Source organism: Cellulomonas sp. RIT-PI-Y (assembly GCF_025642745.1).
Taxonomy (GTDB): Bacteria; Actinomycetota; Actinomycetes; order Actinomycetales; family Cellulomonadaceae; genus Cellulomonas.
In genome coordinates, this window is the sequence record NZ_JANZKP010000003.1 from 1 (window position 1) to 56988 (window position 56988).

54 protein-coding genes and 1 tRNA gene (1 of these 55 only partly in view) are annotated in these 56988 nt (G+C 72.7%); 17 read left to right on the forward strand and 38 right to left on the reverse strand.

The window, feature by feature from the left end:
- Together OGL89_RS01725 and OGL89_RS01730 are read right to left on the reverse strand one after the other, a co-directional pair.
- Positions 1-1967 (reverse strand): glycoside hydrolase family 3 C-terminal domain-containing protein (locus tag OGL89_RS01725; RefSeq protein WP_263118119.1); only part of this gene is annotated, 1967 nt, incomplete at its 3' end.
- 195 nt (positions 1968-2162) lie between these two features.
- Positions 2163-2624 (reverse strand): MarR family winged helix-turn-helix transcriptional regulator, encoded by a 462-nt coding sequence (locus tag OGL89_RS01730; RefSeq protein WP_263118120.1) that lies wholly within the window; start codon positions 2622-2624, stop codon positions 2163-2165.
- A 92-nt stretch (positions 2625-2716) separates the two neighbouring features.
- Here OGL89_RS01730 and OGL89_RS01735 point away from each other — a divergent pair, with 92 nt between their 5' ends.
- Positions 2717-4210: an MFS transporter gene (locus OGL89_RS01735; RefSeq protein ID WP_263118121.1), complete on the forward strand. Its 1494-nt coding sequence runs from the start codon at positions 2717-2719 to the stop codon at positions 4208-4210.
- A gap of 28 nt (positions 4211-4238) precedes the next feature.
- Here OGL89_RS01735 and OGL89_RS01740 read toward each other — a convergent pair whose 3' ends face one another.
- Complete coding sequence (locus OGL89_RS01740) at positions 4239-4901, reverse strand: TetR/AcrR family transcriptional regulator (RefSeq protein ID WP_263118122.1); 663 nt, start codon at positions 4899-4901, stop codon at positions 4239-4241.
- A 114-nt stretch (positions 4902-5015) separates the two neighbouring features.
- Here OGL89_RS01740 and OGL89_RS01745 point away from each other — a divergent pair, with 114 nt between their 5' ends.
- Positions 5016-6647 carry an FAD-binding protein gene (locus tag OGL89_RS01745; RefSeq protein WP_263118123.1) on the forward strand — a complete coding sequence of 544 codons (1632 nt, stop codon included), beginning with the start codon at positions 5016-5018 and terminating at the stop codon, positions 6645-6647.
- A 14-nt stretch (positions 6648-6661) separates the two neighbouring features.
- Here the strand turns inward: OGL89_RS01745 and OGL89_RS01750 are convergent.
- The 6 genes from OGL89_RS01750 to OGL89_RS01775 all read right to left on the reverse strand — a co-directional run bounded on the left by OGL89_RS01750 (position 6662) and on the right by OGL89_RS01775 (position 12743).
- Positions 6662-6735: transfer RNA gene (locus OGL89_RS01750), tRNA-Thr, on the reverse strand.
- Between the two features lie 30 nt (positions 6736-6765).
- The gene (locus OGL89_RS01755) at positions 6766-7524 is read right to left on the reverse strand and encodes a GTP pyrophosphokinase family protein (protein ID WP_263118124.1); all 759 of its coding nucleotides are present in this window, start codon (positions 7522-7524) and stop codon (positions 6766-6768) included.
- Positions 7525-7549: 25 nt separating this feature from the next.
- Positions 7550-8839 carry an MFS transporter gene (locus OGL89_RS01760; RefSeq protein WP_263118125.1) on the reverse strand — a complete coding sequence of 430 codons (1290 nt, stop codon included), beginning with the start codon at positions 8837-8839 and terminating at the stop codon, positions 7550-7552.
- 695 nt (positions 8840-9534) lie between these two features.
- Positions 9535-10383, reverse strand: coding sequence for a thioredoxin domain-containing protein (locus tag OGL89_RS01765; protein ID WP_263118126.1), 849 nt, complete (start codon positions 10381-10383; stop codon positions 9535-9537).
- 45 nt (positions 10384-10428) lie between these two features.
- On the reverse strand, positions 10429-10959 hold the full coding sequence (locus OGL89_RS01770; protein ID WP_263118127.1) for a hypothetical protein: 531 nt from the start codon (positions 10957-10959) through the stop codon (positions 10429-10431).
- 56 nt (positions 10960-11015) lie between these two features.
- Positions 11016-12743, reverse strand: coding sequence for a serine/threonine-protein kinase (locus OGL89_RS01775; RefSeq protein ID WP_263118128.1), 1728 nt, complete (start codon positions 12741-12743; stop codon positions 11016-11018).
- A 113-nt stretch (positions 12744-12856) separates the two neighbouring features.
- On the opposite strand from OGL89_RS01775, the gene OGL89_RS01780 reads away from it, so the two are divergent.
- The 6 genes from OGL89_RS01780 (at position 12857) to OGL89_RS01805 (ending at position 20466) form a co-directional block, all read left to right on the forward strand.
- The gene (locus OGL89_RS01780) at positions 12857-14290 is read left to right on the forward strand and encodes a trehalose-6-phosphate synthase (RefSeq protein ID WP_263118129.1); all 1434 of its coding nucleotides are present in this window, start codon (positions 12857-12859) and stop codon (positions 14288-14290) included.
- Positions 14283-15062, forward strand: coding sequence for a trehalose-phosphatase (gene otsB / locus OGL89_RS01785; protein WP_263118130.1), 780 nt, complete (start codon positions 14283-14285; stop codon positions 15060-15062). The genes OGL89_RS01780 and otsB overlap by 8 nt, the downstream gene beginning before the upstream one ends.
- A gap of 8 nt (positions 15063-15070) precedes the next feature.
- The gene (locus tag OGL89_RS01790) at positions 15071-16438 is read left to right on the forward strand and encodes a PQQ-like beta-propeller repeat protein (RefSeq protein WP_263118131.1); all 1368 of its coding nucleotides are present in this window, start codon (positions 15071-15073) and stop codon (positions 16436-16438) included.
- A complete protein-coding gene (locus tag OGL89_RS01795; RefSeq protein WP_263118132.1) occupies positions 16435-17844 on the forward strand; it encodes a PQQ-like beta-propeller repeat protein in 1410 nt (469 codons plus the stop codon). Before OGL89_RS01790 ends, OGL89_RS01795 begins: the two co-directional genes overlap by 4 nt.
- Positions 17845-17995: 151 nt before the next feature.
- Positions 17996-19120 (forward strand): sn-glycerol-3-phosphate ABC transporter ATP-binding protein UgpC, encoded by a 1125-nt coding sequence (ugpC, locus tag OGL89_RS01800; RefSeq protein ID WP_263118133.1) that lies wholly within the window; start codon positions 17996-17998, stop codon positions 19118-19120.
- Positions 19121-19206: 86 nt separating this feature from the next.
- Positions 19207-20466, forward strand: coding sequence for a DUF4032 domain-containing protein (locus tag OGL89_RS01805; protein ID WP_263118134.1), 1260 nt, complete (start codon positions 19207-19209; stop codon positions 20464-20466).
- Here OGL89_RS01805 and OGL89_RS01810 read toward each other — a convergent pair.
- From OGL89_RS01810 to OGL89_RS01825, 4 genes are read right to left on the reverse strand one after another with little or no spacing between them, the layout of a single operon-like run.
- Positions 20463-21260 (reverse strand): SDR family NAD(P)-dependent oxidoreductase, encoded by a 798-nt coding sequence (locus OGL89_RS01810; protein WP_263118135.1) that lies wholly within the window; start codon positions 21258-21260, stop codon positions 20463-20465. The two genes, OGL89_RS01805 and OGL89_RS01810, sit on opposite strands and share 4 nt — an antisense overlap.
- Positions 21261-21264: 4 nt before the next feature.
- A complete protein-coding gene (rlmB, locus tag OGL89_RS01815) occupies positions 21265-22233 on the reverse strand; it encodes a 23S rRNA (guanosine(2251)-2'-O)-methyltransferase RlmB (protein WP_263118136.1) in 969 nt (322 codons plus the stop codon).
- Positions 22233-23666, reverse strand: a complete 1434-nt coding sequence (gene cysS, locus OGL89_RS01820; RefSeq protein ID WP_263118137.1) for a cysteine--tRNA ligase — start codon at positions 23664-23666, stop codon at positions 22233-22235. Before cysS ends, rlmB begins: the two co-directional genes overlap by 1 nt.
- A 9-nt stretch (positions 23667-23675) precedes the next feature.
- Positions 23676-24596 carry a LysR family transcriptional regulator gene (locus tag OGL89_RS01825; RefSeq protein ID WP_263118138.1) on the reverse strand — a complete coding sequence of 307 codons (921 nt, stop codon included), beginning with the start codon at positions 24594-24596 and terminating at the stop codon, positions 23676-23678.
- A gap of 72 nt (positions 24597-24668) precedes the next feature.
- Here OGL89_RS01825 and OGL89_RS01830 point away from each other — a divergent pair, with 72 nt between their 5' ends.
- On the forward strand, positions 24669-25670 hold the full coding sequence (locus OGL89_RS01830; RefSeq protein WP_263118139.1) for an EamA family transporter: 1002 nt from the start codon (positions 24669-24671) through the stop codon (positions 25668-25670).
- On the opposite strand, the gene ispF is transcribed toward OGL89_RS01830, so the two are convergent.
- Genes ispF through OGL89_RS01845 form a run of 3 tightly spaced genes read right to left on the reverse strand, consistent with a single transcriptional unit; the run spans position 25568 to position 27318 of the window.
- Positions 25568-26053, reverse strand: a complete 486-nt coding sequence (gene ispF, locus OGL89_RS01835) for a 2-C-methyl-D-erythritol 2,4-cyclodiphosphate synthase (protein WP_263118140.1) — start codon at positions 26051-26053, stop codon at positions 25568-25570. The genes OGL89_RS01830 and ispF overlap by 103 nt on opposite strands.
- Positions 26054-26099: 46 nt before the next feature.
- Positions 26100-26825: a 2-C-methyl-D-erythritol 4-phosphate cytidylyltransferase gene (ispD, locus tag OGL89_RS01840; protein WP_263118141.1), complete on the reverse strand. Its 726-nt coding sequence runs from the start codon at positions 26823-26825 to the stop codon at positions 26100-26102.
- Between the two features lie 10 nt (positions 26826-26835).
- Complete coding sequence (locus OGL89_RS01845) at positions 26836-27318, reverse strand: CarD family transcriptional regulator (protein ID WP_263118142.1); 483 nt, start codon at positions 27316-27318, stop codon at positions 26836-26838.
- Between the two features lie 318 nt (positions 27319-27636).
- On the opposite strand from OGL89_RS01845, the gene OGL89_RS01850 reads away from it, so the two are divergent.
- On the forward strand, positions 27637-28131 hold the full coding sequence (locus OGL89_RS01850; protein WP_263118143.1) for a hypothetical protein: 495 nt from the start codon (positions 27637-27639) through the stop codon (positions 28129-28131).
- Positions 28132-28616: 485 nt separating this feature from the next.
- On the opposite strand, the gene pstB is transcribed toward OGL89_RS01850, so the two are convergent.
- From pstB to OGL89_RS01880, 6 genes are all read right to left on the reverse strand, one after another.
- The gene (gene pstB, locus OGL89_RS01855; RefSeq protein ID WP_263118144.1) at positions 28617-29396 is read right to left on the reverse strand and encodes a phosphate ABC transporter ATP-binding protein PstB; all 780 of its coding nucleotides are present in this window, start codon (positions 29394-29396) and stop codon (positions 28617-28619) included.
- A 37-nt stretch (positions 29397-29433) separates the two neighbouring features.
- A complete protein-coding gene (gene pstA / locus OGL89_RS01860) occupies positions 29434-30381 on the reverse strand; it encodes a phosphate ABC transporter permease PstA (protein WP_263118145.1) in 948 nt (315 codons plus the stop codon).
- 1 nt (position 30382) lies between these two features.
- Positions 30383-31324 carry a phosphate ABC transporter permease subunit PstC gene (gene pstC / locus OGL89_RS01865; RefSeq protein WP_263118231.1) on the reverse strand — a complete coding sequence of 314 codons (942 nt, stop codon included), beginning with the start codon at positions 31322-31324 and terminating at the stop codon, positions 30383-30385.
- 159 nt (positions 31325-31483) lie between these two features.
- The gene (gene pstS, locus OGL89_RS01870) at positions 31484-32602 is read right to left on the reverse strand and encodes a phosphate ABC transporter substrate-binding protein PstS (RefSeq protein ID WP_263118146.1); all 1119 of its coding nucleotides are present in this window, start codon (positions 32600-32602) and stop codon (positions 31484-31486) included.
- Positions 32603-32803: 201 nt separating this feature from the next.
- Complete coding sequence (locus tag OGL89_RS01875) at positions 32804-33520, reverse strand: response regulator transcription factor (protein ID WP_263118147.1); 717 nt, start codon at positions 33518-33520, stop codon at positions 32804-32806.
- Positions 33517-34707, reverse strand: a complete 1191-nt coding sequence (locus tag OGL89_RS01880; RefSeq protein WP_263118148.1) for an ATP-binding protein — start codon at positions 34705-34707, stop codon at positions 33517-33519. Before OGL89_RS01880 ends, OGL89_RS01875 begins: the two co-directional genes overlap by 4 nt.
- 194 nt (positions 34708-34901) lie before the next feature.
- On the opposite strand from OGL89_RS01880, the gene phoU reads away from it, so the two are divergent.
- Positions 34902-35564 carry a phosphate signaling complex protein PhoU gene (phoU, locus tag OGL89_RS01885; RefSeq protein WP_263118150.1) on the forward strand — a complete coding sequence of 221 codons (663 nt, stop codon included), beginning with the start codon at positions 34902-34904 and terminating at the stop codon, positions 35562-35564.
- An 87-nt stretch (positions 35565-35651) separates the two neighbouring features.
- Here phoU and OGL89_RS01890 read toward each other — a convergent pair whose 3' ends face one another.
- On the reverse strand, positions 35652-36392 hold the full coding sequence (locus OGL89_RS01890) for a phosphoglyceromutase (protein ID WP_263118151.1): 741 nt from the start codon (positions 36390-36392) through the stop codon (positions 35652-35654).
- An 88-nt stretch (positions 36393-36480) separates the two neighbouring features.
- On the opposite strand from OGL89_RS01890, the gene OGL89_RS01895 reads away from it, so the two are divergent.
- On the forward strand, positions 36481-36921 hold the full coding sequence (locus OGL89_RS01895) for a nitroreductase family deazaflavin-dependent oxidoreductase (RefSeq protein WP_263118152.1): 441 nt from the start codon (positions 36481-36483) through the stop codon (positions 36919-36921).
- 80 nt (positions 36922-37001) lie between these two features.
- Here OGL89_RS01895 and mshA read toward each other — a convergent pair whose 3' ends face one another.
- Genes mshA through OGL89_RS01915 form a run of 4 tightly spaced genes read right to left on the reverse strand, consistent with a single transcriptional unit; the run spans position 37002 to position 41919 of the window.
- Entirely contained in the window at positions 37002-38234 is a 1233-nt protein-coding gene (mshA, locus tag OGL89_RS01900; RefSeq protein WP_263118232.1) for a D-inositol-3-phosphate glycosyltransferase, read from the reverse strand.
- Positions 38235-38283: 49 nt separating this feature from the next.
- The gene (locus OGL89_RS01905; protein ID WP_263118153.1) at positions 38284-39654 is read right to left on the reverse strand and encodes a sugar porter family MFS transporter; all 1371 of its coding nucleotides are present in this window, start codon (positions 39652-39654) and stop codon (positions 38284-38286) included.
- Positions 39651-40691 (reverse strand): lactonase family protein, encoded by a 1041-nt coding sequence (locus OGL89_RS01910; RefSeq protein ID WP_263118154.1) that lies wholly within the window; start codon positions 40689-40691, stop codon positions 39651-39653. Before OGL89_RS01910 ends, OGL89_RS01905 begins: the two co-directional genes overlap by 4 nt.
- Before the next feature lie 10 nt (positions 40692-40701).
- Complete coding sequence (locus OGL89_RS01915) at positions 40702-41919, reverse strand: ROK family protein (RefSeq protein WP_263118155.1); 1218 nt, start codon at positions 41917-41919, stop codon at positions 40702-40704.
- A 75-nt stretch (positions 41920-41994) separates the two neighbouring features.
- On the opposite strand from OGL89_RS01915, the gene xylA reads away from it, so the two are divergent.
- The gene (xylA, locus tag OGL89_RS01920) at positions 41995-43182 is read left to right on the forward strand and encodes a xylose isomerase (protein ID WP_263118156.1); all 1188 of its coding nucleotides are present in this window, start codon (positions 41995-41997) and stop codon (positions 43180-43182) included.
- 73 nt (positions 43183-43255) lie between these two features.
- Positions 43256-44653, forward strand: coding sequence for a xylulokinase (gene xylB / locus OGL89_RS01925; protein ID WP_263118157.1), 1398 nt, complete (start codon positions 43256-43258; stop codon positions 44651-44653).
- Between the two features lie 61 nt (positions 44654-44714).
- Here the strand turns inward: xylB and OGL89_RS01930 are convergent, their stop codons facing one another.
- The 5 genes from OGL89_RS01930 to OGL89_RS01950 all read right to left on the reverse strand — a co-directional run bounded on the left by OGL89_RS01930 (position 44715) and on the right by OGL89_RS01950 (position 49111).
- Positions 44715-45050, reverse strand: a complete 336-nt coding sequence (locus OGL89_RS01930) for an Lsr2 family protein (RefSeq protein ID WP_263118158.1) — start codon at positions 45048-45050, stop codon at positions 44715-44717.
- A 142-nt stretch (positions 45051-45192) separates the two neighbouring features.
- Positions 45193-45375 (reverse strand): hypothetical protein, encoded by a 183-nt coding sequence (locus tag OGL89_RS01935; protein WP_263118159.1) that lies wholly within the window; start codon positions 45373-45375, stop codon positions 45193-45195.
- 22 nt (positions 45376-45397) lie between these two features.
- Positions 45398-46879 (reverse strand): lysine--tRNA ligase, encoded by a 1482-nt coding sequence (lysS, locus tag OGL89_RS01940; protein ID WP_263118233.1) that lies wholly within the window; start codon positions 46877-46879, stop codon positions 45398-45400.
- A gap of 137 nt (positions 46880-47016) precedes the next feature.
- Positions 47017-47304 carry a Fe-S cluster assembly protein HesB gene (locus OGL89_RS01945; protein WP_263118160.1) on the reverse strand — a complete coding sequence of 96 codons (288 nt, stop codon included), beginning with the start codon at positions 47302-47304 and terminating at the stop codon, positions 47017-47019.
- 169 nt (positions 47305-47473) lie between these two features.
- Entirely contained in the window at positions 47474-49111 is a 1638-nt protein-coding gene (locus OGL89_RS01950) for a mechanosensitive ion channel domain-containing protein (RefSeq protein WP_263118161.1), read from the reverse strand.
- 127 nt (positions 49112-49238) lie between these two features.
- On the opposite strand from OGL89_RS01950, the gene OGL89_RS01955 reads away from it, so the two are divergent.
- Positions 49239-50228 (forward strand): PfkB family carbohydrate kinase, encoded by a 990-nt coding sequence (locus OGL89_RS01955; RefSeq protein WP_263118162.1) that lies wholly within the window; start codon positions 49239-49241, stop codon positions 50226-50228.
- Complete coding sequence (locus OGL89_RS01960; protein ID WP_263118163.1) at positions 50218-50973, forward strand: 5'/3'-nucleotidase SurE; 756 nt, start codon at positions 50218-50220, stop codon at positions 50971-50973. Before OGL89_RS01955 ends, OGL89_RS01960 begins: the two co-directional genes overlap by 11 nt.
- A gap of 40 nt (positions 50974-51013) precedes the next feature.
- On the opposite strand, the gene OGL89_RS01965 is transcribed toward OGL89_RS01960, so the two are convergent.
- From OGL89_RS01965 to OGL89_RS01990, 6 genes are read right to left on the reverse strand one after another with little or no spacing between them, the layout of a single operon-like run.
- A complete protein-coding gene (locus OGL89_RS01965) occupies positions 51014-51871 on the reverse strand; it encodes a prenyltransferase (RefSeq protein ID WP_263118164.1) in 858 nt (285 codons plus the stop codon).
- Complete coding sequence (locus OGL89_RS01970) at positions 51868-52158, reverse strand: lycopene cyclase domain-containing protein (RefSeq protein ID WP_263118165.1); 291 nt, start codon at positions 52156-52158, stop codon at positions 51868-51870. Before OGL89_RS01970 ends, OGL89_RS01965 begins: the two co-directional genes overlap by 4 nt.
- Entirely contained in the window at positions 52155-52478 is a 324-nt protein-coding gene (locus OGL89_RS01975; protein WP_263118166.1) for a lycopene cyclase domain-containing protein, read from the reverse strand. Before OGL89_RS01975 ends, OGL89_RS01970 begins: the two co-directional genes overlap by 4 nt.
- The gene (crtI, locus tag OGL89_RS01980; protein ID WP_263118167.1) at positions 52469-54058 is read right to left on the reverse strand and encodes a phytoene desaturase family protein; all 1590 of its coding nucleotides are present in this window, start codon (positions 54056-54058) and stop codon (positions 52469-52471) included. The genes OGL89_RS01975 and crtI overlap by 10 nt, the downstream gene beginning before the upstream one ends.
- Entirely contained in the window at positions 54055-54942 is an 888-nt protein-coding gene (locus OGL89_RS01985) for a phytoene/squalene synthase family protein (protein WP_263118168.1), read from the reverse strand. The genes crtI and OGL89_RS01985 overlap by 4 nt, the downstream gene beginning before the upstream one ends.
- Positions 54939-56039, reverse strand: a complete 1101-nt coding sequence (locus tag OGL89_RS01990) for a polyprenyl synthetase family protein (RefSeq protein WP_263118169.1) — start codon at positions 56037-56039, stop codon at positions 54939-54941. The genes OGL89_RS01985 and OGL89_RS01990 overlap by 4 nt, the downstream gene beginning before the upstream one ends.
- Positions 56040-56217: 178 nt before the next feature.
- Between OGL89_RS01990 and galE the strand changes: the two genes are divergently transcribed.
- Positions 56218-56988 carry the 5' portion of a UDP-glucose 4-epimerase GalE gene (gene galE / locus OGL89_RS01995; protein WP_263118170.1) on the forward strand. It continues 189 nt past the right edge of the window, so the window shows 771 of its 960 coding nt (coding positions 1-771); the start codon lies at positions 56218-56220; its stop codon lies off the right edge, out of view.

Genomic DNA, 56988 nt, shown 5'->3' on the forward strand with positions numbered 1-56988 from the left:
GTCCGCGCCTCGATCGTGCCCTCGACCTGCACCGTGGTCGACAGCGGCAGGTCGTCCACATGTGAGCCGGCCAGCACGGTCCACGCACCGGACTCCACCTGCCAGGCACCCGTGGCGGTGTCCCAGTGCCGGAACGAGGCGAGCGGGATCCTCACCGTGCGCGACTGCCCCGGATCCAGCTCCACCCGCGCGAACCCGGCCAGCGTCCGGGCCGGACGATGCACCCCCGGACCCTCCCGGCGCACATACACCTGCACCACCTGCGCACCCGCCCGGTCCCCGGTGTTCGTCACCGTCACGGTCGCGGCCTCCGACGTCGCGGTCAGATCGGCCACCGCGAACTCGGTGTAGGACAACCCGAACCCGAACGGGAACGCCACCGGCACCCCCGCCGTCGTGAAGTACCGGTACCCGACGTACAAGCCCTCGCGGTACTGCGCCGTCCGGCCCGTGGACGGGAAGCGCCCGGCCATCGGGGTGTCCGACAACGCCACCGGCACCGTCTCGGCCAACCGCCCGGACGGATTCACCACACCGGTCAGCACATCCAGCAGCCCACCCGCGCCCGCCTGCCCGGACAGGTACCCGTGCAGCACCGCCCGCGCCGAGCCCAGCCACGGCATCTCCACCACACCACCGGCGGCCAGCACCACGACCACCGGCGCTCCGGCACCGGCGAGTGCGGTCAGCAGCTCCACCTGGACGTCCGGCAGCCGCAGGTCGGTGCGGTCCATCCCCTCGGACTCCGCGACCTCCGGCAGGCCGAGGAACAGCAGGGTCACCTCGGCGTCCGCGGCCGCTCGCACCGCCGCGTCGCGCAGCGCGTCGTCCGGCTGCCCGTCCCGGCGGAAGCCCGGCAGCACCGCCACCGCGTCCAGACCGGAGTCGCCGACCAGCTCCGCGACGCTGTCCACCCGGGTCGGGTTGACCGCCGAGGACCCGGCGCCCTGGAACCGCGGGGTGAGCGCGAAGTCGCCGATCACCGCGACCCTCGTGCCCGGGGCCAGCGGCAGCACCGCCTCGTTCTTCAGCAGCACCGCGGACCGCGAGGCGGCCTCCCGGGCCAGCGCATGGTGCGCGTCGGCGTCCAGGACGGGGGCGGTGCCCGGCTCCCCGGACTCGGCGATCAGCCGGAGCATCTCCGCGGCCCGGGCGTCGACGTCGGCCTCGTCCAGCCGGCCTGTGCGCACCGCCTGCACGATCTGGCGCACCGAGTCCAGGCCCGCCGCCGGCATCTCCACCGTGCCCCCGGCCCGCACCGACTCCACGATGTCGTTCGACCCGCCCCAGTCCGAGATCACCGCCCCCTCGAAACCCCACTCCTCACGCAGCACCCGCGTGAGCAGGAACCGGTCCTCATGGGCGTACACCCCGTTGACCCGGTTGTAGGACGACATGATCGACCGCGGCCCGGCCTCGGCCACCACGATCCCGAACGCACTCAGATAGATCTCCCGCAACGTGCGCTCATCCACCACCGAGTCCGACACCATCCGGCGCAACTCCTGAGAGTTCGCCGCGAAATGCTTCGGACACGCCGCCACCCCCCGGGACTGGATGCCGCGCACGTACCCGGCAGCCAACTTCCCGGACAACAACGGATCCTCGGAGAAGTACTCGAAGTTCCGCCCGCCCACCGGGGACCGCTTGATGTTCAACCCCGGACCGAGCAGCACGTCCACACCCTGAGCCGCCGCCTCCGCACCCAGCGCCGCACCCACCCGCTCGGCCAGCTCGACATCCCAGCTGTTCGCCACCGCCGCCGCCGTCGGGAAACACGTCGCCGGCTGCGAGGCCGCGATCCCCAGGTGGTCCGCCGCCCCCAGCTGCTTGCGCACACCGTGCGGCCCGTCCGCCAGCCACAGCGACCGGACACCGAGCCGCGGTACCCCGTGCGTCTCGAACACCGTCGCCCCGGTGAGCAGCGCGGCCTTCTCCAGCAGGGTCAGCTCGTCCACGCCCGTCATGCGTCTCCTCGGCGAGTCGTCCACCGCGACCCGGACGGAGCGGCCATGCGTCGTCGACGGGTGCGGGTCGACCCGGGTGGTCGGGGCGACGGATCGAGTGAACCCGAGGGGCGGGCCGGTCGGAGGGCCGGATGGATGGTCCGTCGGTTTGGGCGCACAACCTGTCGTCCGCAGCGGCGCGGACGACGCGGGACGCTACTGTCCCCGGTCGGTCCGTTCCTCGACCACGGCCCCGTACCGGTCCACGAACTCGCCCAGCGCCGACAGCAGCACGTCGGCGCGCTCGGGTCCGAGGTCGTCGAGCACCCGGGCGTACAGCGACAGCGCGACACCGGTCTCCCGGGTGAAGAGCTCCGACCCGGAGGGCGTGGGCTCGAACCGGTAGGCGCCCTCGACCCGGGTCCGGCGCAGATGCCCGGCTCGGAGCGCGGCGTTGACCTGCCGGTTGACGGTCGACTGCTCCAGGTGCAGCTCGTCCGCGATCTCCCGGAGCGTGCGGCCGCGTCCGTCGGACAGCAGCCAGAGCAGCCGCAGCTCCGCGGTGCCCAGGGACGCGGTGGACTCCAGCGCACGACGGTGCCGGTCCAGGTGGTGGAACAGTGCGGCCAGCCGGGTCCCGGGCGGGAGCGCGACGCTGCGCTGCGTCGTGGACGGCACCTGGATCTCCTCGTGGTTGACAGGGGCAGATGTGTAAGTAGCATACACAGTCGCGCTTGATATGTAAGATACACACAGGGCGAGGAGTCCCCATGAGTCACCATCCCAGCGCACCCGCCGTCGACCGGCCCCCTGTGCCGCGGGCCGGGCTGATCATCGCCGTGCTCGCCTTCGGCAGCCTGTGCGCGGCCCTGATGCAGTCCCTGGTCATCCCGATCCAGAGCGAGTTGCCGGAGTTGTTGCACACCTCCGCCGCCAACACGTCCTGGGTGGTCACCGCGACCCTGCTCGGCGCCGCGGTGGCGATGCCGGTCACCGGACGGCTCGCCGACATCGTGGGCAAGCGCCCCGTCCTGCTCGGCTCCGCCCTGATCCTGGTGGTGGGATCGCTGGTCTGCGCCGTCTCGAGCAGCCTGCCCGTGGTGCTGACCGGCCGCGTGCTCCAGGGCGTCGCGATGGGCTTCATCCCGGTCGCGATCTCCTTCGCCCGCGAGGTGGCCCCGCCGACCATGGTCAACACCGCGGTCGCCGGGATCAGCGCGACGCTCGGCGTCGGCGGCGCGCTCGGCCTGCCCCTCGCCGCCTGGATCGCCCAGAGCTACGACTGGCACCTGCTGTTCTGGATCTCCACCGCGCTGGCGGCGCTGATCGCCGTGGGCAGCGCCACCCTGCTCCCCCGGGTCGACGACCGGCATCCCGCCCGCCTCGACCTGGTCGGCGCGGTCGGCCTCGGCGTCGGACTGGTCCTGGTCCTGGTCGCCCTCACCAAGGGCAGCGCCTGGGGCTGGGGTTCGGCGACCACGCTGGGCATGATCGGCGGCGGCGGCGTGGTGCTGCTCGCCTGGGGCTGGTACGAGCTGCGTCACCACGACCCGCTGGTCGACCTGCGCACCACCGCGCGCCGCCCGGTGCTGCTGACCAACCTCGCCGCGCTGCTGATCGGCTTCGGGATGATGGCGCAGTCCATCGTGGTGCCCCAGCTGCTGCAGATGCCCGCCGCGACCGGGTTCGGGCTCGACCAGAGCATCCTGCAGGCCGGGCTCTGGATGGCACCCGCCGGCGTGATGATGATGCTGATGACCCCGGTGTCCAGCCGGATCCTGAGCACCGTCGGCGGTCGCCCGGCCCTGGTGCTCGGCGCGGTCGTGCTCGGCGCGGGCTACGTGCTCGCGGTGTTCCTGACCGGCGCGCCGTGGCAGCTGATGATCGCCACCTGCGTGGCGTCGGCCGGCGTGGGCATCGGCTACGCCGCGATGCCCACCCTGATCATGCAGAACGTCCCGGCCGCCGAGGCCGCCTCGGGTGTGGGCGTGAACGCGCTGATGCGGTCGATGGGCACCACCGTCGCCGGTGCGGTGATGGCACTGGTGCTGACCAGCACCACGGTCGAGCTCACGCCCGGTGTGACGGTCCCCGCCGAGGGAGCGTTCCGGCTGTGCTTCATCATCGGTGCCGCGGCCGCACTGGCCGGAGCAGCGGTCGCCTGGTGCGTCGGCGGAGCCCGCTCGACTCCCGGGGCACGGCCCGCCGCCGGTGCCGACCGGCCGTCCGGCGCCGACGTCGAGCAGCCCTCGGTGCCGGTCTAGCCCGGATCGCGGCCACGTGCCGGAGCCGTCACACCGCCGGGCGGCTCGGCTCCGGCACGTCGGCGGCGGGATCCGGCACGTCGGCGGCCGGATCCGGCACGTCGGCGGCCGGATCCGGCACCAGGAACGCGTCCAGCAGCAGCGCCAGGTGTGCCGGCATGTCGAGCTCCGGGTCGTACATCCGCTGGGTCTGCAGGCCGTCCGCCAGTGCCGACGCCGCCACGGCGAGCATCTCCGGGTCGACCGTCGGCACCAGCCGTCCCTCCGTCTGCAACCGGCGCAGGTTCCGGCTCCACATCGCCCGGATGGCCCGGTAGCGCTCGTGGAAGTAGTCGTGCGCGGGGTGATCGGGTTCGGCGGCCTCGTTGCCCAGACGCGCGTAGAGCTGGACCAGGCCGGGGACATCGGCGTTCCGGGCCACCGCGGCGACCATGTCCGCGGTGTCGTGCGGCTCCTGGTCCGGGGCGGAACGGGCGAGCGCCTCGTCGTCCCGGCGGCGCAGGATCTCGATGAACAGCGCGTCCTTCGACCCGAAGTACCGGAGCAGCCCGTTCGGGCTCAGCCCGACCGCCTCCGCCAGCTGCTTGACCGTCGCGCCGCTGTACCCGTGGGTCGCGATGATCCGCAGGGCGGTGCTCAGGATCTCCTCCCGCTTCGCCACGCCCTTCGCGTAGGGCCCTCGTGCCGCCATGCGCCCGAGCCTAGGACGCCGCACGGGACCTGTGGGCCCTTGCGCCGACGGGTCGCGCGCGGCAGGCTGGCGCGAAATGAACAACGCCGTTCACTTTTCGTGGGGAGTCGCAGCATGGACCGGACCGAGCGCACCGTGGACGTCGTCGTGGTCGGGACCGGGGGTGCGGGCTTCGCCACCGCCCTCGGCGCCCTCGACGCCGGACTGTCCGTCCTGATGGTCGAGAGCACCGACAAGTGGGGCGGCAGCACCGCGATGTCCGGCGGCGGGATGTGGCTGCCGGACAACCCCCTGATGCGCCACGACCGGGTCGGCGACTCCCGGGACGAGGCGCTGACCTACCTGGAGGCCACCGTCGGCGAGGTCGGACGCGCGTCCTCCCGGGCGCGCAAGGAGGCCTTCGTCGACGGTGTCGACGACTTCGTCACCACCGCGCAGCGCCACGGCCTGGTGTTCACCCGCGCCACCGATTACCCGGACTACTACCCCGAGCTCCCGGGCGGCAAGATCGGGCGCGCACTGGAGGCGAAGCCCTTCGACAGCAAGCGGATCGGCGACTGGTGGGAGTCGTGCCGCGCCCTGCTGCCCCTGCCGCTGAAGACCGACGACATGTGGGAGCTGGAGCGCGCCTGGTCGACCCCCGGCGGGTTCGTCCGCGGGGCCCGGGTGGTGTTCCGCACTCTCGGCTCGGTGGTGCGGGGACAGCGCAGCGTCGGGATCGGGGCTGCGCTGGCCACCCGGTTCCTGGACGCGGTGGTGATCCGCGGCGGCGCCACGCTCTGGCTGGACAGCCCCCTGGAGTCGCTGACGACCGAGGACGGCCGGGTGGTCGGCGTCGAGGTGCGGCACGAGGGAAGCCCGGTCCTGGTCCGCGCGCGGCGGGGCGTCATGCTCGCCGCCGGCGGCTTCGACCACAACAGGCAGTGGCGACGCGCCCACCACGGCATCGACGGCTCACCCTCCGGCAACCCCGGCAACCTCGGCCGCCCGATCCAGATCGCGCAGGAGCTCGGTGCGGCGCTGGAGCTGATGGACGACGCCTGGTGGGGCGCGTCGATCGCACCGGCGCCCGGCGGCGACCCGACCTTCCTGGTCGGCGAGCGCTCCCTGCCGCACTCGATCATGGTCGACGCCCGCGGTGCACGGTTCGCCAACGAGTCCGAGTCCTACGTGGACCTCGGCCACCACATGCTCGACCACGACCCGGACGGCGCCTACTGGCTGGTCGCGGACGCCCGGCACGCCCGTCGGTACCTGCGCAACTACGCCCTGGACCCGCGTGCGACCAAGGCGATGGCCGCCGAGGGCTCGTACGTCCGGGCGAGCACCCTCGCCGAGCTCGGCCGGCTGATGGGCGTCGACACCGAGGTCTTCCGGTCGACGGTCCAGCGGTTCAACGGCTTCGCCCGGTCCGGCGTGGACGGGGACTTCGCCCGCGGCAACTCGGCCTACGACCGGTACTACGGCGACCCGCTGGTGCACCCGAACCCCAACCTCGGCGCCCTGGAACGCGGCCCGTTCACCGCCTTCCGGGTGGTGATCGGCGACCTGGGGACCAAGGGCGGCGTACTCACCGACGTCGACGGACGCGTGCTCCGGGAGGACGGCGGCGTGATCGAGGGGCTCTACGCGGCCGGCAACACCTCGGCCTCCGTCATGGGCCGGACCTACCCCGGGCCGGGCTCGACCATCGGGCCGGCCGTCGTGTTCGGGATGAGGGCCGCGCGGCACATGGCGCGGGGCTGACAGCGGAGCGGCGGAGCCCCCTGCCGGATTCGAACCGGCGACCTACTGTTTACAAGACAGTTGCTCTGGCCAACTGAGCTAAGGGGGCGGGTACCCGTCAGGCGGGACCGGGGCCAGCCTACCGACCCGTCGCGTCCAGCCCGTTGATCTCCCCGCGCAGCCGTGCCATCCGGTCGTCCAGCTCGGCCGACAGCCGGGCGGTCTCGGTCAGCTCGGCGAGCAGGTGCGCGGGCACCTCACGGCCGAACTTGTAGTAGAGCTTGTGCTCGGTGCTGGCCCAGAAGTCCATCGCGATGGTGCGCAGCTGGATCTCCACGTCCACGTGCTCGGTGCGGTCGGAGAGGAAGACCGGCACCCGGACGATCATGTGCAGCGAGCGGTAGCCGTTCGGCTTGGGGTGGGCGATGTAGTCCTTGGTGTTCACCACCTCCAGGTCCGGCTGCTGGGCGAGCATGTCGCGCACCCAATAGGCGTCGGAGACGAAGGAGCAGGTGATCCGGATCCCGGCGATGTCGTGGATGGACTCGCGGATGGCCGGGATGGACAGGTCGATGCCGGTGCGGATCACCTTCTGCATGAGGGATTCCATCGACTTCAGCCGGTGCCGGACGTGCTCGATCGGGCTGTAGTCGTGGGCCTGCTCGAACTCCTCGCGCAGGATGGTGATCTTGGTCAGCACCTCGTCGATGCCGAACTTGTAGTAGAGCCGGAACCGGACGAACTCCTGCTGCAGGGCCCGGAGCGCGCCCAGCACGTCGTCGGAGTCCAGGACGGTGCCGTCGGGCAGCAGCTGCACGGCGCTCTCCCGCAGGAGCTCGACCAGGCCGCGCTCGTCGTCGCTGAGGTCGCCGGGCTGGGGCAGGTCGAGGCCGGTCATGACTCCATTGTCACCCGGCGTCCGGTCAGGGCTGTGGGTCCCGGGCGTCGTAGTGCCAGAACGAGCGTTGCAGCCACAACGCCACGGCGAGCAGCACCACGCAGGCCAGTCCGCCGACCAGCGCCGCACCGCCCTCGCCGAGCCGGGTGGAGACCGCGCCGAGCAGGAGCTCGCCCAGCCGTGGCCCACCGGCGACGACGACGGTGAACACGCCCTGCAACCGGCCGCGCATGGCGTCGGGGGTGGCGGTCTGCAGGATGGTCTGGCGGAACACCGCGCTGACCGCGTCAGAGGCGCCGGCCACCGCGAGGGTGATCACGGCGACCACCAGGGCGATCCAGATCACGTGGTCCGGGCTGCCCCGGCCGACCAGCACCAGGAGCAGGCCGAAGGCGGCGATCGACAGTCCCCAGGCGGCGATCGCGCCGATGATGATCCGCCCCTGCCAGCGCACCCGGGCCAGCCCGCCGGAGAACAGCCCGGCCACGATCCCGCCGAGCGCGATCGCGGCGGTGAGCACGCCGGTGGTGGTCTCGCCGCCGCCCAGGTAGACCAGGGCGACGGCAGGGAACAGCACCCGGGGCATGGAGGTGATCATCGCGATCAGGTCGACGACGAAGGTCATCCGGACGTTGGGCCGGGTGCCGAGGTAGCGCAGGCCGTCCAGCACGGAGCCCAGACCGGCGCGGGCCCGGCGCGGTGCGGAGTCGTCGTGCTCGGGCGGCATGGCGGGCAGCCGGAACAGGGCGACGATGGCGAAGGTGAAGAGCACCGCGTCGATCGTGTAGACCGGCCCGTAGTCGGCGACCGCGACCAGTGCCGCGCCGAGCAGCGGACCGCCGGTGAGCGCGACGTTCCAGCCGATGGTCTGCAACGCGTTGGCGGCGGGCATCAGCCGGGGCTCGATCAACCGCGGGATGATCGCCGAGCGGGCCGGGCTGTTCACCGCGTTGGCGCCGGACTGCACGGCGGTCAGCAGGTAGAGCAGCCCGACGTGCCCGTTCCCGGCCCAGCCCTGGACGGCCAGCACCAGCGTCGCGACCCAGCTGACGGCGGAGGCGACCAGGGCGACGGTGCGGCGGTCCGCGTGGTCGACGATCGCGCCGCCGTACAGCCCGAAGATCACCAGCGGGAACAGCGCGCACAGCCCGACCAGGCCGACGGAGAACGTGGAGCGGGTCAGCTCGTAGACCTGGAGCCCGACGGCCACCACGGTGAACTGGGTGCCCAGGTTGGCGATCGAGAGGCCGAGCCACAGCCGCCGGAACGCCGGACTCACTCGGAGCGGGGTGAGGTCCACGAGTACGGAGGGCACCGCGGGAGTCTAGTCAGCGCGAGCAGACGAGGAAGTCCGCTGCGCAGGGCAGCGAACCCGACGCCGCATGGCACACGATTCGCCACGCTCTCAGCGCCCTACGCCATGGGCAGGACCGCAGGTCTCCCGGCCCCGCCCATGGCGCCAGACGTTCAGCCCCTATTTGATGCCATGATTTACTCCGCAGAAAAAGATCTGCTGATTCGCTCGGAGGGTGATCTTCTGATCGGGCGCCAACGGAATGATCCGGGTGAACGTCACCGTCCGCCCGCACCTGTTGGTGATGCTCCACCCGCCCGGGTGAGACATTCCATTGAGACAGGTGGGAGCGGCCGCACTCGCTGCGGGCGCCGCGGCGAGCGCACCGAACCCGAGGAGCGACAGCGAGACCAACGTACCGACGAGGCGACTCTTGAGGCGCATCTTGAGAACTCTCTTCATTGACGGGCTTTTCGGCAGTGCGGCTGCCCGCCAACGTAGGAGCTCACCTTTCTCCGCCATGCGACCAAGGTCCCTTGACTGAGTCACAGTCGGACAAATCGTCGATTCAATTCACAAAGAGAGACTCAGTCATCGTCTTTCTCGATGCAATCGACGTTGCAGCGTGCCGGCGGGAGGCGAAGAGATCCCCACCTCCCACCGACGCACGGATCCATGGCGGTGGAGAACCACCGCGGCATGGAAATCCGCGTGAGTCAGTTCATGGCCGCTTCGATCGCTTCCGTCAACGGCCCGGCCTGGAACAGTTCGCCTTCGAATCGCTCACCATTGATCAGAATGGTCGGCGTGCTCACCTGTCCGAGCTCGTCACGCATCTCGTTCACGTTGGCTTGCAGCCACGGGGCGAAGGTGCGCCAGTCGTGGTCGCCGTCGGTGGTGGTGAACTGCGCGATCACGTCGTCCGGGACACCGACGCTGCGGGCCAGGTCGGCGATCTTGCTGTCGGACAGACCCTTGGTCCCCTCCTCCGGCTGATCTTCGAACAGAGCAGCCGAGAACGCTACGAACTGCTCGGGAGCCTGATCGGCGACGACGGCTGCGGCATTTCCCGACCGCGTGGAGTAATCAGCTCCGCGCGACTGGGAGTCGAGGAAGGACAACAGGTGGTACTCGATGGTGACCCCCCCGGCCTTGCGCAGAGTTTCCAATTCGCTTGCGTTAGCTTCCTCGAACTGACCACAGATGGGGCACATGTAGTCGCTGTAGACCGAGACCACGACGTTGCCGTCCTCGGCCTCCCCCGCGACGCCGTCCTGGCCGACCGGGATGCCCCCGTTGTCGGCGGCGGTGGACGGGGCGGTGGTGTCGGCGAGGGCGATGGTGTCGACGTCGTCGCCGGCGTACGCGATGCTCGGCTGGTTCGACTGCACCCAGAGCCAGCCGCCGACGCCGCCGAGGGCCAGGACGGCCACGACGACGGCGCCGATGGCGACGAACTTGTTGCGCTGATCGCGCTTGCGCTGGGCCTCACGCATCGCGCGGGCCTGCTCACGCGCCTGGTCCCGGCGCTCGGCCTTGGACGGCTTGGGGGAATTGCTGGACATGGGTCTGCTTCCTGCTCTGCTGACGGATGGTCGGTGGAGTGGGCCTCAGGCCACGGCCACCGGCGGCCCCCGCAGCGGGTGCCGGTCCCCCGGCACACCGGAGGGCAGGGTCTCGTCGAGGTGCCCGACCAGGATGCCGATCCGGGAGCGCGCCTGCACCCGGAACCGGGCCAGCGCGGACAGGTCGGGCAGGACGGCGGCCACCACGTCCCGGGCGGCTCCGGTCGCCCGACGCAGCAGGGCGACCAGCCCGACGCCGAGCGCGCCGACCGCGGCGTGGGCCGCGATCACCGGCAGCGCCAGGGCGATCAGCAGCACCGCGTTCTGGGACAGCCCCGGGACGACCGCGAGGGTCCCGGCAGGGCAGTCCGGCACGTCGCGCAGCAGGGTCAGCCACTGGCCCAGCTCGGCCAGCGGGCCGTCGATCGCCGCGCACTGGTGCACCAGCACCCGGGCGACGCCGAACCAGCCCCCGGCCAGCAGGGCCAGACCCGCCAGCATCCCGACCACCCCGGACGCACCGAACCGCGGACGCAGGACGCGCAGCGGTCGTCGGGCGGCGTGGGCGGCGGACATGGGGCTCAGGGTACGGGTCGGACCCGGGAGAACGCTGGGACTCAGGCGGCCGGGGCTCAGGACGCCGGGACCGGCGGGGCGCCGAACGGACTGAAATCGACCGCCCCGCCCGCGACCACGGACCACACCGCGAGCGCCGTCACCGCCAGCGCCACCACCACCACGACCGCCGCACCCCAGCGCCCCGGGGCCACCGCGCCGAGCGTCCAGCGCGCACCCTCCCGGGTGGTGGCGGACACCGGCCCCCACCACAGCGCGATCAGTCCGATCACCGCGGTCACCGCCAGCAGCCCGGCCTCCAGCAGCGGGTCGGCGGTCGCTCCGTCGTGCAGGAGCCACCAGCCGATCCCGCCGACGATCGTGACCAGCGCCGCGGACACCAGCAGCGACGGCACCAGGGTGACCAGGGCGCGCAGCAGGTGCCAGGGCGACGCGATCACACCGCGGAACCCGTCCGACCGGCGCGCGCCGGAGCGTTCCCGGCGGCGCAGGGTGGCCGCGACCACCGAGCCGACCGTGCGGGCGATCAGGATCAGCGGCAGCAGGATCAGCAGGGTGAGGCCGGGTCGGGTGGCGGCTCCGGCGACAGTGAGCAGGCCGAGGGCCAGCAGCGAGCCCGCGCGGCCGGGCGGGGTGGGTGGTGCGGGCGGCTGCTCGGCCGGTGCGGGCCAGCCGACCGGGTCCTGCACGGGTGCCTGCCAGTCGGCGGGCGGGACGGTCGGCGCGTGCACCGGATGCACCTCGGTGGCCGGCGCCGGTTCCGGGTACGGCGGGGCCGGGTACGCCCGGGTCGGGTCGACGGGTTCCGGCGCGGCAATCGACCCCAGCCGCTCGGTCACCGGGTACGACGCCGGCAGTGCCTCGGTCGCACCGGTGCCGGTCGCGATCTCCCGCGTCGACGGCGGCGCACTCGCTCCGGGCAGCACCGTGGTCGTGGCGACCGGCGCGCTGACCACGGCCGGGTCGAACCGCTCACCGCGGCGCGCGGCCTCGGCCAGCGCGGCCACCACCTCCGCCGCGGTGGCCCGGTCGGCCGCTTCCGGCGCGAGCGCGTCCCACAGGGCGCCGGACGTGATCGGACCGAGCCCGCGCAGGTCGGCGTCACCCTCCTGGGAGCGGGCCAGCACCGCCTCCAACGGCCGGGTGCCGAACGGGGCACGGCCGGTCGCCGCGAACACCAACAGCGCCGCCCAGCCCCACCAGTCGGTCCCGGGTGTGGGTTCGGCGCCGCCGATCAGCTCGGGCGCCAGGTAGCCGGGCGTGCCGACCACGAATCCGGCCGAGGTCAGCCGGGTCTCGTCCACCGACTGTGCCACCCCGAAGTCGATCAGCACCGGCCCCTGCGGCCCCATCACCACGTTCGACGGCTTGAGGTCGCGGTGCACCACCCCGGCGTCGTGCACCGCGGACAGCCCGTCCGCGAGCCGCTCCGCCAGATCGTGCAGGGCACCGGCCTCCAACGGCCCGCGCAATCGGACCTGTTCGGCCAGATCCTTGCCCGGGATCAGCTCGGTGACCAGGAAGGCCTCGGTCGAGTCGGCCTCCGCGTCCAGCACCGCCGCCACCCCGGGGTTCCGCAGTCGTTGCAGCGCGGCGACCTCACGGCGCAGGCGCTCCCGTGCGGCCGGGTCGGCGCCGATGTGCGGGTGCAGCAGTTTGAGCGCGACCGTGGTCCCGCCGCCGTCGACCGCGCGGTAGACCGTGCCCATGCCACCCGAGCCGAGCGGCGCGAGAATGGTGTACCCGCCGATCTCGACACCCGGTGCCAGTCCCACGCGCTCCATGCCGGAACGGTAGTCGTCCGGTGGCGGAGTGCCGGTCAGGCCACGCGGGGTTCCTCCGGCGGAACATCCCAGGTCACGTTAAGGTCAGGACGAGCCCAAGGAGCTGAGAAATCGTGGCATCTGCTGGTTATGACCTGGTGATCGTGGCGAACCGCCTTCCGGTGGACGTCAGCCTGGACGAGAACGGCGACCCGACCTGGACCCGTTCCCCCGGTGGCCTGGTCACCGCGCTCGAGCCGGTGGTGCAGCAGTCGGACGGCGCCTGGGTCGGCTGGGGAGGCTCGGCCGACCTGGAGCTGGAGCCCTTCGACGCGGACGACATGCGGCTGGTCCCGGTGGCCCTGTCCGAGGACGACCTCACGCAGTACTACGAGGGCTTCTCCAACGACACCCTGTGGCCGCTCTACCACGACGTGATCCAGCCGCCGACCTTCCACCGGCAGTGGTGGGACGCCTACCAGCGGGTCAACCGCCGGTTCGCCGACGCCGCGGCCGCGCAGGCCGCGCCCGGTGCGACCGTGTGGGTGCACGACTACCAGCTGCAGCTGGTGCCGAAGTACCTGCGCGAGCTGCGCCCGGACATCCGGATCGGCTACTTCCACCACATCCCGTTCCCCCCGCTGGAGATCTTCGTCCAGCTGCCCTGGCGCAAGCAGGTGGTCGAGGGCCTGATGGGCGCCGACCTGATCGGCTTCCAGCGTGCAGGCGACGCCTCGAACTTCGTCCGGGCGGCCCGGCGGCTGACCGAGCACACCACCCGCGGCCAGGTCATCACGCTGACCGGCGCCGACGGCCGGGTCGAGCGGCACGTGCGGGCCGCGGCGTTCCCGATCTCGATCGACTCGCACGCCTTCGACACCCTGGCCCGCACCCCGGAGGTGCAGGAGCGCGCCAAGGAGATCCGGGCCGAGCTCGGTGACCCGAAGGTGATGCTGCTCGGCGTGGACCGGCTGGACTACACCAAGGGCATCCGGCACCGGATCAAGGGCTACGGCGAGCTGCTCGCGGACGGCCGTCTCTCCGTGGACGACGCCACGCTGGTCCAGGTCGCCTCGCCCAGCCGGGAGAACGTCGGCGCGTACCAGCAGCTGCGGGACGACGTGGAGGTCCTGGTCGGCCGGATCAACGGCGACTACTCCGAGTTCGGCCACCCGGCGATCCACTACATGCACCACTCCTACCCGATGGAGGAGATGGCCGCGCTCTACCTGGCGGCCGACGTCATGCTGGTCACCGCGCTGCGGGACGGGATGAACCTGGTCGCCAAGGAGTACATCGCCGCCCGCTCGGACGACCGCGGCGCCCTGGTGCTCAGCGAGTTCACCGGCGCCGCGGACGAGCTCGGGGGTGCGGCCATCCTGGTGAACCCGCACGACATCACCGGGCTGAAGAACGCCATCATGCATGCCGTGAACATCGATCCGCGCGAGGCCCGCAAGCGGATGCGCCGCCTGCGGCGACGCGTGCTGGAGAACGATGTGGCCAATTGGTCGAACACCTTCCTGTCCGTGCTCACCGCGGTCCCGGTCCGGCAGCAGCATGTCTGAGCTGCTCGCCGCCGCCCTGGACCGGATCGCCGAACGGCCCCCGCTCCTCATCGCGCTGGACTTCGACGGGACGCTGGCCCCGTTGCAGGACGACCCCGAGCAGTCCCGGATGTCCGACGACGCCGCGCAGGCGCTGGCCGCCCTGGCGGCGCGGCCGGAGCAGGTCCGGGTGGCCCTGGTCTCCGGCCGGGCGCTGGGCGACCTGCACCGGCTGGCGCACCCGCCGGTCGGGGCCGTGCTGATCGGCTCGCACGGCGCCGAGCGAGCCCAGGTCGCCCCCCACGGCCTGGACCGCCAGGACATCCGGCTCGACGAGGGGCAGGCCGACCGGCTGTCCGAGCTGGGCAGCCGGATGCAGGCCGTCGCCCGCGGCCGGGACGGCGTCTGGGTCGAGACCAAGCCCGCCGCCGTGGTGGTCCACACCCGGCTGGCCGAGGAACGGGTCCGGGCCGAGGCCGAGCCCGAGGCGCTGGCGATCGGCCACGAGCTGGGCTCCGCCGTGCTGCACGGCAAGAACGTGGTCGAGGTCTCCGTGCTCACCGCCGACAAGGGCTCCGCGGTCACCGCGCTGCGCGACGAGCTGGGCGCCAGGGCGGTGCTCTACGCGGGGGACGACGTCACCGACGAGCACGCCTTCGAGGTGCTCACCGCCGACGACCTGGGGGTGAAGGTCGGCGACGGGGACACCGTGGCCGCCTACCGGGTGGCCGACACCGAGGCGATGAGCGACGTGCTGGTGGCACTGGCCGAGCGGGTCGCCGGGATCGGGTAGCGGGCATCGTGCGGCGCGGGGGGACGACGGACGTCGAGCTGGTCGAGGACGACCTGGCCGGTCCGGCGCGTGCCCCGCGCACCCCGGTCGGGTGGGGCCGGGTCGCCCGCCGGTGGTGGCCGGTGCCGGTGGTCGCGGCCGCGGCGCTGGTGCTGGCGGACCTGGGCACCGGGTCGGCCGAGGAACGGACCTACGCCGCCGACGCCGAGCTGCCCGGCGTGGTGCAGCCGATCGGGCCGGAGATCACCTCGACCCCGGTCGGTCCGGCCGAGACGGTCGAGGGCGTCGGTCAGGACCTGGACGGGATCCGGGTGACCGCGGAGTGGGCCGGGTCCGGGCGCACGATGCGACTGCTCGGCCGGTCCACCCGGGACGGCGAGCTCCGGTGGCGGACCGACCTCCCGTTCGCCGACCTGGGGGACGGCCGGGACGCCGCCGTCACCTGCTGGACCGAGGAGCAGCTCACCTGCTGGGCCGGCGCCCAGGGCTGGGACGTCGCCAGCACGATCACCACGGGGTCGGGCCTGGTGGAGCTCGACCCGGCCACCGGGGCGATCACGCTCCAACAGGAGCTGGCCGAGCACACCGTGGCCGCCGGCGACGCCGACCTCCGGGTCCAGGTCACCGGCGAGGACAGCCCGATGGTGGTGACCGCCACCGGGACCGACGGGGCCATCCGGTGGCAGGCCTCGGTGGAGACCGTCCGGGCCGGGCTGACTGGCTTCGACCGGGTGACCATCCGGCTGTCCGACGGCGTCGTGCTGGTCACGTCACCCGGTGGGGCCTGGGCGCTGTCGCGGGTCGACGGCCGGCAGCGGGGCACCGGGGTCGATGCCTGGCTCACCCGGGACGGCCGTGTCGTCCTGCTGCGGGACGGCCGGCTCTGGCTCGTCGACCCCGAGCGGGGCTCGATCGAACTGGGCACCGGCGAACCGCTGACCGTCACCGTCGACGACGGCACGGCCCCGCAGGTGATCCCGGTCGTCAGCGGGTCCGGCACGGTCACCGGCTATGACGCGACCACCGGTGAGGTCCGCTGGGCGACCGACCAGCCCGGCTGGCGGCCCGGTACGGCGCTCGTCGTCCACGGCTTCCTGATCGGTGCCACCGCCGACGCCGTCGTCGCGCTCGACCCCCGCTCCGGCCGGGAACGCTGGCGCGCAGCGGCGCGACCGAACGGCGACTCCGAGCTGCTCACCGACGGACGGCAGCTCCTGGTGCTATCCGGTGACAGCACCCAGCGACTGGTCGGCCTCGACGTGCGCACCGGGTCCGAGCTGTGGTCCCAGGGGCTGCCGGACGGCGGCGGCCTGCTGTTCGGTGACGACGGTGCGGTGTACCGGCGGACCGCCTCCGGGATCGCCGCTCTGTCATGAGCCGCGGCCGTCGGGAGGAGATGGACGAGGTCGAGCTGATCGAGGTCGACGGGCCGGACTCGGCCGCCGTGCCGGCGCCGACGGTGCCCTGGGTCCGGGTGCCGCTGCCGTGGAAGCCGGTCGCCCGCCGGTGGTGGCCGCTCCCGGTGGTGCTGGCCGCCGCGCTGGTGCTCGCGGACCTCGGCACCGGGTCCCGGCAGGAGCGCGACGTCCAGCACGCCCAGACCGTGCCCGGCGTCGCCCGCCCGATCGGCCCGGACGTCCACGTCTCCGAGCTGAGCGCGGCGGAGCAGTGGTCCTGGTACGGGGACCCGGTGGCCGGGCTGCTGGTGCAGTCGTCCTGGGACGAGTCCGGCGCGCCCGAGGTGAGCGCGGTCGACCCCGAGTCCGGCGATCAGCTCTGGCGGACCCGCCTGGACTCCGCGGACCCCGCTTCGGCCTACAGCGCGTCCAGCGCGTGCTGGGAGGAGTCCGGGCTGATCGCCTGCTGGTCGAGCGTGGGCGTGTTCGACGACGACGGCGCGGTGCAGGTCACCCGGTCCCGCCTGGTGCGCCTGGACCCGGCGGACGGCGAGCTGCTCTCGGACGATCCGCTGCCCGAGGACACCAGTCTGCTGGGCGACGGAGCGATCCGGGTGGCCGCCACCGATCGTGACGGCACGGTCGCCGTGTCCGCCACCGAGCCGGACGGCACCGCGCTGTGGGCGGTGGAGCTGCCGGACCAGGACGGGTCCGCCGGCTTCCTCAGCCTGTCCCTCCGCTTCGAGGACGACCTGGTGCTGCTGGGATCGCCGGGCGGCGCCTGGGCGCTGGACCGGCGGGACGGGCGGACGCTGGCGGCGGGTGCCGCGGTCTGGGAGTCGCGGCAGGGCCGGCTGCTGGTCTCCGGCGACGGGACCGTCCAGGTCGCGACCCGCGGCGGTGGGCAGGTGGACCTGGGCGAGGGCGACCCGGTGCTGCTCGGCACCGACGACGGCAGTGTGCCGCAGGCGGAGTTCGTCGCCGACCGCGGCGGCGACCGGTTGCACGCCGTGGACGCCCGCACCGGGGCGCGGATGTGGACCTCCGAGGAGGTCTTCTCCGGGGGGATCGGGCTGGTGCTGGTCGCGGGCCTGCTGATCGGTCCGGCCCCCGACGGCCTGCTCGCCCTGGACGCCCGCACCGGCGCGGTGCGATGGCGCGACGACGTCGCCGTCCAGGACACCTGGTCCGGCTTGCCGGTCACCGACGGCCGTCACGTCCTGCTGGTCGGCCAGGAGGACGACGGCCCGGCGCTCGTCGCCCTCGACCTGCACAGCGGCGTCCGGACCTGGACCGCCCCGCTGCCGTCCGACGCCCTGGGGCTGGCCGTCGTCGATCACCGGCTGCTGCTCTACCGGGACTCCGGGACGTCCGAGCTGTCCTGACCGGATCCGTGGCCCACCTCACACCGTTCCTGTGGCAGGATGACCGGTGGATCGAGGGGCCTGTCGGCCCCTCGGCCCGTGTCAGCGAAGACACTCTGGCACCTTTCACTACGGATCGTCCGGCACGTACCTGCCGGTGGAGGGAACGACGATGGCTACGGTCACCTATGAGAAGGCCACCCGGGTCTACCCCGGAACCGAGCGCCCCGCGGTCGACGCGCTCGACCTGCACATCGAGGACGGCGAGTTCCTCGTCCTCGTGGGCCCCTCGGGCTGCGGTAAGTCCACCTCGCTGCGGATGCTCGCCGGCCTGGAGGACGTGAACTCCGGCCGCATCCTGATCGGCGACCGCGACGTCACCGACGTCCAGCCGAAGGACCGGGACATCGCGATGGTGTTCCAGAACTACGCGCTGTACCCGCACATGACCGTCGCCGACAACATGGGCTTCGCGCTCAAGATCGCCGGCACCCCGAAGGCGGACATCCGCCAGCGGGTCGAGGAGGCCGCCAAGATCCTCGACCTGACCCAGTACCTGGACCGCAAGCCGAAGGCGCTCTCCGGTGGTCAGCGTCAGCGCGTCGCCATGGGTCGCGCCATCGTGCGCCAGCCGCAGGTGTTCCTGATGGACGAGCCGCTGTCCAACCTGGACGCCAAGCTGCGCGTGCAGACCCGTACCCAGATCGCGTCGCTCCAGCGCCGCCTGGGCGTCACCACGGTCTACGTCACCCACGACCAGACCGAGGCGCTCACCATGGGCGACCGGATCGCCGTGCTGAAGGACGGCCTGCTGCAGCAGGTCGGCACCCCGCGCGACATGTACGACACCCCGGCCAACGTCTTCGTCGCGGGCTTCATCGGCTCCCCGGCGATGAACATCGGCACCTTCGACATCGTCGAGGGCGTCGCGACCGTCGGCTCCGCCGGCATCGCTGTGACCCGGGACGCGCTCGGCCAGCTGGCCGCGGACGACAAGAACCAGATCACCATCGGGTTCCGCCCGGAGTCGCTGGACGTCGTCCCCGAGGGCACCCCGAACGCGATCCCGGTGGTCGTCAACATCGTCGAGGAGCTCGGCTCCGACGCCTACGTCTACGGCTCGCTGGCCGGGAACGCCGCCGCGGCGGACGTGACCTCCGGCGCCGGCGACTCGCAGGTGATCGTCCGCGTCGGGCCTCGTCAGGTCCCGGCCAAGGGCGAGACCATCTGGGTGACCATCCGCACCGGCGAGCAGCACCTGTTCCACCCCGGCTCGGGTCTGCGCATCGACGCCTGACGCAGCACACCTCTCCACCCGAAGGGGCGGGGCTCGGCACACGCCGGACCCCGCCCCTTCGGCCATCGATGGGAGAATCCCTACCCATGGACCGCCCTCGCCTGCAGATCACCGCCGCCGCGCCCGACCCGGCGCTGCTGGACCTGCCCTGGCACATCCCGCTCGCGGACTGGCCCGCGGACCAGCTGGCCGCCCTCCCCCGCGGCATCTCCCGGCACACCGTGCGTTTCGCGCGGATGTCCGGCCGGGTGATCGCGATCAAGGAGATCGGCGAGACGGTCGCGTACCGCGAGTACGAGCTGCTGCGTCAGCTGAGCCGCCTGGACGTGCCCAGCGTGGAGCCGGTCGCGGTGATCTCCGGCCGCACCGATCCGGACGGCGAGCCCCTGGAGCCGGTGCTGATCACCCAGCACCTGCGGTTCTCCCTGCCCTACCGCTCGCTGTTCAGCCAGGCGCTGCGCCCGGACACCGCCACCCGGCTGATCGACGCCCTCGCGGTGCTGCTGGTCCGCCTGCACCTGATCGGCTTCTACTGGGGCGACGTCTCGCTGTCGAACACCCTGTTCCGCCGGGATGCCGAGACCTTCGCCGCGTACCTGGTGGACGCCGAGACCGGCGACCTGCACGACAGCCTCACCGACGGGCAGCGCGGCTACGACCTGGAGGTCGCCCGGGTCAACATCATCGGCGAGCTGATGGACCTGCAGGCCGGGGAGTTCCTGGAGGACGAGGTCGACGCGGTCGCGATCGGCGACGCCCTGGCCGAGCGCTACCAGGAGCTCTGGGGCGCGCTGACCGAGGCCGAGTCCTTCCGTGCCGGGGACCGGTGGCGGGTGCAGGCCCGGATCGACCGGCTGAACGACCTCGGCTTCGACGTGGGCGAGCTGGACATCACCACCGACCTGGACGGCACCACGGTCCGGATCCAGCCCAAGGTGGTGGACGCGGGGCACCACTCCCGTCGCCTGATGCGCCTGACCGGGCTGGACGTGCAGGAGAACCAGGCCCGCCGTCTGCTCAACGACCTGGACGGCTACGCCGCCGCCACCGACCGCCAGAACGACGACGAGAACTTCGTCGCGCACGACTGGCTGAACGGGGTGTTCGAGCCGGCCGTGCGCGCGGTCCCCCGGGAGCTGCGTCCCAAGCTGGAGCCCGCGCAGATCTACCACGAGCTGCTGGACCACCGCTGGTTCCTGTCCGAGCAGCAGGGCCGTGACGTCCCGATGCCCGAGGCCGCCAGGTCCTACGTGAAGAACATCCTGCCCAACCGCCCGGACGAGGAGGCGATCCTCGGGGTGTCGGCGGCCGACCTCCGGGAGGACGCCGACCCGCTGATCGGCTAGCGGCCGAGCAGTCGCTCGCTGCCGGTCCAGAGCTGCTCGGCCAGCGCCGGGTCGGCGGCCTTGCGCGAGGTACGGCCCGGCTTGTGCGCGCTGCCGTAGTACTCCCCGGAGGTCCAGGCGTCGGACCGGATGAAGAACTCCAGCGTCGACCCGCCCGCCTCCGGGGTGATCAGCGAGCGGTTCAGCACCGTGGTGTAGACCCAGCGCAGCGGGCTGGTGGTGTCCGAGGCGAAGCTGGTCGCCACGTTGCCGGGGTGGAAGGCGACCGACCGGATGCCGCGGGCGTGCAGCCCCTTGGTGTGCAGGATGTTCGCGAGCTTGGCGTTGCCGTAGGCGCGCTCGGGGCGGTAGCGGCGGGAGGTGTCCAGGTCCTCGACCCGGAAGCTGCTGAACAGCCGAGCGGCGATGCTGGAGGTGTTCACCACCGCGGTGTCCGGGGTGAACCGCGGCCGGAGCAGCTCGGTCAGCAGGAAGGGCGCCAGGTGGTTCACCTGGAAGGTCAGCTCGACCCCGTCCCCGGTGATCGTCGGTCCGGAGAACAGGCCGCCCGCATTGTTGGCCAGCACGTCGATCCGGTCGTACCGCTCCGCGATCCGGGCGGCGAGCTCGCGCACCTGGTCGAGTACGGCGAAGTCGGCGACGAACACCGCGTCCGCGCCCACCCGCTCCGCGACCGCGTGGGTCTTGTCCGGATTGCGCCCGACCAGCACCAGCCGGTGGTCCGCGGCCAGGCGGGCGGCCGCGGCCGCACCGATGCCGTCGCTCGCCCCGGTCAGGACGACGGTCCGGGTCATGGCCTCAGAGACTCCGCTGCCGAGCGACCTCGTACAGCGCGATGCCACCGGCGACGCCTGCGTTGAGGGACTCGACGTCGGAGGCGATCGGGATGCCCGCGATCACGTCGCAGTGCTCGCTGACCAGCCGGGACAGGCCCTTGCCCTCGGACCCGACCACCAGCACCAGCGGGTCGACGGAGTACGGCATGTCCGCGACGGTCGTGGTCCCGCCGCCGTCCAGGCCCACGATGAAGCAGCCCGCCTCGTGCAGGCGCTCCAGCGCGCGCACCAGGTTGGTGGCCCGGGCGACGGGCACCCGCGCGGCCGCACCGGCGGAGACCTTCCACGCCGAGGCGGTCACCCCGGCGGAGCGGCGCTCGGGCACCAGCACCCCGTGCGCACCGAACGCCCCGGCGGAGCGGAGCACGGCTCCCAGGTTGCGCGGGTCGGTGACGCCGTCCAGCGCCACGATCAACGGCGGGCGGTCGCTGGCGGCGGCGATGTCGAGCAGGTCCTCGACGTCGGAGTAGTCGTAGGGCGGGACCTGGATCGCCACGCCCTGGTGCACGGCGCCGTCGGTCATCCGGTCCAGTTCGGGCTTGGTCACCTCGAGCAGGGGGTACCCCGCGTCGGCGGCGGTGCGCAGGATCTCCCGGGTGCGGTCGTCCGCCTCCAGCCGGGAGGCGATGTACACCGCCGACACCGGGATGCCGGCCCGCAGCGCCTCGACCACCGAGTTGCGCCCGGCGACCACCTCGGTGACCGCGCCCCGGCCCTTGCCGCTCGGGGTGCGACGGGTGGTGCCCCGGCTGGTGGTGGCCCGTTTCTCCGACGCGACCTTCTTCTTGTGCGCGGAGTGGTAGGTGCGGTCCTCGGCCTTGGGGGTCGGGCCCTTGCCCTCGAGCCCCCGGCGGCGCTGACCGCCGGAGCCGACGGTGGCCTTCTTGCCGGTCTTGCGGGTGGCGCCTCGGCGCTGGGAGTTGCCGGCCATCAGATGTCCTCGTCAGTGGTGTTACGGGCGGCGAGCGTCCAGCGCGCGCCGGTGGAAGAGTCCTCGACCGCGATCCCCGCGGCGGTGAGCCGATCGCGGATCGCGTCGGCGGTGGCCCAGTCCTTGGCGGCACGGGCAGCGGTGCGGGCGTCCAGCTCGGCCCGGACCACGGCGTCCAGGGCGGTGGCGGTGCGGTCGTCGGAGCCGGCGGAGCGGCCCCACTGCTCGCCCGCCGGGTCGAGGCCCAGCACGTCCAACATGGCGCGCACGGCGGCCAGCTCGGTGCGGGTGCTCGGGTCGTCACCGGCGGACAGGGCGGTGTTCCCGGCCCGCAGGTGCTCGTGCACCACCGCGAGCGCGGCCGGCACGTTCAGGTCGTCGTCCAGCGCGGCGGCGAAGTCGTCCGGGATGGTCGCGGCGGCAGGATCCACCGCACCCACCCGCTCGCCGGCCCGGGTGACGAATCCGGACAGCCGGTCCCAGGTGGCCTCGGATTCGGTCAGGGTGTCCTCGGTCCACTCCAGCATCGACCGGTACTGCACCGCGGTCAGGGCGTAGCGCAGCACCGCGGGCCGCACGGTCTCCAGCAGCGAGCTGACCAGCAGGCCGTTGCCGAGCGACTTGCTCATCTTGGCGCCGGACTGGGTCACCCAGCCGTTGTGCAGCCAGTACCGCGCGAAGCCGTAGCCCGCGGCCCGGGACTGGGCCTGCTCGTTCTCGTGGTGCGGGAACCGCAGGTCGAGCCCGCCGCCGTGGATGTCGAAGGTGTCGCCGAGGTAGCGGTGCGCCATCGCGGAGCACTCCAGGTGCCAGCCGGGGCGTCCCCGGCCGAACGGGGTCTCCCAGGAGGCGTTCTCCGGCTCACCGGGCTTGGCGGCCTTCCACAGCGCGAAGTCGTGCGGATCCCGCTTGTCGCTCTCCGCCGCGGCGGTGTCCGGTGCCATGTCGTCGATCCGCTGGCTGGTCAGCGAGCCGTACTCCGGCCAGGACCGCACGTCGAAGTACACGTCGCCAGGACCGGCGGGGTAGGCGTGGCCCCGCTCGACCAGCCGCTGCATCAGGTCGACCATCGCCGGGACGTGGCCGGTGGCGCGCGGCTCGTAGGTGGGCGGCAGCACCCCCAGCGCGTCGTAGGCGGTGGTGAAGGCGCGCTCGTTCTCCATCGCCCACGCCCACCAGGGCCGGCCCGCCTCGGCGGAGCGGTTCAGGATCTTGTCGTCGACGTCCGTGACGTTGCGGACCATCGTCACCTGGTAACCGGTGCGGCGCAGCCAGCGGACCAGCACGTCGAAGGCCACCACCGAGCGGACGTGCCCGATGTGCGGCGGGGCCTGCACGGTCGCACCACACAGGTAGATGCCGACCTGACCCGGGACGACGGGGACGAAGTCACGCACCTCGCGGGTGGCGGTGTCGAACAGGCGCAGGCTCACCGCACCAGGCTACCGGGCCGTCACTTGCCTGTTCACTCCGGTGGCGTCATCCGCCTCGGCCCGCAGGTCGGCCAGCACCAGCCGTACGACGCGCCGCGCCGCCCGCTCGGGGGTCATCAGCGCATCGGTGCGACGCGCGGCGGCCACACCGGCCAGCGGCACCAACCGCACCCCCGGCCGCGATCCCGCCGTGTACCGGGGCAGCAGGCTGATCCCGTGCCCGGCCGCGACCAGCGCCTCGACCACCCCGAAGTCGTTGAACCGCTGCACCACCTCCGGCGGGGTCCCGGCCACCGCGGCCACCCGGTCCAGCACCCGGGCGACCGGGAACCCCTCCTGCACGGCGATCCAGCGCTGCCCGGCCAGGTCCGCCGGAGCCAGCTCGGTCCGGTCGGCCAACGGGTGGTCCTCGCGCAGGGCGACGTCGAGCGGCTCGCGCAGCAGCGGCACCACCTGGAGGCCGGACGGCCAGTCGTCGCCGGTGTCCGGCCGGTGCGCGACCACCAGGTCGAAGTCCGCGGTCAGGGTCGGGAAGTCGTGCTGGGCCACGTCGCGGTCGCCGAGCTCCACCTCGACCCCGTGGCGGGCGGCGATCCGGTGCAGCAGCCCCGGGGCCAGCAGGGCGGCGGCCGACTGGAAGAACGCCACCCGGACCCGCCCGGTCGGCGATCCGCGGAACTCCTCGACCGCCCCGGCGGCGCGTTCCATCGCGACCGCGACCTCCACCGCCGCATCGGCGAGTGCCTGACCGGCCTCGGTGAGCCGGATCCCGCGACCGACCCGTTCGACCAGCGGGGTGCCGACCTGATCGGCGAGCAGCCGCAGGTGCTGGGAGACCGCGGAGGGCGTCAGGTGCAGCCGGGCCGCCGCCGCGGTCACCCCTCCGGCGTCCCGCACCGCACGCAGCGTGGCCAGGTGATGGGCGTCCATGTAGTGACGCTACAGGGTCTGCGCGTGATCTTTCGATGGTGCTGGACAGTGAGGACCCGGCACGATGCCGCCATGCCCCTGCGCGACCGTCTGCTCGCCCTCGTCGTGGTGGTCTGCTGGGGTCTGAACTTCCCGGCGATCCATCTCTCTCTCGACCAGTTCCCGCCGTTCTTCCTGGTGGCGCTCCGGTTCGCCCTGCTCGCCGTACCCACCATGCTGTTCGTGCCCCGCCCGCAGGTCCCGCTGCGTTGGCTGCTCGGCTACGGGATCGGGTTCGGCGTGCTGCAGTTCGCCTTCCTGTACCTGGCGATGGACAGCGGGATGCCGACCGGGTTGGCCTCGCTGGTGCTCCAGTCCTCCGCGCCGTTCACGGTGCTGATCGGGTCGGCCTGGCTGCGCGAGCGGGTCAGCGCCCGGCAGGCGGCCGGGATCGGGATCGCGGTGGCCGGGCTGGCCGGGATCGCGGCGCTGCGCGCGTACGGAGGTGCGCAGGCCGGCCTGCTGCCGGTGGTCCTGACACTGTGCGGCGGACTGGGGTGGGCCTTCGGCAACGTGTGCAGCCGGCAGGCCCGCACCGACAGCCCGCTGCGGTTCATGCTCTGGATGTCCGTGGTGCCGCCGCTGCCGATGCTGGCGCTGTCCCTGGTGGTCGACGGCCCCGCGGCCATCGCGACCTCGCTGACCACCCTCGGCACGCCGACCGCGGCCTGGGCGCTGGGCGGCTTGGCGTTCACCGTGCTGATCGCGACCGTGGTCGGCTCCGGACTGTGGACCTCCCTGCTGGCCCGGCACCCGTCCAGCGTGGTCGCACCGTTCTCCCTGCTGGTGCCCGTGGTCGGCTTCGCGGCGAGCTGGCTGGCCTTCGACGAGCGACCGGTGCCGGCCGAGCTCGCGCTGGGAGCTGTCATCATCGGCGGTGTGCTGATCGCCAGTGCCCGGCCCCGGGCTGCGCGGGTGCTGGCGGAGCGCGGTCAGGACGCCGGGGCCACCACCGCGGTGGCGAGCGCCGCGATCCCCTCGCCACGCCCGGTGAGCCCGAGGCCGTCCGTCGTGGTCGCGGACACCGACACCTGAGCGGCCGCCGCCTCGGACAGCACCGCCTCCGCCTCGGTCCGGCGCGGTCCGATCCGAGGACGGTTGCCGACCACCTGCACCACCACGTTGCCGATCTCGAACCCCGCCGCCCGGACCATCCGTGCGGCCTCGGCGAGCAGGGCGGTCCCCGCCGCTCCGGCCCACTCCGGCCGGTCGACCCCGAAGACCGCGCCCAGGTCGCCCAGGCCGGCGGCGGACAACAGTGCCTCGGCGGCGGCATGGGCGGCGACGTCGGCGTCCGAGTGCCCGGCGAGCGGCCGCTCCCCCGGCCAGGACAGCCCCGCGAGCCGGAGGACGGCGCCGGGGGCGGGGTGAGGGTCGTAGGCGTGGACGTCGACGCCGAGGCCGGTGCGAGGGATCACGGGATCGAACCTAGCGAGGTCGCCGGGGCGGCGCGTGGCGTGATGCTCATCCCCCGGCGAGCAGCAGCTCCGCCAGCGCCAGGTCGCGGGCCGTGGTGATCTTGAGCGCGGACTCCTCGCCGGGGATCAGCCACACGGGGACGCCCAGCGCCTCGACCAGACCGGCGTCGTCCGTGGCGTCCGGTGCGGCGGCGGTGGGGGTCCCGCCGGGTCCGGCGGCATGGGTCGCCGCGTCCGGCGCGGCGGCGGCGTGGGCGGCGTCCAGCAGATCGCGGTGGAAGCCCTGCGGGGTCTGCACCGCCCGCAGTCCGGCCCGCGGCACCGTGCCCAGCGCGGCGGTGGCACTGCTCGCGGAGGGATCCACCGCGGTGATCGTGTCGGTGACCGGCAACCCGGGCACCACCGCGCGATGCCCGGCCCGCAGCGCCTCGACGACCCGCGCGATCAGCTCCGGGGACGCCAGCGGCCGCGCGGCGTCGTGCACCAGCACCAGATCGCAGTCCTCGTGCAGGACGGCGAGCGCGGCCGCGACGGACTCCTGACGCGTCGCGCCACCGGTCACCACCACGGCGTCGGGCAGCAGAGCGCGGAACGCCGTCTCGTGCCCGGCGGGAGCGGTCACGGCCAGCGCGTCCACGACCCCGGACATGACGAGACGCCGTGCTGCGTGCTGCAGCAACGGCGTCCCGTTCAGTCGGACCAGGGCCTTGGGCTCGGGGTGTCCGAGTCGCAGGCCGCTGCCGGCTGCGGTGATGATCGCGGTGGCGGTCATACCGGCCGGCTCAGGAGGCGAGGACCTCGTCCAGGATGGCTTCGGCCTTCTCCTCCTCGGTGTGCTCGGCGAGTGCGAGCTCCGAGACCAGGATCTGCCGGGCCTTGGCGAGCATCCGCTTCTCCCCGGCGGACAGGCCGCGGTCGGCGTCCCGGCGGGAGAGGTCGCGGACGACCTCGGCGACCTTGATCACGTCGCCGGAGGCGAGCTTCTCGAGGTTGGCCTTGTAGCGGCGCGACCAGTTGGTCGGCTCCTCGGTGTACGGCGCGCGCAGCACCTCGAAGACCTTGTCCAGGCCTTCCTGGCCGACCACGTCACGCACACCCACGAGGTCGACGTTCTCCGCCGGGACCTCGATGGTCAGATCGCCCTGCGCGACCTTCAGCTTGAGGTAGATCTTGTCCTCACCGCGGATGGTCCTGGTCTTGATCTCCTCGATCAACGCTGCCCCATGGTGCGGGTAGACAACGGTCTCCCCAACAGTGAAAGTCATCTGGAGGTGTCCCCTTTCGCGGATGCCCATCTTACCACGTGAAAACGGGCAGACTTCGTGAAGATTGCCGACGGTCAGCGGCGTTTGCGCAGGTCAGAGCGTTGGCGCTCGAACGGGTCCCGCGACACGCGTGTGTCCGGGTCCCGCGGCGGGGCTGGCGTGACTAGAGTCCGAACGGGATCGTCGCGTCCCATCGGCAGCGCGAGGAAGAGTGCGCTGACCTGCGAGGACGCGCCGTGTTCTGACGGCGGGTCACCTCGATCCCGCCGCGCGCCGTAGGCTCTGAGGGCCGACGCCGATCCACTCCAGGGAGCCATCGTGGCCCGCAGCCGCCAGTCCACCCTCCGCCGCGCCTCCGCCGTCGCGGCCGTCGCCCTAGCCGCCGCACTGTCCGGCTGCTCGGTGACCAACCAGATCACCTCGCAGCTGGAGTACGACGCCTCGGACGGTGTCGGCGCCGCGCTGGGCGACGTGAGCGCGGAGAACCTGCTCCTGGTCGCGGCCGCCGCCGGTGAGCCGGGTGCCCTGCAGGGTGCGCTGAGCAACGCCGGTGACCACGCCGCCCTCGTCGAGCTGTCCACCGCGGACGACTCCACCACCGTCCGCGTCCCGGCGGGCGCGACCGTGCTGCTCGGCGGGTCCGAGGGCGAGGAGGTGCTCCTGGTCACCCCGGACGCCCCCGGCGCCACCACCGACCTGACCGTCGCCACCAGCGCCGCCGGCCAGGAGACCCTGCCGGTGCCGGTGCTCGACGGCACCCTGCCCGAGTACACCGACCTGGTGCCCGAGCCCGAGGCGTCCCCGGAGTCCTGACCCGCGCCGCACTGCTCACCCGCACCGCGCACGGCCCGGCACCCCGAGGGTGCCGGGCCGTTCCGCGCCTGTTGCGGGCCCACCAGGTGCGCCCGGTTCCCACGGTCCCCGGGTCCCCGGTTCGCCGGTTCGCCGGTTCGCCTTGATCCTCGGTTCGCCGGGTCGCCCTGGTCCCCGGGTCACTGGCTCTCCCAGGCCCCGTGCCCGCAGCCGAGGTCGGCAGTCCGCACCAGAATCGGCCCGGCGAACTGCCGACGTCGGCGCCAACTGCCGACATCGGTGGCAGCTGCCGAGTTCGGTACCTCCGCCGCGACGTCGGTCTCTCGGGTACCGATCTGGGCACCGATGTACCGAACTGGTGCTGGAGCGCCGGGCTGGGCTGGGCTGAGCCAGAGCTGGACGCACCAGAGCCGAGCCGCAGCAGAGCCGGGCGCACCAGAGCCGAGCGAACCCGGGCGCACGGGCGGCGGGGCCGCCGGTGCCGATCAGCCGAAGCGGCCGGAGATGTAGTCCTCGGTGGCCCGCTCGCGCGGGGAGGAGAACATGGTCGCGGTGTCGTCGATCTCGATCAGGCGCCCCGGCTCACCGGTCCCGGCGATGGTGAAGAACGCGGTCTTCTCCGACACTCGTGCAGCCTGCTGCATGTTGTGGGTGACGATCACGATCGTGTAGTCGTTCTTGAGCTCGGCGATCAGGTCCTCGATCGCCAGGGTGGAGATCGGGTCCAGCGCGGAGCAGGGCTCGTCCATCAGCAGCACCTGCGGCTTCACCGCGATGGCGCGGGCGATGCAGAGCCGCTGCTGCTGGCCACCGGACAGGCCCGAGCCCGGCCGGTCCAGGCGGTCCTTGACCTCGTTCCACAGGTTGGCGCCGCGCAGCGACTGCTCCACCAGGTCGTTGGCCTCGGACTTGGAGATCCGGCGGTTGTTCAGCCGGATGCCCGCGAGCACGTTCTCCGCGATGGACATGGTGGGGAACGGGTTCGGCCGTTGGAACACCATGCCGACCTGGCGGCGGACGGCCACCGGGTCGATGTCCGAGCCGTACAGGTCCACGCCCTCGACGGCGACGGTGCCCTCGACCCGGGCGCCGGGGATCACCTCGTGCATCCGGTTGAGGGTGCGCAGGTAGGTGGACTTGCCGCAGCCGGACGGGCCGATGAACGCGGTCACCGAGCGGGGCTCGATGGTCATGTTCACGTCGGCCACGGCGCGGAAGGCGCCGTAGAAGATGTTCAGGTCCTTGACGTCGATGCGCTGTGCCATCGGAGTTGTCCTTCGGGGAGAGGTCGGGGCTGGCGGGTCAGCGGATCTTCGGGGCGAAGAACCGGGTCACCAGCCGGCCGATCAGGTTGAGCAGCATGACGATCAGGAACAGGGTCAGTGCGGCCGCCCAGGCCCGCTGCACGGTGATGTCGGCGATGCAGGACGTGTCTCCCGGCGAGCAGGACACCAATCCTTGCGCGTACTGCCGGTAGACGTACACCGGCAGGGTCATCATCCGACCGTCGAACAGGTTGAAGTTGATCGAGTCGACGACGCCCACGGTCAGCAGCAGCGGTGCGGTCTCCCCGATCACGCGGGCGATCGCCAGCATGACACCGGTGGTCAGGCCGGCCACCGAGGTGCGCAGCACCACCTTGACGATGGTCAGCCAGCGCGGCACGCCCAGGGCGAGCGAGGCCTCGCGCAGCTCGTTGGGCACCAGACGGAGCATCTCCTCCGAGGAGCGCACCACCACCGGGATCATCAGCACCGACAGCGCGACCGAGCCGATCGCGCCCATCTTGGCGCCCGGGCCGAGCAGCAGCGCGAACAGCGCGTAGGCGAACAGACCGGCGACGATCGACGGGATGCCGGTCATCACGTCGACCAGGAAGGTGATCAGCTTGGACAGCGGACGGCCGCCGCCGTACTCGACCAGGTAGATCGCGGTGAGCAGACCGATCGGCACCGAGATCAACGCAGCGAACAGCGTGATCTCCACCGTGCCGACGATCGCGTGGTAGATGCCGCCTGCGTCCATCCCGCCGAACACGCCACGCATGGAGTGCAGCAGGAAGTAGCCGTCCAGGCGGCCGATGCCCTTGGACACCACGGTCCAGGTGAGCGAGATCAGCGGGATCATCGTGACGACGAACGCGCTGGTGATCAGCGTCCGCATCAGGATGTCCGTGCGGCGCCGCCGCGGGTCGGTGGTGCGCAGCAGCTCGTCCAGGGACGGCTGCGGGGTCCGGGTCACAGTGGCCATGTCAGTTCGCCCCCGAGAAGTCCTTGCGCCGCGCCACGATCGCGCGGGCGGCCATGTTCACGGCCAGGGTGATGACGAACAGGGCCAGGCCGGTGGCGATCAGCGTGGCGACGCCGGTCTGGTTCGCCTCCGGGAACTGGGCCGCGATGTTCGACGCGATGGTCTGCTGCTTGCCGGCGACCAGCAGCTGGAACGAGTAGGTGAACCCGGGCGACAGGATCATCAGCACGGCCATCGTCTCGCCCAGCGCGCGGCCGAGGCCGAGCATCGCGCCGGAGATGATGCCCGAGCGGGAGAACGGCAGGACGGCCATCCGGATCATCTCCCAGCGGGTCGCGCCGAGGGCCAGGGCGGCCTCCTCGTGCAGGCGCGGGGTCTGCAGGAAGACCTCCCGGCAGATCGCGGTGATGATCGGCAGGATCATCACGCCGAGCACCACGCCGACGGTGGCCATCACCCGGCCGGTGGGCGACACCGCGCCGCCGAACAGCGGGATCCAGCCCAGCCAGCGGCCGAGGAGCTCCCAGAACGGCTGGATGAACGGGCTCAGCACCAGACCGCCCCAGAGGCCGTAGACCACCGAGGGGATCGCGGCGAGCAGGTCGACGACGTAGCCCAGCGCGTTCGCGAGCCGACGCGGCGCGTAGTGCGAGATGAACAGGCCGATGCCGATGGCCAGCGGGGTGGCGATCAGCAGGGCGAGGGCCGCCGCGAGCAGTGAGCCGAAGATCATCGGCCCGACGAAGGCGATCAGGCTGCTGTCGTCGGGGAACCAGCTGATCTTCTCGGCCAGCTCCGCGGGGTCCGCGGTGATCGCGGGCAGCGCGCGGACCACCAGGAAGATGGTCACCGCGGCGAGGATGCCCAGGATCAGGATGCCGGCGCCGGTGGAGAGCCACCGGAACACCCGGCTGGCACCGCGGTCGGAGCTCTTCTGCCGCAGCCGGCGGGCGGTACGGCCGGGTGCGGAGGCGTCACCGGGGGTGACGGTCCCGGGCTGGGTGCTGGTCACTCGATCTCCATCACGGATGGCAGGGGGTTCGCGCCGACGGCCGGTCCGCCTGCACGGGGCAGACGGACCGGCCGGGCAGGGCGACTGACGTCAGGACGCCAGCTCGATCGCGTCGATCGACGCCTGGACGTCGGTGCGCAGCGCGTCCGAGATCGGGGCGGAACCCGCGGCCGACTCGGAGGCGGACTGACCCTCGGCCGAGGCCACGTAGGTCAGGAAGGCCTGGACCTTGTCCACGTCCTCCTGGCTGTCGTAGGACTGGCAGGCGACCAGGTAGGACACCAGGATCATCGGGTAGGCGCCCGACTCGGTGGTCTCGCGGTCGATGTCGATCACGATGTCGCCCTCGGCGCGGGCGTCGTCACGCGGGGAGGCGTCCAGCGCGGCGGCGGCACCCTCCTCGGACGGGGCGGCCCACTCGTCGCCGACCTGGATGGAGACCAGGCCCAGGTCGCCGGCCTTGGAGAAGTCGGCGTAGCCGATGGTGCCGTTGCCGCCCTGGACGGCCTGGATCAGACCGGAGGTCTGCGCGCCGGACTCGCCACCGTCGATCGGCCAGTCACCCGAGGCCTCGTCGGCCCAGGCGCCACCGGACGCCTTGGCCAGGTAGTCGGTGAAGTTCTTGGTGGTGCCCGACTCGTCGGAACGGTGCACCGGGGTGATCGCGGTGTCCGGCAGGTCGGCGTCCGGGTTCTCCGCGACGATCGCCGGGTCGTTCCAGGTGGTGATGGTGCCGTTGAAGACGTTCGCGATGGTGGCGGCGGACATGTTCAGGCTGTCCACGCCCTCCAGGTTGAAGACGACCGCGATCGGGGAGACGTAGACCGGCAGGTCCACCGCACCGGCGCCGAAGCACCGGTCCTGGGCCTGGGTCAGCTCCTCATCGGTGAGCGCCGAGTCGGTGCCGGCGAACTGGACGGAGCCGTCCAGGAACGCGGTACGACCGCCACCGGAGCCGACCGGGTCGTAGGAGACGGTGACGTCCGGGTTCTGGCTCTGGAAGCCGGCACGCCAGGCCTCCATCGCGGACTCCTGGGACGAGGCGCCGGAGCCGTTGAGCTCGCCGCTGAGGCTGCTCGCGGGGGCGTCGCCGGAACCGGAGGTGCTGGTGGTGTCCTCACCCGTCGCGTTGTCGGAGCCGCATGCCGCCAGGGAGAGGGCCAGCACGCCGGCGAGGGCGAGCGCGCCCGTTCCGCGGTTGAGCTTCACGTTGTTCCGTCCTGTCGTGGTCTGCGCGCACCCTGATGGTGCGCGGCCGAGCACGACGCTAGGAGCCGCAGGTGACCGGGCACTCCGCCCTGGGTGAACCCGGGGTGAACGACGGTTCAACACTCGTCGGCGGGGGTGCGGCGTGGCTCACCCCGGCGGCGGCCCGCGCCGTTCACCCGGCGTTCAGGCCCCGGCGACGGTTCAGACGGCGGCCCGTGCGTCGTCGCTCAGCTTGTAGCCCAGCCCACGGACGGTCAGCAGCAGCACCGGGTTGCCCGGGTCGGACTCGATCTTGGCCCGGACCCGCTTGACGTGGACGTCCAGGGTCTTGGTGTCGCCGACGTAGTCGGTGCCCCACACCCGGTCGATCAGCTGGGAGCGGGTCAGCACCCGGCCCGCGTTGCGCAGCAGCAGCTCGAGCAGCTCGAACTCCTTCAGCGGGAACGCCACCGGCTCGTCGTTCACCGTCACGACGTGTCGCTCCACGTCCATCCGGACCGGCCCGGAGACCAGGATGTTGTCGTCGTCCTCGTCGTCGACCTGCGGGCCGCCGGACACCCGGCGACGCAGCACGGCGCGCACCCGGGCCAGCAGCTCGCGGGAGGAGTAGGGCTTGGTGACGTAGTCGTCGGCGCCGAGCTCCAGGCCGACCACCTTGTCGATCTCCGAGTCCTTGGCGGTCAGCATGATCACCGGGACGTCCGAGGTCTGCCGGATGTGGCGGCACACCTCGGTGCCGGACATCCCGGGCAGCATGAGGTCCAGCAGTACGAGGTCGACGCTCTCGCCGCCGTCGAAGATCTCCACCGCCTCCGTGCCGGTCGCGGCCGTGGCCACCTGGTAGCCCTCACGGGTCAGCAGGTAGGTCAGCGGGTCGCGGTACGACTCCTCGTCCTCCACGAGCAGGATGCGGGTCACAGGCTCAGGCCTTTCGGTTCGCCGTCGAGGGCACGCTCGTGCGCCTCGACCTCTTCGGGTGAAGCCGCCCGGGGCAGGCGGATGGTGAAGGTGGAGCCACGGCCGGGCTGCGACCAGACCTGGACGTCGCCGCCGTGGTCCGCGGCGACGTGCTTGACGATGGACAGCCCCAGACCGGTGCCGCCGGTCTCCCGGCTGCGGGCCGGGTCGACCCGGTAGAACCGCTCGAACACCCGGTCCTGCTCCTCGGTGGGGATGCCGATGCCCTGGTCCACCACCGCGATCTCGACCAGGCCGTCGTGGCTGCGCACCCCGACACCGACATGGGTGCCGGGCTGGGAGTAGGAGACCGCGTTGTCCAGCAGGTTCCGCACCGCCTGCACCAGCATGGTCGGGTCACCGAAGACCTGCGCGCCGCTGACCCCGCCGACGTCGAGGTCGATCTGCTTGGCGAGCGCGCCGGTCCGCGCCCGGTCGACCGCCTCGGTGACCACCGAGTCGACGTCGATCACCTGGATCTCCTGCAGCGCACCGGCGACCTGGAGCCGGGACAGCTCGAGGATCTCGTGCACCAGGGCGGACAGCCGCTGGGACTCGCTGATCATCCGGCCGGCGAACCGGCGGACCGCCTCCGGGTCCTCGGCCGCATCCTGCACCGTCTCGGCCAGCAGCGAGATCGCGCCGACCGGGGTCTTCAGCTCGTGGGACACGTTCACCACGAAGTCGCGCCGGATCGCCTCCAGCCGGCGGGCCTGGGTGCGGTCCTCCGCCAGCACCAGCAGCTGGTCCGGGCCGACCTGCGCCACCCGGACCTGCAGCATCAGGGTGCCGGGGCCGAGCGGTCCGCGCGGCAGCTCCAGCTCCTCGTCCCGGATCACCCCGGTCCGGCGGACGTCGGCGATCAGGTCCTGGACCGCGGCGTGCACGATCTGGCCGTCCCGCACCACCCCGTAGGCGTAGGCGGGCGGGCTCGCCCGGACCACCCGGTCCTCGTCGTCGAGCACCACGGCGGCGGAACGCAGCACGGCGAGCACCCGCACCACCCCGTCGTCCAGCTCCGGCGCGGGCTGCTCCGGCACGGTGCGCTGCACGCGCTCGCTCCACCGGAACGCGAACGTGGCCCCCACGCCGACCAGCAGTCCGAGACCGCCGGCAGCGAGCAGCATCAGCCCAGTCAGACCCTCCACGTCCGTCAGCGTACGGGTGTGGACACCCGGGGTCGTGCGGTCGCCCGATGATCACGGGGTGGCGATGATGAGAGTTCATCGGCGTTCACCGGGCGGCGGGCTGGCGTTCACCTCGCCGTTCATCTGCGCATGGAACCGTGTGGCGTCGATCCGCGCACAGGTCTGTGCGCGCGCACGCCTGAGAGGACGCACGAATGCGGGAGATCTTCGACGCCGAGCTCAAGCAGCTCGGTGACGACCTGGTGGCCATGAGCCGCCGGGTGGAGCATGCCATCACCGCGGCCGGAGAGGCACTGGCGCGCCAGGACCTGAACCTGGCGGAGTCGGTCATCGCCGACGATCTGGCGATCGACGCGCTGGAGCGGGACCTGGACGAGCGGTGCGTGCTGCTGCTCGCCCAGCAGCAGCCGGTGGCGACCGACCTGCGGGTGGTGGTGTCCGCGCTGCGGATGAGCGCCACCCTGGAGCGGATGGGCGACCTGGCCCGGCACGTGGCCCAGGTCGCGCGTCGCAGCTACCCGCACACCGCGGTGGACCCGGCGCTGGCCGCGGTCTTCGCCGAGATGAACGAGGCCGCCGTCCGGGTGGCCGCCAAGACCACCGAGGTGCTGCAGAGCCACGACCTGGAGGTCGCCGCGGCGATCCTGGCCGAGGACGACCGTCTGGACCACCTGCACGAGGAGACCTTCCGGGTGCTGCTCGGCTCGGGCTGGACCGGCACACCGCAGCAGACCGTGGACGTCACGCTGCTCGGCCGGTACTACGAGCGGTTCGGCGACCACGCGGTGTCGATCGCCAAGCGGATCACCTTCCTGGTGACCGGCGAGTTCGCCGGGGGCCCGACGGCCGCTCGCTGATCCGGGCTCGACCGCTCCGGGCGCACCTGCTCCGAGCACGACGAAGGCCCCCGGTCCCGCTCAGGGACCGGGGGCCTTCGCGCGTGGTCAGCGGCCCTGGTTCGCCACGGCCTTGATGGCCTCCGCGGCGGCGTCCGGGTCGAGGTAGGTGCCGCCCGGGTTGGTGGGCTTCAGCGTCTCCTCGTCCAGGTGGTACACCAGCGGGATGCCGGTCGGGATGTTGATCCCGGCGATGGTGTCGTCGTCCACGTCGTCCAGGTACTTGACGATGGCGCGGATCGAGTTGCCGTGCGCGGCGACCAGGACGGTCTTGCCGTCCTCGAGGTCCGGCACGATGTCCGAGTTCCAGTAGGGCAGCGCACGCTCGAGCACCTGCAGCAGGGCCTCGGCGCGCGGGATCGGCTCACCGGCGTAGCGCGGGTCCGAGTCCTGGGAGTACTCGGAGCCCAGCTCGATGTCCGGCGGCGGCACGTCGAAGGAGCGACGCCAGAGCATGAACTGCTCCTCGCCGAACTCGGCCAGGGTCTGCTTCTTGTCCTTGCCCTGCAGCGCGCCGTAGTGGCGCTCGTTCAGGCGCCAGGAGCGCTTGACGGGGATCCAGAGCCGGTCGGCGGCGTCCAGCGCGTAGTTCGCGGTGGTGATCGCGCGGCGCAGCAGGGAGGTGTGCACCACGTCCGGCAGCACACCGGCGTCGGTCAGGAGGGTGCCGCCGCGCTTGGCCTCGGCGACGCCCTTCTCCGACAGGGCCACGTCCACCCAACCGGTGAACAGGTTCTTGGCGTTCCATTCGCTCTCGCCGTGGCGGAGCAGCACCAGGGTGTAGGTCATGGGTCCCATCCTGCCCCACGCCGGGAGGAACCGTCGGGGGACGTTCGGCCCTCGGAACAGGCCGGGCCGGATCGGTGTTCGCCCGGGTATGGCAATCACAGGCGAGTACCAGCCCAGCAGCGACGCCCGGACCCGGGACCAGGTGGAGGCGATCGAACGTTCCGGCGGGACCGAGGGCACCACCATGCGCGGCATGCCGGTGGTGGTGGTCACGATGCTCGGCGCCACCAGCGGGAAGGTCCGCAAGATCCCGGTGATGCGGGTCGAGCACGAGGGCGTCTACGCGATCGTCGCCTCGCTCGGCGGCGCCCCCAAGAACCCGGTCTGGTACTCCAACCTGATCGCGAACCCGGTGGTCGACGTCCAGGACGCGACGCACAAGGCCTCGTACCGGATGCGGGAGATCACCGGCGACGAGTACGCGACCTGGTGGGAGCGGGCGGTCGAGGCGTACCCCGACTACGCCGACTACCAGACCAGGACCGACCGGGTCATCCCGATCCTGCTCGCCGAGCCGATCGCCGACTGACCCGCGACGCCGTCGAGCCCGAGAAGCCAGGACGTGTCGCTCGCCGGGCGATCCGGGCGACGCGAGGTGGCTTCTCGGCGTCAGCCGCGGCGCTGGGCGGCGAGGGCGTAGACCTTGAGGACCTGCTCCGCGGTGGCGTCCCAGCCGTAGCCCGCGGCGGTGCGGCGGGCCGCGGTGCGCCACTCGGTGCGGACCGCGGGGTCGGCCAGCAGGTCGGCGATGGCATGCGCCCAGCGGGCGGGATCGTGGCCGCGGACCAGCCGGCCCGAGACGCCGTCCGCGACCACCGAGCGCAGGCCGCCGACCGCGGTGGCGACCACCGGGGTACCCGCCGCCTGGGCCTCCACCGCGACCAGCCCGAAGGACTCGCTCCGGCTCGGCATCGCGACCAGGTCGGCGGCGCCCAGCCAGCGCGCGAGCTCCGGGCGCGGCACCGGCGGACGGAACCACACCTCGTCGGCGACACCGCAGCCGTCGGCCAGGGCCCGCAGGTCGCGCAGCGCACCCGGCCGACCGGACGGCCCGCCCAGCACCACCAGCAACGGCACCGGCCGGCCCTGCGCCTTGAGCACGCCGAGCGCGCGGACCAGCACGTCGGGCGCCTTGAGCGGCTGCACCCGCCCGGCGAACAGCAGCACGTCCCGGTCCTCCGGCAGGCCGCGCTCCCGGCGCCAGGCCGCGCGTTCGGCGTGGTCGCGCGCGGGGGTGAAGGTGCGCAGGTCGACGCCGGGGGCGACCACGTGCACCGCGGCCGGGTCGGCGTCGTAGAGCTGCACCAGCTCGTGCGCCTCCTCCGCGGTGTTCGCGATCATCGCGTCCGCGGCGGCCACCACCTGCTCCTCGCCGATCACCCGGCCGGCGGGCTCGGGGGTGTCGTCCGGGGCCAGGGCGGCGTTCTTCACCCGGGCCAGGGTGTGCATGGTCGCGACCATCGGCACGTCCCAGCGTTCGGCGGCCAGCCAGCCGACGTGGCCGGACAGCCAGTAGTGCGCGTGCACCACGTCGAACCAGCCCGCCGGACGGTGCGCACCGGAGCGCAGCACTCCGGCGGTCATGGCGCAGAGCTGTCCGGGCAGGTCGTTCTTGTCCAGGCCCTCGTAGGGACCCGCCAGCACGTGGTGCACCAGCACCCGCTCGTCGTCGCCGTCCAGCGGGACCGTCTCCGGCTGCGCGGAGCTGGTCGCCCGGGTGTAGATCTCCACCGTCGCCCCGCGCCGCGCCAGTGCCCGGGACAGTTCGGCGATGTAGACGTTCATCCCGCCCGCGTCGCCGGTACCCGGCTGGTCCAACGGGGAGGTGTGCACGCTGAGCATGGCGATGTGCACGGTGGGACTCCCTTCAGGACCGACGGACCGAGATCATTCAACCCGCGACGCGGAAACTCTGTTCCAACTGCTCGAGCGAGCGGTTGCGGGTCTCCGGCAGGACGAACCGCACGAAGCACCAGGCCAGCACGTTGATCCCGGCGAACCCGGCGAAGGTGGCGGTGATCCCGGCGGCCTCGACGATGGACGGGAAGAACCCGCTGATCAGTGCGTTCGAGGTCCAATTGAAGAACACGCACAGCCCGATGGCGAACCCGCGCAGGCGCAGGGGGAACAGCTCGGCCAGCACCACCCAGCACAGCAGGCCGACCGACGCCTGGTTGAAGAACACGAACAGCACCAGGAACACGGTCACCGCGACCGAGCGGCCGGTGCCGTCCGGGATCAGCGCCGAGCACAGCGCGATCGCCACGTGGCTGAGGACCACGCCGCCGAGACCGAGCATCATGATCGTGCGGCGGTCCAGGCGGTCGATGATCGCCAACGCCACCAGCATGCCGAGCACGGAGAACACCCCGTTCAGCACGTTGGCGGCCAGGGCGACGTCGCCGCTGAAGCCGGTGCGCCGCAGCAGCTGGGTGCCGTAGTACATGACGGCGTTGATGCCGCCGGTCTGGTTGATCACCGCGACGCCGATCCCGATCAGCACCAGGCGACGCACCCAGCCCAGCCTCAGGTCGGCCCAGCTCGCCCGGGCGGCGTGCGCCTCGGCGTCGACCAGCGAGCGGATCTCGGCCAGCTCGGTGCGGGCCCGCCCGGCGGTCCGGACCTGACCCAGCACCGCGAGCGCTTCCTCGTCCCGTCCCCGGGTGACCAGCCAGCGCGGGGACTCGGGCATCCGCAGCATCCCGGCGAACAGCACGACCGCGGGCAGCGCCTGGATCGCGAGCATGGCCCGCCAGACCCCGGCGTGCTCGCCCCAGACCGTGCCGATCACCGCATTGATCGTGAACGCGGCCAGCTGGCCGATCACGATGGCGATCTCGTTCCGGCCGGTGAGCGCCCCGCGGCGTTCGGTGGGCGCCAGCTCGGCCAGGTAGACCGGCACCGTGACCGACGCGCCGCCGACCGCGAGGCCGAGCAGGAACCGCATCGCCAGCATGACCACCAGGTTCGGTGCCACCACCGACCCGATCGCCGCGGCGAAGAACAGCACGCCGAGCACCAGCAGGGTCCGGCGCCGACCGAGCGCGTCGGCCAGCCGGCCGGCCCCGACCGCGCCGAGTGCGGCGCCGACCAGCAGGCTGGCGGTGACCACGCCCTCCGCGGAGACGCTCAGGCCCAGGTCGGCGGACATCGGGTCCAGCGCCCCGTTGATCACGCCGGTGTCGTAGCCGAACAGCAGACCGCCGGCGGTGGCGATCAGCGCGATCTGCCCCAGCCGCCGCCGGGGATCGTGGCCGGTCATGCCGGGAGCACGCAGGCCGGTGCGGGCAGGGCGACCCGGGCCGTCTCCACCCCGTCGCGCAGGACCGTGAGGGTGTCCGAGGTCTGGTCGGCGAGGACGACCAGACCCTCGAGCGGGGCGAAGTGCCGTGGCCAGCTCCCGGGCAGGTCGACCTGCCCGGCCGGGGCGAGCGTGCCATCGGGTCCGGCGGCGAAGGTGGCGAGCCGGTCCGGTCCACGGGTGGCGATCAGCACCCGGTCACCGACCCGGTCGATGTGCGAGGGCAGCGAGGCGACCTCGGTGGAGCCGGACTCCTGCGCGGGGACGTGCTGCACGATGGTGCCGCTGGCCGAGTCACGGTCCCAGGCGAGCACGGTGACGGTGTCGTCCAGCTCGCAGGCGACGTAGGCGATCTGGCCGTCGGAGGAGAACACCAGGTGCCGCGGGCCGGAGCCGGGGGCGAGGGTGGCGGCGATCCCGTCGTCGGCGAGCAGCCCGGTGTCGGCGTCCCGGCGGTAGCGCCGGAGCTGGTCGGTGCCCAGGTCGCTGACCAGGACGTGCCGGCCGCCGGGCGCCAGTGCGACGAAGTGCGCGTGCGGCCCCTCCTGCCGGTCGGCGACCGGGCCGGTGCCGCTGTGCCCGAACACCTGGTCCGGCGCGGTGCCGTTCAGACCGTCCGGGCCGATCCGGAACACGGCCAGGGTGCCGGAGCTGTAGTTGGCGACGTAGAGCACGCGACCCTCCGGGTCGACCAGCAGGTGGCACGGGTCGGCGCCACCGGTCTCCGCGGTGGCCAGCGGCTCCAGGCCGTCCTCGGTCACCCGGAACGCGGTCACCGTGCCCCGGCTGTCCTCACCGACGGCGTAGAGCACGCCGGCGGCCCGGTCCAGCGCCAGGAAGGAGGGTGCGGGGGTGGCCCGGACCAGCTCGGGGGCGGTCAGGATGCCGGTGGAAGTGTCCAGCCCGATCCGCCAGATGCCCTCGCCCAGACCCACGGGGGTCCCGGCGCCGGCGGCGGGGTAGGTGCCGATCCACAGGTCACGTCGCTGCTCTGTCACGGGGAGGAGACTACGGGGCGGTCGACTCCGGCACCCACGCCGCGGGGTCCTCGACCACGGTGCGCAGCACGGCCAGCGCGGCGCCGGTCAGCGCGGCGTGCGGGCCGCCGGCGGCGACCTGGACCCGGGCGTCCTCCCACGCGGCGGCGAGCACCCGGGTGCGCAGCTGGGCGATCACCGGATCGGTCAACCAGGGAGCGAGCGGCGCGTAGATCCCGCCGAGCACCACCCGCTCCACGTCGACCAGGTTCACGAAGTTCGCCAGGGCGGTGCCCAGCGCGTCGCCACCCCGGCGCAGCGCGCGGGCGGCGCCGGGGTCCCCGGCGGCCGCGACGGCGACCAGGTCCTCGGCGCTCTCGGACAGCGGTCGCCCGGCCGCGCGCAGCAGTGCGTCCTTCCCGGCGTACTGCTCCAGGCAGCCCCGGGCGCCGCAGGGGCACGGCGGTCCCTCCGGCTCGACCGCGGTGTGGCCGATCTCCCCCGCCCACCCGTGCCGTCCGGCGAAGACCTCGCCGCCGAGCACGACGGCCGCACCGATGCCGACCTCACCGGAGACGTAGAGGAAGGAGTCGCCCGCCTGCCCGGCCCAGGACTCGGCGCGCGCCGCCAGGTTCGCCTCGTTGGCCAGCCGGATCGGCAGGGCGTCGAGCGCCGGACGGCCGGTGAGCAGCGCGGCGACGTCCACGTCCCGCCAGCCCAGGTTCGGGGCCAGGCGCAGCGGCCCGGTGATCCGGTCCACCAGACCGGGCAGCGCGACGCAGATCCCGGCCGGTCGCAGGTCGGCCGGCAGATCGGCGCGCAGGTCGCCGATCAGTCCGGCCAGCCGGGCCAGCACCCGCGCCGGGTCGGAGTCGCGGAAGTCGCCGCCCTCCACCCGGTGCCCGAGCACCCGGCCGGACAGGTCCATCGCGCGCACGCCCAGGTAGTCGACGTTCACCTCGGCGCCGATCCCGGCGACCGTGCCGGCGGCGGGCACCAGGGGCACCGCGGGACGACCGGCCCGGGCGGTGGACACCGGCGGCAGCTCGGCGATCAGCCGGGCGGAGATCAGCAGATCCACCAGGGCGGACACCGATCCCCTGGTCAGCCCGGTCGCGGTGGCCACGTCGGCCCGGGACGGCGGGACCGGGTCCGCGCCCGCGGCCGCGTCCAGCACGTGACCGAGCACGAGGCGCAGGTTGTGCTCGCGCAGCGTCCCCTGACGCGCGGGGGTGCCGGGGGCTCTCATGCGCTTGACCCTACAGGCTCGGGGCCATTAAGTTCGGCGGCACAACAAATCGTGAATTCTCGATGAGGAGGAACCATGGCGGCCACGCCGACCCCCGCAGACAAGTTCTCGTTCGGTCTCTGGACCGTGGGCTGGAACGCCCAGGACCAGTTCGGCAGCGCGAGCCGCCCGTGGCTCGACCCGGTCGAGTCGGTGCACAAGCTGGCCGAGCTCGGCGCCGCCCACGTGACCTTCCACGACGACGACGTGGTGCCCTTCGGCTCCGACGACGCCGAGCGCGACCGCATCCTGGCCCGGTTCAAGCAGGCGCTGACCGACACCGGCATCACCGTCGAGATGGTCACCACCAACACCTTCAGCCACCCGATCTTCAAGGACGGCGCGTTCACCTCGAACGACCGCCGGGTGCGCCGCTACGGCCTGCGCAAGGTCATCCGCAACGTGGACCTGGCCGCCGAGCTCGGCGCCGACACCTTCGTGATGTGGGGTGGGCGCGAGGGCGCCGAGTACGACTCGGCCAAGGACCTCAACGCCGCGCACGACCGTTACGCCGAGGGCATCGACACCGTCGCCGCGTACATCAAGGAGAAGGGCTACGGCCTGCGGATCGCGATCGAGCCGAAGCCGAACGAGCCCCGCGGCGACATCCTGCTGCCGACCATCGGGCACGCGCTCGGCCTGATCGCGAAGCTGGAGCACGGCGACATCGTCGGCCTGAACCCGGAGACCGGCCACGAGCAGATGGCGGGCCTGAACTACACCTCCGGCATCGCCGAGGCGCTCTGGGCCGGCAAGCTGTTCCACATCGACCTGAACGGCCAGCGCTCGATCAAGTACGACCAGGACCTGGTGTTCGGCCACGGCGACCTGTTCAGCGCCTTCGCCACCGTCGACCTGATCGAGAACGGCTTCCCCGGCGGCGGCCCGCGGTACGACGGCCCGCGGCACTTCGACTACAAGCCGTCCCGCACCGAGGACTTCACCGGCGTGTGGGACTCGGCGCAGGCGAACATGTCGACCTACCTGCTGCTCAAGGAGCGGGCGCTCGCGTTCCGCGCCGACCCCGAGGTCCAGGAGGCCCTGGAGGCCGCCGGCGTCCTGGAGCTGGCCCAGCCCACCCTGGGCGAGGGCGAGACCCTGGCCGACCTGCTGGCCGACCGCAGCGCCTACGAGGACTTCGACGTGGACGCGGTCGCGGAGCGGGGCTTCGGCTTCGTCCGGCTGAACCAGCTGGCGCTGGAGCACGCGCTCGGCGCTCGCTGACCCCCTCCCCCGACGCAGGCCCGGCACCGCATCGGCGCCGGGCCTGCGTTCCTCGTCCCGCGAAGGAACCGTGATGGCCCTGGTCGCCGGGGTGGACTCCTCCACCCAGTCCTGCAAGATCGTCATCCGTGACGCCGACACCGGCGCCCTGGTGCGCACCGGTCGCGCGTCCCACCCGGACGGCACCGAGATCGACCCCGCCCGCTGGTGGGAGGCGCTGCAGACCGCGATCGCCGATGCCGGCGGCCTGGACGACGTCGAGGCGATCGCCGTCGGCGGTCAGCAGCACGGCATGGTGGTGCTGGACGCCGACGGCAAGGTGATCCGGGACGCCCTGCTCTGGAACGACACCCGCTCCGCGTCCAGCGCCCTCGACCTGATCGAGGAGCTGGGCGGCCCGCAGGCCTGGGCCGAGGCGATCGGTTCGGTGCCGGTGGCCTCGCTGACCGTGACCAAGCTGCGCTGGCTGCGCGACCACGAGCCGGAGAACGCCGCCCGAGTCGCCGCGGTCGCCCTCCCGCACGACTGGCTGACCTGGAAGCTGTCCGGGTCCACCGACCTGTCGACGCTCGCCACCGACCGCTCGGACGCCTCCGGCACCGGCTACTGGTCCCCGTTCACCGAGGACTACCGCCGGGACCTGCTGGAGCTGGCCCTCGGGCACGACGCGATCCTGCCCACCGTGGCCGGACCGCACGCCGTCGCCGCCCGCACTCCCTCCGGCGCACTGCTCGGACCGGGCGCCGGCGACAACGCGGGTGCCGCTCTGGGTCTGGGCCTGACCACCGGGGACGTGGCGATCTCGATCGGCACCTCGGGGGTGGTGAGCGCCGTCTCCGCCCGGCCCACCGCGGACGGCAGCGGGATGGTCACCGGCTTCGCGGACGCCTCGGGCGCCTACCTGCCGCTGGCCTGCACCCTGAACGCCTCCCGGGTGCTGGACGCCGCGGCCCGGATCCTGGGCATCGACCACGCCGGGCTGTCCGCGCTCGCCCTGTCCGCGCCGGCCGGGGCGGACGGTCTGGTGCACGTGCCCTACCTCGAGGGCGAGCGCACCCCGAACCGTCCGGACGCCACCGGTGCGCTGCACGGGATGCGCCTGGCCAACACCACCCCCGCCCACCTGGCTCGGGCCGCGGTCGAGGGGATGCTCTGCGCCCTGGCCGACGGCCTGGACGCCCTGCGCGACCTGGGGGTGCCGGTGGAGCGGGTGTTCCTGATCGGCGGTGGCGCGCAGTCCGAGGCGGTCCGGCGGATCGCCCCGGCGGTGCTCGGCCTGGACGTCACGGTGCCCACCCCGGGCGAGTACGTGGCGGACGGCGCGGCCCGGCAGGCCGCCTGGGTGCTCAGCGGTCAGGACACTCCCCCGGCCTGGTCCGCCGCCGGGGAGTCGCAGGTCCACACCGCCACCGCGACGCCGCGGGTCCGCGAGCAGTACGCGGCGGTCCGGGAGCTCACGGCCTCCCGCTGACCCCCGCACGGAGAACGGCCCGGCCCCCACCAGGGGACCGGGCCGTTCTCGTGTGAGGCGTTCAGTGCGCGGCGGCGTACGCCTCGCGGATCTCGGCGGAGATCCGGCCGCGCTCGGAGACGTCGTAGCCGTTCTCCTTCGCCCAGGCGCGCACGTCACCGGCGTCGCTGGAACGGCGCGGGCGGGCGGAGCCGCCGGTGGACGCCGCACGGGTGCCACGGCTGCTGACCTTGCGGGCATGGCCGACCCAGGAGCCGAACGCGTCGCGCAGCTCCTTGGCGTGCGCCTCGGACAGGTCGATCTCGTAGCTGACGCCGTCCAGACCGAACGTGACCGTCTCCTCAGCGGTGCCGCCGTCGATGTCGTCGACCAGCAGAACCTGAACCTTCTGTGCCATGTCGCCCTCCAGGGGTCATTCGTCGCGGACCGCCAGGCCTCTGCGAATAGCGGCATGACGAACTCTTCCGCAAAATCATGCCCGCCGAACCGGGGATCGTCAAAGCGAACCGCCTTTAGCGGTCCGATTCAGGCGTTTAAGGTCATTCGTCGGTCGATGACGGGGGGTCATCGGCCGACGTGACGGAACGCTCCTCGGCGTCCATCCGTGCCAATGCGGCACGCTCGGTGCGGTCCGCGTTCATCAACGCACGGATCGCCACCCAGAAGATGATCCCGACGCCGAGCGACGGGATGATCGCGGCAAGTGCGGGCAACATGTTCATGAGGACGACTCCCGTGCGGACATCAGATCTGCGGCTTGACCAGCGGGAACAGGATCGTGTCCCGGATGCCGGCGCCGGTGAGTGCCATCAGCAGCCGGTCGACGCCCATCCCCATGCCACCCGTGGGCGGCAGGGCGTACTCCATGGCGGTCAGGAAGTCCTCGTCCAGCTCCATGGCCTCCTCGTCGCCGGCCGCGGCGAGCAGGGCCTGCGCCTCGAACCGCTGACGCTGGATGACCGGGTCGACCAGCTCGGAGTACGCGGTGGCCAGCTCGAACCCTCGCACGTACAGGTCCCACTTCTCCACCACGCCCGGGACGGTGCGGTGGTCGCGGGTCAGCGGGCTGGTCTCCACCGGGAAGTCCCGCACGAAGGTCGGGGCGTGCAGGTGGTCGCCGATCAGGTGCTCGAACAGGCTCTCGACCAGCTTGCCGTGCGTGGTCTTCTTCGGGTCCAGCCCGATCTCGAACCGATCCGCGAAGGACTGCAGGTGCGCGACCGTGGTGTCGGGGGTGATCTCCTCGCCGAGCGCCTCGGACACCGCCGGGTACATGCTCACCTGCGCCCATTCACCGCCGAGGTCGTATTCCTCGCCGCCGGGCAGCGTGACGACCGTGGTGCCCAGCGCGTCCTGGGCCGCGGTCTGCACCAGGTTGCGGGTCAGCGCGGCCATCGTGTCGTAGGTGCCGTAGGCCTCGTACGCCTCCAGCATCGCGAACTCGGGCGAATGCGAGGAATCGGCGCCCTCGTTGCGGAAGTTGCGGTTGATCTCGAACACCCGCTCCAGGCCGCCCACCGCCGCCTCCTTGAGGAACAGCTCGGGGGCGATCCGCAGATACAGGTCGATGTCGAACGCGTTCATGTGCGTGACGAACGGACGCGCGGCCGCCCCACCGGCCTGGGTCTGCAGCATCGGGGTCTCGACCTCGACGAAGTCCCGGCGGTGGAAGTTCTCCCGCAACGACCGGACGACATTCGCGCGCAGCCGGACCATGTCCCGCGCGGCGGGGCGGACGATCAGGTCGACGTAACGCTGCCGGACCCGGACCTCCTCGGAGAGCTCGGGGCCGCCCTCCTCGCCCTTGGTGTAGAGGTTCGGCAGCGGGCGCAGCGACTTGGCCGCCAGCTGCCAGGCGTCGGCCATCACGGACAGCTCGCCGCGCCGGGAGGAGATCACCGTGCCGTGCACGAACAGGTGGTCGCCCAGATCGATGTCGGTCTTGAAGGCCGACAGCCGCTCCTCGCCGACTCCAGCGAGGCTCAGCATGGCCTGCAACCGGTTGCCCTCCCCGTCCTGGAGGGTGGCGAAGCACAGCTTGCCGGTGTTCCGCAGGAAGACCACGCGACCGGCGACCCCGACCACGTCCTCGGTCTCCTGACCCGCCTCCAGGTCGGGGTGCTCGGCCCGGACCTGCGCGATGGTGTGCGTCCGCGGGACGCCGACCGGGTACGCCTCCTGCCCCTCGGCGAGCAGACGGTCGCGCTTGGACCGCCGGACCAGCATCTGCTCGGGAACGTCGTGGGCAGCGGGGGCGGGAGTCTCGGTCACGCGGGCGATCCTATCGAGCGTTCCGGTGCCGGACAGACGCCCGGCCCGGCATCCGGAGAGCGGATACCGGGCCGGGCCGGAGCGGCGGTGGGTCAGACCTGCTGCGGGGTGAGCGTGAAGCCCGGACCGCCGGCGACGGTCGGGTCCGCGTCGAGCTGGAGGTCGGACAGCGCCGGTGAGGTCGCGGAGGACACGAACACGGTGGCCCCGTCGGCGTCGATCACGTCGTCGCCGGGAGCGGCCTCCGGGACCAGGGCGAGCTCGAAGCTGCCCGCCTGCTGCTCGGACTCCGCGATCCGCAGACCACCCGAGCCGGGGAGGCCCGCGCGCTCGCTCAGGTCACGGACGGCGGTGCTGGCGTTCTCGGTCACAGTGAGCACGAGTGCTCCTTCCGTTGCCGGTGCGGGTCGTCCCTGGGGAGGGTCGACCTGTTGACCCCTCCACCGTCCGGCGGGCGCCGCCGTCTGTGCAAGCCGGCGTCCGCTGGGCAAGACCCGGGCCGTCCACGCAGCGTCGCCCGGTCGACAGCCCCGCCGGGATGCGGCACGCTCAGCGCCCGGGGCGCTCCGGATCGACCGGGTTCGACCGGATCGACCGGCGGCGCGGCGGTTCCGGCGAAGGGTTTTCTCCCTGGTCAGCAGGCAGGGGACCGGTCACGTCGGTGATGGCCGGGAGGACGGCGGTGCCGTCGTCGGACGGATCCGGCCGGGCGTCGGACGGCGATGATTCATCCCAGGGCTTCTTCGGCACCGAGATCGTGGCGGTCGCCCCGGTCGGGACGGAGCCGTCGGCAGGCGGCTCTGTCCGTTCCGCCCCGGGCCCCGGCAGCACCAGTCGGTCGGTGTCGGTGAACGACGGCGTCCCGCCCGAGCTCACCGTGCGGCGCGGCTCGGCCGGCGCCGGAGCGGTCGGGGCCGGCTCCTCGTCCTCCGGGACCGCCGGCTGCTCCGCGGACCGCTCCGCCACCTCCGCCGCATGCTCCTCGCGCTGGTCGATCACGTCCTGGCCCGGCCCGGCGAACGACCGCGAGCGCTCCTCCGCCTCGACACTGCCGGTGAACAGCCGTGCGTCCTGCGCCATCCCCGCGGTGACCGGGTGCGGCTCGGGGGCGACCGACGGGGTCGCCGACCGCACCATCGTCTCCAGCCGGGTGCGCGGCAGCCCCTCGGGGGCGTTCGACTGCAGCCACGCGACCAGCCCCTCCCGCAGGTAGCAGCGCAGGTCGAACAGGGTGGGGGCGTCCACCGCGGAGGCCAGGGCACGCAACCGCACCACGCCGCCCACCGCGTCGGTGACCTGCAGGATGCCGACCCGGTGGTCCCACAGGTCCGTCTCGGCCAGCAACCGGTTCAGCTCGCCGCGCATGCCGTCCACCGGGACCTGCCAGTCGACGTCCAGCTCCACGGTGCCGAGCAGCTCCGCGGCCCGGCGGGTCCAGTTCTCGAACGGGGTCTGGGTGAAGTACGTCGACGGCAGGATCAGCCGCCGGTCGTCCCACACGTGCACCACCACGTAGGTGAGCGTGATCTCCTCGATCCGGCCCCACTCGGACTCGACGATCACCACATCGTCCACCCGGATCGCATCGGTGAAGGCCAGCTGCAGCCCGGCGAACACGTTCGCCAGCGAGCTCTGCGCCGCGAGGCCGGCGACGATCGACAGCACACCGGCCGAGGCCAGCAGGCTGGCGCCGAAGGCGCTCACCCCGGGGAAGGTCAGCAGCACCGCGGCGACCGCGACCACCACCAGCAGGGCGACGGTGATCCGGCGCAGCAGCTGGATCTGGGTCCGCACCCGGCGAGCGTGCCGGTTGTCCCGGACGTCCACCCGGTACCGGCTCAGCGCGGCGTCCTCGATCACGAAGGCGAGCGATCCGATCAGCCAGGTCCCGGTGCCGATCAGGGCGATCAGCAGCACGTGCTGGACCGCACTCAGCCACTCGGAGTCGCGCCAGGTCGCGGCCGGGACCGCCACCCGCAGCGCGATCCAGACCGCGATCACCACCAGCACCGCACGCAGGGGGTGCCGGGCACGACGGGCCAGGTCACCGGCGATCACGGACTTCTTGGCCAGGGTCCGCACCAGCAGCTTGACCAGCCAGGCGGCGAGCAGGGCGAGGACGATGGCACCGGCCACCGCGAGCAGCGGGACCAGCACCTGTCCGGCGTCGTTAGCGTCTTCAGTCACCGCCCCATCCGAGCACGGGCGACCGGCCGGCTCCACCGCTGACGAGGACCTTCGCGGCATCCCCACATGCGGCTCACCGCACCGCACGCCACGATGGGCCTCCCGCGACCACCGAGGTAGGTGCCAGATGGCCGTCAGTCGTTCCCCGCGGGTCTGCGTGGTCGCCCCCACGCCGATCCTCACCCTCACCATCGAGTCCGGTTCCCAGGACCACGACACCGAACTGCACGTGCATCCCGGCGGGCAGGGGCTGTGGGTGGCCCGGATGGCCTACTCCCTCGGCGCCGACGTGGTGCTCTGCGGCCCGTTCGGCGGGGAGACCGGCACTGTCCTGGCCCACCTGGCGGAGAAGGAGAACCTGCGGGTCCGGTCGATCGGCACCGCGGGCTCCAACGGCGCCTACCTGCACGACCGCCGCGGGGGTGAGCGCCACGAGCTGGCCTTCATGCCCCCGTCCCGGCTGGACCGGCACGAGATCGACGATCTCTACGGCACCGCCCTGGTGGAGGCCCTGGACGCCGACGTCTGCGTGATCACCGGGGCGTTCCCGGCCACGGTGCTGCCGGGGTCGTTCTTCGGGCGGCTGGTGGGCGACCTGCGCGCGGCCGGGATCAAGACGGTGGCGGACCTGTCCGGCGACGCCGCCCGGGAGGCGGTCAACGCCGGGGTCGACGTGCTCAAGATGTCGCACACCGAGCTGGTCGAGGCCAAGCTGGCGGAGGACGACTCGGTGCCGGCGCTCACCGACGGCGCCCGGCGGCTGATCCAGCCACGGGGCGACGGCCGGGGGGTCGGCGCGGTGATGGTCTCCCGGGCGGCGGACCCCGGCCTGCTGGTCACCGCCGCGCACGTCCGGGAGGTGGTGGCCCCCTCGGTCACCACCGTGGACCACCGCGGGGCCGGCGACTCGATGACCGCCGGGATGGCGGTGGCGGTGGGCCGCGGGCTCGGGATCGCGGAGGCCGCCCGGCTCGGCGCGGCGGCGGGGGCGCTGAACGTCACCCGTCGTGGCCTGGGCACCGGCCACCGGGAGCAGATCGAACGCTTCGCCGAGCAGATCAGCGTGCACGAGGTCGACGACGGAAGGGACTCCGGTGCGAGTACTGGTGACGAATGACGACGGGATCGAGGCCGAGGGGCTGGCGGTGCTGGCCCGGGTCGGGCTGGCGGTCGGCGCCGAGGTGATGGTGGCGGCCCCCGCCCGGGACTCCTCGGGCGCGGCGGCCTCCCTGCTGGGCGCCGAGCAGGACGGCCGGCTGGTGGTCGACCGGCACGACGCCCCCGGCCTGCCGGAGGGGGTGCCGTCCTTCGCGGTCCGCGCCGCCCCCGCCATGATCGCGTTCGTGGCCGCGCACGGCGGCTTCGGCCCCAAGCCGGACTTCGTGCTCTCCGGGGTGAACCGCGGCGCGAACACCGGGCACGCGGTGCTGCACTCCGGCACCGTCGGTGCGGCGCTGTCCGCCAACACGCACGGCATCCGCGGTCTGGCGGTCTCCCTCGCCGACGCCCGGCCGCAGCACTGGGCCACCGCCGAGCTCTACACCGAGCACGTGCTGCGCTGGCTGCTGGAACGCGAGCGCCTGCCCGACCACGTGGTGAACCTCAACGTGCCCGACCTCCCGCCGGAGCGGGTGCGCGGTCTGCGCAAGGCGCCACTGGCCTCCTTCGGTGCGGTGCAGGCCCGGATCCGGGAGGTCGAGCACGGCAACCTCATGCTGACCTACCAGGAGAACTCGGCGACCCAGGAGCCGGACACCGACGCCGGCCTGCTGGCCCGCGGCTGGGCGACCGTGACCCTGCTGCACGCCCCGGCCTTCGACGCGGACGCGCACCTGCCGGAGCTGTCCGGGCCGCTCGGCTGAGCCCGGGGTGGGAAGCGGAGCGTGAGGGGCAGCGCAGGGTTCAGCGCAGGGCGATCGCGATCAGCAGCATGGTGACCGCGAAGCCGACCACCAGGTTGAGCCACAGGAAGGTGCGCCAGCCCGCGTTGGCGCGCTCGCAGTCGTCGTCGGTGACCCGCCAGAACCGGGCGGTGCTGACCGCGTAGGCCAGCGGCAGCGTCGCGGCCAGCAGCCCGGGCCACGGCAGCGCCACGAGCACCCCGGCGGCCAGCAGGTAGCCGACGGTGGACGCGACGACCGTGCGGTGCGCGCCGAGCACGGTGGCCACCGATCCGATGCCCCCGGCCCGGTCGGCGCGGACGTCCTGCACCGCGCCGAAGGCGTGCGAGCTCATCCCCCACAGCACGAAGGCCACCAGCACCGGCCAGGTGGTCCGGGCGGTCAGCGCGGTACCGGCGAGGACCAGCGCGTAGAGCAGCGGCCCGACGAAGTGCATCGCGGAGGTGGCCGAGTCCAGCACCGGCCGCTCCTTGAACCGGAGCACCGGGGCGGAGTACGCGATGACCAGGAAGACCACCAGGGCGAGCACCAGCCCGGCCGCGACCGACCCCAGCGCCAGCAGGGCGATCACGAACGGCAGGGTGCTCAGTCCGGCCGACCACAGGATCCGCGGGTGCGACCGGCGGTCGGCCAGCGCGCCCTCGATGCCGCCCTTGCGCGGGTTGGCCAGATCGGAGGCGTAGTCGAAGACGTCGTTCACGCCGTACATCAACAGGTTGTACGGGATGAGGAAGAACAGGGTGCCGATGATCAGCGCGGCGTCGATCCGCCCGCCGGTGGCCATCAGATAGCCCGCGGCGAACGGGTACGCGGTGTTGATCCAGCTGAACGGGCGGGAAGCTGCCAGCACGTCCTTCATCGGTCGCGGGCCTCCAGCAGGGTCCAGAGCGTGGGCATCGCCAGGCAGGCGGCGACGGCGTAGGCGAAGTCCTCCAGCGGAGCCCCCCAGAGGTAGACGCCCAGGATCTTGTCCGGGTCGAAGACGTACAGGTCCGCGGCGATCATCAGGGTGTCGAAGACCATCGTGAGCAGGCACAGGATCGCGGTGGCTCCGACCAGCGGTCCGGGATGCAGGCGGCGCAGCACCCGCCAGCACACCGCGGCCAGCACCACCAGGACCAGGACGTTCATCAGGATGTTGGTCATCGCGCGGCCCGCCAGGTCTCGAGTCCGCGCCAGGCGAGCAGGGCGACGTAGCAGAGCAGGGTGAGGAAGACCGCCTCCTCCACCGGGAGGTCCGGCGCCAGCAGCAGACCGGTCATGTGCGGGCTCTCGCCCCGGGTGAAGATCCCGAGCAGCAGCCCGGCGACGTCCCAGAGCAGGAAGCCCACCACCCCGATCACCAGGCAGAGCGCGGCCCGGCGCGGGGCGTGCCAGAACGCGAGCCTCCACCGGCGGTCGATGATCGCGAGCCCGGCCAGCGACAGGGCCAGCGCACCCAGGTAGGCCAGACCGGTCAGGTCCACGACCACGCACCCCGCGGGCGGGCGGCGTCCAGGTATCCGGGTCGCAGCGGCGTCGGCAGCGGGGTCGCCGAGGTCTCGCCGAGCATCCGCTTGGCGATGAGTTCGGCGCTGATCAGGCACATCGGCAGTCCGACGCCGGGAATGGTGCCGGCCCCGGTGTAGAGCAGGTTGGGGACCGTGGCCGACAGGTTGCCGGGCCGGAACATCGCGCTCTGCGCCAGGGTGTGTTCCATCCCGAGTGCCGTCCCGCGCCAGGCGGAGAAGTCCCGGGCGAAGTCGGCGGGTCCGACCACGCTGCGGGTCACCACCCGGGACCGCAGGCCCTCGATCCCGGCCCAGTCGCCGATCTGGTCCAGGAACCGGTCGGCGTGGCCGTCCAGGTCGGTCAGCGTCGGGTCCGCCGGGAACGGCACCAGCACGAACAAGTTCTCGTGTCCGGGCGGCGCGGCGGTCGGGTCGGTGGCGGTGACCCGGGAGACGTACAGCGAGGCCGGTTCCGGCACCCGCGGCCGGTCGCCGAGGATGGCGTCGAAGTTGCCCGGCCAGTCCTCGGTGAAGAACAACGAGTGGTGCGCCAGCTCGGGCAGCGGCCCGCGCACCCCGGCCATGATCAGCAGCGCGGAGATGCCAGGGCCGCGGCCGTCCCACCACGGCTCCGGGCGGCTGCGGTGCTCGGCGGGCAGCAGCTCGGTCTCGGTGTGGAAGACGTCCGCACCGGAGACCACCAGGTCGGCGGTCAGCACCTCGCCCGAGGCCAGCCGCACCCCACGGGCGACACCGGTGCGCCGGGGGTGCCGCAGCGAGCGGGCCGCCGGGTCGACGTCGATGCCCACCACGTCGGCGCCGGTGCGGATCTCGACCCCCTGGGCGCGGGCGATCCGCTCGATCGCCTCGACCAGCCGGTACATCCCGCCACGCGGGTAGAGCACCCCGTCGGTCAGGTCCAGGTGGCTCATCAGCGAGTACAGCGCGGGCACCCGGTACGGCGAACTGCCCAGGAACACCGCGTGGTAGCCGAGCATCTGCCGGATCACCGGGTGGTCGGTGGTGTGCGCGATCTTCTGCGCCAAGGTCTGGGTGAGCAGGGTGGCCAGGGTGCCCGATCGGCGCAGCACCTCGCCGGAGACCGCGCGGTCGGGCCGGGCGAAGGTGGTGTACAGGAAGTGGTCCAGCGCCGTCCGGTAGGCCTCCGAGGACTCGGCCGCGTACGCGCGCACCTTCGCCCCGGCGCCCGGCTCGAGCGACTCGAAGAGCGCCCAGACCTCCTCCGGGTCGGCGGGCAGCTCCACCGGCGGCCGCCCCTCGGGGAACAGCCGGTACGCGGGGTCCAGACGCACCAGGTCGAGGTGATCGGCCGTCCGCTCGCCGAACAGCGAGAAGAAGTGGTCGAAGACCTCGGGCATGAAGTACCAGGACGGTCCGGTGTCGAACCGGAACCCGTCCAGCTCCAGGGTCCCGGCCCGGCCACCCACCCGGTCGTGCCGCTCCAGCAGCGTCACCTCGGCACCACCGCGGGCCAGCAGAGCGGCCGTGGCCAACCCGCCGATCCCGCCGCCGACCACGATCACCCGCCCGCTCACCGGACACCTCCCCGCAGTTCGCCGGCCAGGGTGCGGCCGAGCACGATCAGTTTGCGCGGGGTGCTGACCCGCACCCGGCGTTCCAGCACCCGTTCCGGCGGCAACGCCGCCAGCTGGGTCAGCAGTCGGTCATACAGCCCCAGGGTCACCGCGACCGCGGCGCGGGGTCGCGGTGGGAGGGCGGGCAGCGCCTGGCGCGCCCGGTCCACATCCGCCCCGATCTCGGCCAGGATCGCCACGTACTGCCGGTCGTCGGGTCCGTTGTCGCCGACCCCGGGGAAGTAGCGCCGGCCGAGCTCGCCGGTGTCGGCCGCCAGGTCCCGCAGGAAGTTCACCTTCTGGAACGCCGCGCCCAGCGCCCGTGCCCCCGCCACCGTCGCCGGATCGGCCCGGCGCACCGGGTCACCCGGCCGCCGGTCGGCGTTGAGGAACACGGCCAGGCACATCAGACCGACCACCTCGGCCGAGCCGTAGATGTAGCGCCGGTACGACTCCTCGTCGTGCACCGTCACGGTGAGGTCGGCGCGCATCGAGGCGAAGAACGGGTCGACCAGCTCGGCGTCGATCCCGACCCGGCGGGCGGTCCGGGCGAAGGCGTGCACCACCAGGTTCGTCGACCAGCCGGTCACCGACGCGCGTGCCACCTGCCGTTCCAGCTCGTCCAGGGCCTCGGCGGCATCGGCACCACCACGGGTGTCGACCACCTCGTCGGCGACCCGGACCAGGGCGTAGACCGCCTCGATGTCCCGGCGCTGCCGCGGCGGCAGCACCCGGGTGCCGAGCCCGAAGGAGGTGGAGTACCCGGCGAGCACGTCGTGACAGGTCCGGGCGGCCGTGCGGTGGTACAGCGCCAGGGCGTGCGCGCGGGCGGACTCCTCGCTCACGCGGTCAGCATCCGGGTCAGACCGGTCAGGTAGCCGGCCAGCTCCTCCGGCACCCCGGACCCCACGGCGGCCCGGGCCCGGTCGACGGCCGCGGCGCGGACCGCGCGTGCCTGGTCCAGCGCACCGCAGTCCCGGATCACCGTGCGCAGCTCCGCGGCGCCGGCCTCGTCCAGGTCCGCTCGGCCCAGATGCCGGTCCAGCACCCGTCGCCCCGTGGCGTCGGCCCGCAGGCAGGCCAGCCGGAGCAGCTCGGTGCGCTTGCCCTCCCGCAGGTCGCTGAGAGCCGACTTGCCGGTCACCGCCGGATCGCCGAAGACGCCCAGCTCGTCGTCGAGCAGCTGGAATGCCACCCCGAAGGCGGTGCCGTACCGGTCCAGGACCCCCAGGACGACGTCGTCCGCACCGGCCAGCAGCGCCCCCACGGTCAGCGGGGTGCAGCAGGAGTAGACCGCGGTCTTGAGCTCGGCGACCCGGAGTGCGTCGACCTCGGCGGGGCCGGAGAGCGCACCGGTCACGTCCAGCAGCTCGCCCGCGACGGTGGTGTCCACCGAGTCGGTCATGGTCCGCAGCACCCGCAGCGCGATCTCCGGCGGCACCGGCGCGGAGGCGACCAGCCCGAAGGCGGCGGCCAGCGCCACATCGCCGCCGAGCACCCCGACCGCCAGCACCTGGTCGTCCGCGGCCCGCCCGGTGATCCCCGCACCGGTCAGTCGGTGCCGGGCCGTGCCGGTCACGTTCGGCCGTCCGCGCCGGGTCTCGTCGTGGTCGAGCAGGTCGTCGTGCACCAGCATCGCCGTGTGCAGCAGCTCCTGGGCGGCGGCGACCGGAGCGGCCGCGTGCGGGTCCGTCCCGCCGAGTCCGAGGTAGGCGGCGAGGGTCAGCCGGGGCCGCATCAGCCGACCGCCGATCTGGTCGCCGAGCGAGCGCCAGAGGGCGGCGTGCACCGGTGCGAGGTCCCGGGCCCGGGCGCGACGACGGGCGACCTGGTCGGTGAGCTCGGTCCGCACCAGGTCCAGCGCGCCGTCGACGCGGAGGTCGAGCTCCGCGGCGTCCGTCGTCATCCGCAGACCGACCGGGGGCGTGTCGATGCGGTACATGGGCGGCCTCCTGCAAATCCGGCTGATCCTCAGCCTACTGAGCATCGGGGGTCCCGCCAGTTCGGCCGGGCTCCCCGCACTCTCTCTCAGGATCGCCCGCCGCACGAGCGGAATCGTTAACCGGACATAAACCACCGGGTTCGAACACAAAACACCATCACTGCGCTAGGCTGACGTCATGACGTGGATGGTGACGGGTGGAGCCGGGTACATCGGATCGCACGTGGTGCGGGCGTTCCAGGAGGTGGGGATCCCGACCGTGGTGCTGGACGATCTCTCCTCCGGCCACGAGGAGTTCGTTCCGGCGGGCGTCCCCCTGGTCCGCGGCTCCGTCCTGGACACCGCCCTGGTCGCCGACACCCTCCGCGGCCACCGGGTCACCGGCGTGGTGCACCTGGCGGGGTTCAAGTACGCCGGGGTGAGCGTCCAGCGCCCACTGCACACCTACGAGCAGAACGTCACCGGCACCGCCCACCTGCTGGCGGCCATGGCCGAGGCCGACGTGACCCGGATCGTGTTCTCCTCCTCCGCGGCGGTGTACGGCACCCCCGACGTCGACCTGGTCACCGAGGACACCCCCACCGCTCCCGAGTCGCCCTACGGCGAGTCCAAGCTGATCGGCGAGTGGCTGCTGCGGGACCAGGCCGCGGCGACCGAGCTGCACCACACCTCGCTGCGCTACTTCAACGTGGTCGGCTCCGGCACCCCCGAGCTGGCCGACACCAGCCCGCACAACCTGTTCCCGTTGGTGCTGGACGCCCTCGCCGAGGGACGCACCCCCCGGATCAACGGCGACGACTACTCCACCCCGGACGGCACCTGCGTGCGCGACTACGTGCACGTCGCCGACCTGGCGACGTCCCACGTGGCCGCCGCCCGGGCACTGACCGAGGGCCGCGAGCTGCGCCGGGTCTACAACCTGGGCTCCGGCGACGGCGTCTCGGTGCGG

Bases quoted from the DNA above. Each gene is read 5' to 3' on its own strand.
- lysS (WP_263118233.1), bottom strand. From the start codon at position 46,879: ATGCTGGTCCGGCGGTCCAAGCGCGACCGTCTGCTCGCCGAGGGGCAG.
- rlmB (WP_263118136.1), bottom strand. From the start codon at position 22,233: ATGGCCGGCAACTCCCAGCGCCGAGGCGCCACCCGCAAGACCGGCAAG.
- OGL89_RS01795 (WP_263118132.1), top strand. From the start codon at position 16,435: ATGAGCCGCGGCCGTCGGGAGGAGATGGACGAGGTCGAGCTGATCGAG.
- OGL89_RS01965 (WP_263118164.1), bottom strand. From the start codon at position 51,871: ATGAAGGACGTGCTGGCAGCTTCCCGCCCGTTCAGCTGGATCAACACC.
- OGL89_RS01830 (WP_263118139.1), top strand. From the start codon at position 24,669: ATGCCCCTGCGCGACCGTCTGCTCGCCCTCGTCGTGGTGGTCTGCTGG.
- OGL89_RS01735 (WP_263118121.1), top strand. From the start codon at position 2,717: ATGAGTCACCATCCCAGCGCACCCGCCGTCGACCGGCCCCCTGTGCCG.
- ugpC (WP_263118133.1), top strand. From the start codon at position 17,996: ATGGCTACGGTCACCTATGAGAAGGCCACCCGGGTCTACCCCGGAACC.
- OGL89_RS01775 (WP_263118128.1), bottom strand. From the start codon at position 12,743: ATGGAGCGCGTGGGACTGGCACCGGGTGTCGAGATCGGCGGGTACACC.
- otsB (WP_263118130.1), top strand. From the start codon at position 14,283: ATGTCTGAGCTGCTCGCCGCCGCCCTGGACCGGATCGCCGAACGGCCC.
- OGL89_RS01825 (WP_263118138.1), bottom strand. From the start codon at position 24,596: ATGGACGCCCATCACCTGGCCACGCTGCGTGCGGTGCGGGACGCCGGA.
- OGL89_RS01770 (WP_263118127.1), bottom strand. From the start codon at position 10,959: ATGTCCGCCGCCCACGCCGCCCGACGACCGCTGCGCGTCCTGCGTCCG.
- xylB (WP_263118157.1), top strand. From the start codon at position 43,256: ATGGCCCTGGTCGCCGGGGTGGACTCCTCCACCCAGTCCTGCAAGATC.
- mshA (WP_263118232.1), bottom strand. From the start codon at position 38,234: ATGCTCAGCGTGCACACCTCCCCGTTGGACCAGCCGGGTACCGGCGAC.
- OGL89_RS01895 (WP_263118152.1), top strand. From the start codon at position 36,481: ATGGCAATCACAGGCGAGTACCAGCCCAGCAGCGACGCCCGGACCCGG.
- OGL89_RS01810 (WP_263118135.1), bottom strand. From the start codon at position 21,260: ATGACCCGGACCGTCGTCCTGACCGGGGCGAGCGACGGCATCGGTGCG.
- OGL89_RS01930 (WP_263118158.1), bottom strand. From the start codon at position 45,050: ATGGCACAGAAGGTTCAGGTTCTGCTGGTCGACGACATCGACGGCGGC.
- ispD (WP_263118141.1), bottom strand. From the start codon at position 26,825: ATGACCGCCACCGCGATCATCACCGCAGCCGGCAGCGGCCTGCGACTC.
- OGL89_RS01990 (WP_263118169.1), bottom strand. From the start codon at position 56,039: ATGTACCGCATCGACACGCCCCCGGTCGGTCTGCGGATGACGACGGAC.
- OGL89_RS01740 (WP_263118122.1), bottom strand. From the start codon at position 4,901: ATGGCGGCACGAGGGCCCTACGCGAAGGGCGTGGCGAAGCGGGAGGAG.
- OGL89_RS01890 (WP_263118151.1), bottom strand. From the start codon at position 36,392: ATGACCTACACCCTGGTGCTGCTCCGCCACGGCGAGAGCGAATGGAAC.
- OGL89_RS01845 (WP_263118142.1), bottom strand. From the start codon at position 27,318: ATGACTTTCACTGTTGGGGAGACCGTTGTCTACCCGCACCATGGGGCA.
- OGL89_RS01805 (WP_263118134.1), top strand. From the start codon at position 19,207: ATGGACCGCCCTCGCCTGCAGATCACCGCCGCCGCGCCCGACCCGGCG.
- OGL89_RS01955 (WP_263118162.1), top strand. From the start codon at position 49,239: ATGGCCGTCAGTCGTTCCCCGCGGGTCTGCGTGGTCGCCCCCACGCCG.
- OGL89_RS01970 (WP_263118165.1), bottom strand. From the start codon at position 52,158: ATGACCAACATCCTGATGAACGTCCTGGTCCTGGTGGTGCTGGCCGCG.
- pstA (WP_263118145.1), bottom strand. From the start codon at position 30,381: ATGGCCACTGTGACCCGGACCCCGCAGCCGTCCCTGGACGAGCTGCTG.
- OGL89_RS01745 (WP_263118123.1), top strand. From the start codon at position 5,016: ATGGACCGGACCGAGCGCACCGTGGACGTCGTCGTGGTCGGGACCGGG.
- phoU (WP_263118150.1), top strand. From the start codon at position 34,902: ATGCGGGAGATCTTCGACGCCGAGCTCAAGCAGCTCGGTGACGACCTG.
- OGL89_RS01935 (WP_263118159.1), bottom strand. From the start codon at position 45,375: ATGAACATGTTGCCCGCACTTGCCGCGATCATCCCGTCGCTCGGCGTC.
- OGL89_RS01905 (WP_263118153.1), bottom strand. From the start codon at position 39,654: ATGACCGGCCACGATCCCCGGCGGCGGCTGGGGCAGATCGCGCTGATC.
- pstB (WP_263118144.1), bottom strand. From the start codon at position 29,396: ATGGCACAGCGCATCGACGTCAAGGACCTGAACATCTTCTACGGCGCC.
- OGL89_RS01765 (WP_263118126.1), bottom strand. From the start codon at position 10,383: ATGTCCAGCAATTCCCCCAAGCCGTCCAAGGCCGAGCGCCGGGACCAG.
- OGL89_RS01915 (WP_263118155.1), bottom strand. From the start codon at position 41,919: ATGAGAGCCCCCGGCACCCCCGCGCGTCAGGGGACGCTGCGCGAGCAC.
- OGL89_RS01755 (WP_263118124.1), bottom strand. From the start codon at position 7,524: ATGACCGGCCTCGACCTGCCCCAGCCCGGCGACCTCAGCGACGACGAG.
- xylA (WP_263118156.1), top strand. From the start codon at position 41,995: ATGGCGGCCACGCCGACCCCCGCAGACAAGTTCTCGTTCGGTCTCTGG.